Consider the following 57,671-nt stretch of genomic DNA (forward strand, 5'->3'; position numbering starts at 1 on the left):
CGAGGTGATCGCGCCCTTGCCCTGCCGGCGCAGCAGCACTTCCTTGGCGTCGGCGAAGCGCGCGGCGATCACCATGCCGTCCTCATAGCCGATGGCAACGACATCCTGGCTTGGATGGCAGGCGACTGAGGTCACCATCGTGTTGCCGCGCGTGCCAAGCTCCAGCGGCGCCTTGCCCATCGGCCCGTCCTTGCCGGAAAACGGCCAGACGATCGCCGCCGGGGCGCCGGAACTCGCCAGCCATTTGCCCTTGACGCTCCATGACAGGCTTTTGACCTTGCCGGGATAGCCGGTCATGCGCATGTGCTTGCCGTCGGCCAGCTTCCAGCCATGCAGCGCATTCTCCTGCATGGTTGTGACCAGGAAGGCGCCGTCCGGCGAAAAGGTGATGCCGGTGTGGGCGCCGGCCCATTCGAGCTCCACCGGCTTGCCCTCGGCGGCCGGGAAATGCAGCGTCGCGCCATTGTAGCGGGCGACGCCGAAGCGCATGCCCTTGGGCGAAAACGCCAGCCCCTCGACCGAACGCGGATGGGCAAATTCCCTTGTCTTGCCGTCGGTGAAGCGCACGAAGGCGGCCTTGCCCGTAGCATAGGCGATGGCGCCTTGCGGCCCGGCGGCGACGCTGGTGATCCACTTTTTCCCGGCGCTCGCCACCTCGGTGGTTTCGCCGCCTGCTTTCACGGCAAACACCTTGCCGTCCTCGCCGCCGGTGATCAGCCGGTCGTTGGCTGAATCAAGGAACGCCGCAAGCAGCCCGTCATTGGCCTGCACCGTCTTGTGGCCATTGTCGAGCCGATGGATAGCACCATCGGCCAGCGCGAAATGCGGCACGTCGCCGAGGAAAACGGCGGCAACGCAATGGCCTTCGAGGTCGAGAGGGGCGACTGTGGGCATCAGAACCATTCCAATGAAATTTGTCGCCAACCCCGGGAAGCCGCCAGCGCGGCCAGGTGTGGCGCCAACCTTCTCCCCTTGTGGGAGAAGGTGGATCGGCGCGTAGCGCCGAGACGGATGAGGGGTGGTGACGGATCGCCGTCATTGCCAAGCTGGAACACCCCTCATCCGACCTCGCTTCGCGAGGCCACCTTCTCCCAAAAGGGGAGAAGGAAGAAGGGCAGCGCTAGCGCCATAAAGTCAGGAAATCAAGTCGCCTGGCAGGCGTCAAAGCTCTTCTTCAGTCGCTCGGCGTCGAGTTCGCGGCCGATGAACACCAGCCGGCTCTCATGCTTCTCGCCGTCCTTCCAGGCGCGCTGGTGGTCGCCCTCGATGATCATGTGCACGCCCTGGATGACATAGCGCTCATCGTCGCCCTTGAGCGCGATGATGCCTTTCAGCCGCAGGATGTTCGGGCCTTCCATCTGGGTGATCTTCTCGATCCACGGGAAGAACTTTTTCGGGTCCATCTCGCCGCCGCGCAGCGAGACCGACTGCACCGTCACGTCATGGATGTCGGACGGATGCGCATGGTCGTGGTGATGATGGTCATGCCCGTCATGATCATGGTGATCGTGGTCGTCATGGTCGTGATCGTGGTCGTGATGATGGTGATCGTCATGCGCCTCAAGGAAATGCGGATCGTTTTCCAGCGCCCGCGACAGGTCGAAGGCGCCGCGGTCGAGCACTTCCGACAGCGCAACGCCGGCGCGGGTGGTGCGGTGGATCCTTGCCGCCGGATTGATGGCGCGGATCGTCGCCTCGACCTTGGCGAGTTCTTCCGGCGTGACCAGATCGGTCTTGTTGAGCACAACGACGTCGGCAAAGGCGATCTGGTCCTCGGCTTCCTTGGAATCCTTGAGCCTGAGCGGCAGATGCTTGGCATCGACCAGCGCTACCACCGCATCGAGCTTGGTCTTGGAGCGCACGTCGTCATCCATGAAGAAGGTCTGCGCCACCGGCACCGGATCGGCGAGACCAGTGGTCTCGACCACGATGGCGTCGAAGCGGCCGGGCCGGCGCATCAGGCCCTCGACGACGCGGATCAGGTCGCCGCGCACCGTGCAGCAGACGCAGCCATTGTTCATCTCGTAGATTTCCTCATCGGATTCCACGATCAGGTCGTTGTCGATGCCGATTTCGCCGAATTCGTTGACGATGACCGCGTAACGCTTGCCGTGGTTCTCCGACAGGATGCGGTTGAGCAGCGTCGTCTTGCCGGCGCCGAGATAGCCGGTGAGAACGGTTACGGGAATCTGCGTCTGTGCATCGGTCATGGCTTGCCTCGAAATGACTGGGGCCTTGAAATCCAGGCCACTAATAAGGGATTGTCGGTTCCATATAGGATGTGTGCGGGGCTTTTGCACGGGGCAAACCAGTGGGCCAAAGCGGCACGCGGAGATTGTCCAATGGTTATGGCAGCGGAAAGCTTCGGCTCGTCGGCGACGAGACGATAAAGAGGGGTGTGTTGTCCGGAGGTGCCGATCGTCAAACCGCGTCCGGGTCGCGGCTGCTGTGAATCCGGCGCTCCGGAAACTCGTTTGTCATCTAACTGAAATAAACATCTGGCATCACCACGGCGGACACCGCAATGCTTGCCGGCAAAGCTGTTTGGAGCGCCGGAATCTTTTCGATCGTCGATTGCCAACCGGCCGGCTGCGTCTATGCTGCACGCACCGGTTCGGCCGAAGAGGGATGACCATGGCCAAGGCGGACAAGACTGCAACAATGAGCCGGCTGCATTCAGCGGCAAGGCTGGCAAGAACCGCGCTGGCGGCCCGGCTTCTGGCGCACGGCTTCTATGCCGGCCAGGATCAGATCATGCTGGCGCTCGACCGCGAGGACGGCCAGACGCCTGGCAATCTTGCCGGCCGCCTCGGTGTGCGCCCGCCGACCATCACCAAGACCATCAACCGGCTGCAGGCGCAGGGTTTTCTGGAAAAGCGCGCCTCCGAGGCCGATGCCCGCCAGGCGCACATCTTCCTCACCGAGACCGGCCGCGAAACCATTCGCGCCATCGAGAAGTCGGTGAAGAAGACTGAAAAGCAGGCGTTGAAAGGCCTCGACAAGAAGGACCAGAAGGCGCTGTTCAAGCTGCTGGCCCGCATCGAGGCCAACCTCTCCAACGAGGAGCTGGTGCTGATCGACGACGACGCCGAGTCGGACGACTGATCAGGCCGCTGCCGGGATTGAGTCCCGGATCAGCGAGGACCAGCGCCCCGGCGTCATGCCGAACGCCTTCTTGAATTGCCTGTTGAAATGGCTCTGGTCGGTGAAGCCGGCCTCGACCGCGATCTGCGCCAGGGGCTCGCCGGCGGCGATCATCCGCCGCGCGCGCTGAAGCCGGCGCATCACCAGGAAACGATGTGGACTGGTCGAGAAGGCGGCGCGGAAATGCCTCGATAAGGCATAGCGGTCGAGCCCGGTGACGGCTTCCAGTTCGCCGGAGCGCACAGGGCGCGTTGCATTCTCAGTCAGATAGTCCCGCGCCAGCGCCGCCGCCCGCCACGCCGTCCTCGCCATCGGTTTCGCCGGCTGACCGGCATGCCGTGCCAGGCTTTGCATCAGTTGCGTGAGAAAATCATCGACGAACAGCTCGTCGAGTTCCTGTTGCAACGGCCCCAGCGCCGAAAGCAGCGTGGCGCAGAAGGCGTCGTCCTTCACAACGGCATCCCTGACGAAGGGCAGCGATGCGCCGCCAAGGCAGTCCAGCATCAGCGAGGGGTCGAGATAGAGCATCCTGTAGCGCAAGCCGTCCTCGCTGCCGGCGCCGCCATCATGCAATTCGTCGGGATGCAGCACGATGATCTGGCCGGGCAGGCTTAGCCGCGTCGCGCCGCGATAGCGAAAGGTCTGCACGCCCTGCAGCGTCACCCCGATCGCGTAGGTGTCATGACGATGCAGATCGAAGGCGCTGCCGTGAAAGCGCGCTTCGATCCGCTCCATGCCCGCAGGGTCGGGAGCCGAGATGATGCAGTTTTCCGCCGCATCGGTGCACAAACGTCCAAGACCCTCGAAGGCCTGGCGGCCTAGATCGTGCGACATCGTCTCCTTCAGCCCCGACATCGGGGCGCAACCTCGAATGGCCCATTTTTCATGTTCGATACGAAATTTGCAATCGTGCTGCGGGAAGACTTGCCCGTCTGGCAGAAGCTCAACGTCACCGCCTTCCTGACCAGCGGCATCGTCGCGCAGTTTCCCGACATCATCGGCGAGCCATATCGCGACCGATCCGGCAATCTCTACAATCCGCTGTCGATCCAGCCGGTCATCGTGCTGTCGGCCGACCAGGCGACGCTGGCCACCATCCACCGGCGCGCGCTGGAGCGCGGCGTGACGACCTCGCTCTATGTCGAGGAGATGTTTTCCACCGGCTTCGACGCCGCCAACCGCGCCGTTTTCGCGCAATTCGCGCCGGAAGACGCCAAGGTGGTCGGCATCGCCCTGCGTGCCGAGAAGAAGGTGGTCGACAAGATCACCAAGGGCGCCCGTATGCATACATAAGGATTTCAACCAGCTCGCTGCCGCCGATCGAGATGAGCGGCATACAGTGCCGCCGACAATGCGAGTGCCGCAGATATCAGCATCGTGACCAACAGCGCAGGGATTGACCTTGCCAGGAACAGGCCGGCGATGGCGGCTATGAGTGCCCCGCCGCCGATCCGCATTGCGGCGGCCAGTCCTGCGGCGGTGCCGACCAGGTCCTGTCGTACCGACAAGGCGCCGCTGTTGGCGGCAGGCATGGTCAATCCATTGCCGACGCCAATGAACAGGCAAGGTCCAAAGAAGGCCAGGATGTGCGTGATGCCAAAGCATGACAGGACCAGACCGACCAACAGGCCGGCGCAGGTCAGGAGGCGCGCAAGAACGAGTATGGCGCCCAGTGACGTCTTCGAGGCGTAACGCCCGGCCAGATAGCTGCCGAGAATGAAGCCGGTCGGAACCAGTCCCATGTAGAAGCCGAGCTTCGCGCTTGATCCACCGAGCGCGTCACCGACGACCAATGGGGCTCCGCCCAGGAACACATAAAGCACCCCCATCGAGGCGGCCATGCACAGTGTGTAGCCCCAAACCGCGCCGAACCCAGGAGCACCCGATAGGAGGCAAGGTAGTTCCTGTTCGATCTCGGCAATGGAATTCTTCTGATCTCGCGCATGGACAGGGCGAAGGCAGTTATCCCGAGGATCGCAAAGACAACGAAGCTTGAGCGCCATCCGAACAATTCGTCCAGCGACCCGCCAAACAAAGGACCGACCATGGGCGCCAGCGCCCACCCCATGGCGAGATAACCGAATTTGCTGGCGGCTTCGCGCTCGTCCGATGTCTCCTTAACGATGACCAGAGCGACCGAATAGCAGGGGCCGATGCACGCCTGCATCGCGCGAAACAGAAGAAAAGTGCCGATATTGGGAGCCAGAGCGCAGCCGATGGACGCCGCGACAAAGATCGAGAGAGATATCAAGACGACCGGCCTGCGCCCAAATCGGTCCGATAGTGTGCCTCCGATGGCCTCTATGACGGCGGTGATGATCGCAAAGCCGGCAACCGACAGATTGACCAATGCGAAATCGGCTCGGAACGTTGCGGCAATGTTCGGCAGCGACGGCAAAATCATGTTCACCGGCAACACGGCAAGAGCCGAAAGCAGGATAAGGGTAATTAGCCGGGGTGGAGCAACGGGTTTGGTGATGACCGTTGTCTCGAGCATGTCCGTGCCCGGACTCCGAATGGGGTTATCGTTCGCCATGATCTCGCTCGCCTTGTCGGTGGATTGAAGGGAGGGTCTGACGGGGCGGCTAAATTCCGGGCATAAAAAAGGCCCCGTCAGGAGCCTGCTTACCGCGCATGGGTGCTTTCGCCGGATGGTTACACCATCCTGCCCATGCGCTCCCTTACGACGATCAAAGCCGTTGCGATGTTCATGGCACCAGAGCTAGGCGCAAAAGGTGCATATCGTCAAGGCAGCACGCTCTCGACGTCGATCGGCAACAGAGCCATGCATGTGGCCTGCTGGAGCAACTCCAGGAACAAGTGTGAAACGGTGAATTGATCTAAGCCTGTCGGAGCGTCTTGTTGTGCCAGGCGCTTTTGGCTTGCCGGCAAGCGACAATTCCCGCAAAGGTGGGCTCCAGCCCAGCTTTCCCCGGCCTGCACGTGAATGCTTCCAAAAGATATGTCGAAAGCGCGACGCCGCCGGTGGCGATCCTGTGCATGCTCACCACCTACGTCTTCTTCACCTTCCTCGACACCTCAAGCAAATATCTCGTCCTGGCCGGCGTTTCCGCGCTGATCGTCGCCTGGGTGCGCTTTGCCGTGCATGTCTTGCTGGTCGGCACACTCCTGCGGAGCTGGCGCGATCCGATGCGGTTTCGCCCGGTCAACCTGCCGGCGCATGTGTTGCGCGGTGTGTTCCTGTTCGGCTCGACTATGTGCAACATCCTGGCCCTGCGCTCGCTGCAGCTGGCCGAGACGACGTCGATTTACTTCTTCGGCCCGATGGTGATCACCGCACTTGCCGGCCCGCTGCTCGGCGAATGGGCCGGTTGGCGGCGCTGGCTGGCTATCCTGGCCGCCTTCGCCGGGGTCCTGATCATCACAAGGCCAGGTGTCGGCGTCTTCGGCATCGGCCATCTCTTCGCGCTCGGCTCGATGCTGTCGAACTGCTTCTATGTCATCATGACGCGCCGCATGTCGTCGACCGAGACGCCGGAAAGCCTGATCCTGTTTTCGGCGCTGGCGCCGGCGGTGCTGCTTCTGCCCATGCTGCCGTTTTCCTTCTCGCTGCCGCATGATGGCTGGCACTGGTTCATCCTGCTCATGCTTGGCGTGTTCGGTGGTGTCGGGCACTGGCTGCTGGTCCAGGCCTACCGGCTGGCGACGACCACGGCGCTCGCCCCCTATCCCTATTCGCAGATGGTGTGGATGATCATTTCCGGCTGGATCGTCTTCAAGCAGTTCCCGGATCGCTGGACGCTGGTCGGCGCCGCCATCATCGTCGCCAGCGGGCTCTATATCGTCCACCGCGAGCACCGGCTTCGGCTGCAGAGCCGCGCGGCCTCCGATGTCGAGGCCGAGGCGCTGGCAAAAAAACTTTGATTTGCCCCCGATCGGTGGCATAACGCCGCCTTTAAACTGTTTAGGTCGGAATTCAGCTCGTTCGGGGAGCGCAAGGCGCTGGCACAAAAAATCAAGCTTTCGACGATCGCCGATGCGCTCGGCGTGTCCACGGCCACCGTGTCGCTGGCGCTGCGCGACAGCCCGCTGGTAGCCGGCTCGACGCGCGACCGCATCAAGGAACATGCACGCGCCATCGGCTATATCTACAACCGCCGCGCCGCCAGCCTGCGCACCTCGCGCTCGGGCATTGTCGGTGTCGTCGTCCACGACATTATGAATCCGTTCTTCGCCGAGATATTGCGCTCAATCGAAAGCGAGCTCGATCGCAGCCGGCAGACCTTCATCCTGTCCAACCACTACGACCAGCTCGAGAAGCAGCGCACCTTCATCGACACGCTGCTGCAGCTCGGCGCCGACGGCGTCATCATGTCGCCGGCCATCGGCACTCCGGCAGCGGACATTTTGATGGCCGAGGAGAACGGCCTGCCGGCGGTGCTGATTGCCCGCACCGTCGAGGGCGCCGACGTGCCGGTGTTTCGCGGCGACGATTCCTATGGCACCGGGCTTGCCACCAACCATCTGATCTCGCTTGGCCACAAGCGCATCGCCATGATCGGTGGCACCGACCAGACTTCGACCGGCCGCGACCGCTATCAGGGCTATGTCAACGCCATGGAGGCGGCCGGGCTTGAAGTCAGGCCGTCCTGGCGCATCGCCGGCCCGCGCACCAAGCAGGCCGGCTTCGAGGCCGCCGGGCAGTTCCTGGCGCTGAAGGACAGACCGACTGCCGCCTGCTGCTGGAACGATCTCGTCGCCATCGGCCTGATGAACGGCATTGCGCGCGCCGGCCTGGTGCCAGGCATCGACATCTCCGTTACAGGCTATGACGATCTCGAGGAGGCGGCGATCGCCACACCGGCGCTCACCACCGTCTGGAACGGCCAGCGCGAGGTTGGCCGCCGCGCCGCCAGCGCGCTGCTCGACAAGCTCAACGGGCAGACGGTGCGGCCCTCGCAGGAATTGATCAAGCCGGAACTGCATGTGCGCCAGTCGACCGGCAAGCCGGTGGAGCGTGCATGACCAAGGCCGAACAACTGCAAGCCGTTGCCATTCTGGTGCCGGCGGACTTCAGCGACCATGCCGTCAGGCGTATCGACCGTACCTTCAACCAGGTCAGGATCGAGCGCGCCGATCCGGCGCTGGTCACCGACGAGATGCGCCGCACGGTGCGTGGCATTGCCTCGTTCGCCGGCATCAGCGCGGCGATGATGGACGCGCTGCCCAATCTCGAACTTATCGCTTCCTTCGGCGTCGGCTATGACTCGGTCGATGTCGGCCATGCCGCGGCGAAGAACATCATGGTCACCAACACGCCCGACGTTCTGACCGAAGAGGTCGCCGACACCGCGATCGGGCTGCTGATCAACACGATCCGTGACCTGCCACGCGCGGAAAACTGGCTGCGCGACGGCAACTGGCTGCGCAAGGGCAACTATCCGCTGAGCCGGCTGACCTTGCGCGCGCGCCGAGTCGGCATTTTCGGCATGGGCCGTATCGGCCAGGCCATTGCCCGGCGGCTGGAGGCGTTCGGCCTGCCGGTCGCCTACCACAACCGGCGCCGTGTCGAAGGTCTTGCCTATCAGTATTATCCAACGCTGAAGGGCCTCGCCGAAGCGGTCGATACGCTGATTTCGGTGGCGCCTGGTGGTGCTTCGACGCAGAAGGCGGTCAATGCCGAGATCCTGTCGGCGCTCGGCGCCAACGGCGTCTTCGTCAATATCGGCCGCGGCAGCACGGTCGACGAGGCAGCCCTAGCCGCGGCGCTTGCCGACGGCACCATCGCCGCCGCCGGGCTCGATGTCTTCGCCGACGAACCCAACGTGCCCAAGGCACTGCTCGATGCGCCCAACACGTCGCTGCTGCCGCATGTCGGCTCGGCCTCGGAGCACACGCGCCGCGCCATGGCGGATCTGTGCGTCGACAATCTGGTGTCGTGGTTCACCGAGCGTCGGCCGCTGACACCGGTGCCGGAGACGGCGCATGTGAAGGCGCGCGACTGAGTGGCCGTTTGCCACACTTATTAACGCCAGCTTAACCCTTTGGAATCATTGTTCATCCTGAGCGCGTGCATGGATGAAGAACGATGAGAGTGCTTTCCGCCTTTGTTGCAATCGCCGCCCTGTTTGGCGGCGTTCAACTGTTTCATGACGGCAATGGGGAAAGCCTCGCCAACGAGGCCACGTCGTCCAACACCTACAGGCTGGTCGCCAATGGCGATGAGGCGGCCTGCGCGGTGAGCCGCGGGGCCGAAATTTCGGATGGCTTGTCCCTGCTTACCGTCGCTCCGACATGCCGTCGTCTGCTGCCTGGCATAGAACGGGCAAAGTTTTGGCGTGAACAGAATGACGGCACGGTGGCCTTCAGTGCCAACGGCGTCGATCCGATTGTCACCTTCGCCGTGGCAGATGGCGACGGTTACGAATCCTATGCGCCCGCCACGCCCTTGCTGTCGCTGGCGGGCGACCGGAAGACTGACGACTGATTACTCTGCGGCGGCCCGCGCACCGGCCTTTGCGGCAGCGTGCAGGCGCACGGCATCGCCGAAAGCGCGGAAGATCTTGGCCGAGTTGCTGTCCGAGTTGACCCAGTACTCCGGATGCCATTGCACGCCGACGGCGAAGGCCCGGGCGCCCTTGACCGAAACCGCTTCGACCGTGCCGTCAGTGGCGACAGCCTCGATCTCAAGCTTCGAGCCCAGCCGGTCGATCGCCTGGCGATGCAGGGAATTGACCTTGATGTCGCCGGCACCGAACACGCCGGCGAGGCAACTGCCCGGCTTGATCGAAATGGTCTGGTGGATGGCGAAGCGCTCATCCTGTTTATCGCTCACTGGTGCGCGGTGGTCGAGCGAACCCTCGCGCTCCTGGATCTCGGTGCCCAGCGTGCCGCCGAGCGCGACATTCAATTCCTGGATGCCGCGGCAAATGGCGAGCAGCGGCACGCCGCGCTCGATCGCCCGGCGGATCAGCGGCAACGTGGTGGCGTCGCGCGCCGGATCATAGGGACCGTTGGCTTCGCTGGCATCGCCACCGTAGAGCGAGGGGTGCACGTTGGATTTCGAACCGGTGACCATGACGCCGTCGACGGAAGACAGCAGTTCGTCGAAGTCGAGCCTGTCGCCGAACGACGGCACCAGCAGCGGGAACACGCCCGCACCGGTGATCGCTGCTTCCAGATATTGTTGTGGGGCGGCATGCCAGGTGTAGTTGTCGAACTGACGGACGTCGGTCGATATGGCGACGAGCGGCTGCTGCATTTTGGCTCTGGTTTCCATCTGGCAAGGGGTATCCTGCCTTCAAAATAGGCGATCCGCTGTGGTTTTTCCATGGCAAGTTTCAGCGTGTCGCATGGGCCACCAAGCCGCCTGTTAGACTATAGTTGCAGGGTCGCATGGCTTGGTTACCAAATCCGGCCGCCGTGCTGGACTAGACTTCTCGCCTGTGTATTGTTTCTGCCAACCGATGCGGGAGCCCGAGGATTTCCCGAATGTCGGTCTGTTGATCCAAAAGGGAGGAACTGCATGGATCGTCGTTCATTCATTCGCAAGGCCGGCGTGACCGGCGTCGGCGCCGCGGCGGCGGCGGCAACGCTTGCCGCCCCGGCAATCGCCCAGTCCAATCCCAAGGTGACATGGCGGCTTGCGTCGTCCTTCCCGAAATCGCTCGACACCATCTATGGCGGTGCCGAGGTGTTCTCCAAGATGCTGTCGGAAGCCACCGACGGCAATTTCCAGATCCAGGTCTTTGCCGCGGGCGAACTCGTGCCCGGCCTGCAGGCCGCCGACGCCACCACGGCCGGCACGGTCGAGGCCTGCCACACGGTGGCATATTATTACTGGGGCAAGGACCCGACATGGGCGCTCGGCGCGGCGGTTCCCTTTTCGCTCAACGCGCGCGGCATGAATGCCTGGCACTACCATGGCGGCGGCATCGACCTGTTCAACGAGTTCCTCGCTACGCAAGGTCTTTTCGGCCTGCCGGGCGGCAACACCGGCGTGCAGATGGGCGGTTGGTTCCGCAAGGAGATCAACACCGTCGCCGACCTCTCCGGCCTCAAGATGCGGATCGGCGGCTTCGCCGGCAAGGTGGTGCAGAAGCTCGGTGTCGTGCCGCAGCAGATCGCCGGCGGCGACATCTATCCGGCGCTGGAGAAAGGCACCATCGACGCCGCTGAATGGGTCGGCCCCTATGACGACGAGAAGCTCGGCTTCTACAAGGTCGCGCCCTATTACTACTATCCCGGCTGGTGGGAAGGTGGCCCGACCGTCCATTTGATGTTCAACAAAGCGAAATACGAGGAACTTTCGCCGGCTTACAAGTCGCTGCTGCGCACCGCGGCGCAAGCTGCCGACGCCGACATGCTGCAGAAATACGATTATGTGAACCCTCCAGCGGTGAAACGGCTGGTAGCCGGCGGCGCCAAACTGCGTCCGTTCAGCCAGGAGATCATGGCCGCCTGCTTTGAGAAGGCCAACGAGGTCTATGCCGAAATGGAGGCCTCGAACGCGCCGTTCAAGAAGATCTGGGAATCGATCAAAGGCTTCCGCAAGGAGCACTATCTCTGGGCGCAGGTGGCCGAGTACAATTACGACACCTTCATGATGGTCCAGCAGCGCAACGGCAAGCTGTAAAACTATCCCATCGCATTGGTTGAAAGACCCCGGGCGACACGCCCGGGGTTCTTTCTTTTCAGGCCTGCAAGGAACTGACCTCGATCAGTATTCCGCCAGGCGCAAGGCAGTAGAAGCTCGTCGAGTCGACACCGCCACGCGTCAGATCCTGCGCCTCACCCGGCGCGAAGCCCGCTTCGGCAAGTTCAGCCTGCTTGGCGTGTACAAGGTCCGGGTTGCCGATGAAGAAGCCGACGTGAAAGCTGTCCGGGTAAGCGGCGGGTTCTCCCTTGCCTGGCGTCATCAGGTTGAGGGAAAACCCATCGGCTCCGCGCAGGATCGCGAAGGCTTGCTTGCCGCGCATGGCGACGAGTTCGAAGCCGAAATGGCTGGTGAAGAAGCCGGCAAGAGCCGCGACTTCTGATGTGGTGAGGTTGAGGTGGTTCAGTTTCATGGTCTTTGTCCTGTCACGGTTGAAACGCGGACAGGCTTGGCTGCAGACCGAGAACCGGCGGGACCGTAATATCAGGAAAATCCGGACATGGCCCAACCGGCCCGCGGGCTTTCGCCTCGCTTGCCGGCCGCGGGTTCTCCCGCATATTCATGCGGCGAACAGGCCTCCGCTCGAAAAACAGGAACGGAGGAGACCAGACTACCGAACCGGTCATGTCTTTTTCGGCGCTGGCTGAATAGCCGATCGGCGGTGTGGCGGCAAGCGGCCGGGGCGCGGCTGGCCTTGGCTCAGGGCCGGCTCGGCACCACCAGCACCTTGACCTCCCCGGGCGCCGGCGGATTGGCGATCACATCGGCCGCCTCTTCGAGCGGCACCTGCCTGGAGATCAGCCGGTCGATCTCGATCGCACCCGACGCGATCAGCTCGGCGGCACGGCGATGCGTATAGGGATTGAGGAACGAGCCGACCACCTTCAATTCCCGAAACAGCAGGTCAAAGGGCTCGAATTCCGCCTTCATGCCTTGTGGCGTCACGCCGACGATGACGACCGTGCCTCCGGCCCTTGCCAGCCGCATCGACTGCTCGACGGTGTCGCGCACGCCGGCGCATTCGAACACCACGTCGGCGCCACCGGGAACCAGCCCAGCTGCTCCGGCGATGGCCTCTATGACATCGACGGCGGTGGGATCGACCGTCGCTGTCGCGCCGAGTTCCTCGGCAAGGGCGCGCCGCGAGGCCTGCCTGGTCGACAGGATGATGGTCGTGGCGCCGGCCAGCCGCGCCAGCTGCACGGTGAGCAGGCCGATCACGCCGCCGCCCAGCACGATCACCGAGCTGCCCGGCCTGATCTCGGCAAGGTCGACGCCATGCAGGCAGCAGCCGAGCGGCTCGCAGAAGGCGCCATGCGTCGGCGGCAAGTCGGCGGGCAGGATGAAGGCCTGTTTCTGCGGCAGCACGACATACTCGGCAAAGCCGCCATCGCGGTGGATGCCGATGGCATTGAGATTGCGGCAGAGATTGACCCGGCCGGCATGGCAATGCGGGCATCGCCCGCAGGCGATGTTGGGATCGCCGGTGACACGGTCGCCGACGGCAAAACCGGAGACGGCGTTGCCGACCGCCTCAATGATGCCCGAAAATTCATGTCCGGGCGTCACCGGTGGCCGGCAAGGAAATTCGCCATGGAAGAGGTGGCGGTCGGTGCCGCAGACGCCGCAGGCTTCGATGCGCACCAGAAGCTCGTCCGGGCCGGGGACAGGTTTGTCGACCTCACGCAGCGCTATGCTGCCAACCGCCTCCAGCCGTACCGCTTTCATGGCGTCGTCTCCATCAGTTGAAGCTCGGCGGCTGCGACAAGTCCGGCGCCGGTGTCGCCGGCTTGGCCGGCGGCGCATCGCCGAAGTTTGGCGGCTGCGACAGGTCTGGTGTGCCGGGCGCGGCCGGTGCGCTGCCACCATTGGCAGGGGCCGTGCCGGCAGCCGGCGGTGTACCGAGCGGCGACAGGCCGGGCACCTCCGGCACCTTGTAGTCGATCGTGCCCGGATCGATCGCCGTGCCCTTGTAGCGCATCACCATTTGCGGGAAGGTGATGGTCAGCCCGATCATCACCACCTGGATCAGGACGAAAGGCACCGCGCCCCAATAGATCTGGCCGGTCGTCACCGGCGCGATCTGTTTGCCGGTGAGGCGGTCGAGATAGGGCACGCGCGCGGCGACCGAGCGCAGGTAGAACAGCGCGAAGCCGAAGGGCGGATGCATGAAGCTGGTCTGCATGTTGACGCCGAGCAGCACGCCGAACCAGATCAGGTCGATGCCGAGCTTGTCGGCCGCCGGCGCCAGAAGCGGCACGATGATGAAGGCCAGCTCAAAGAAATCGAGGAAGAAGGCCAGGAAGAAGACGAGGATGTTGACGCCGATCAGGAAGCCGACTTCGCCACCTGGCAGCGAGATCAAAAGGTGTTCGACCCAGATGTGGCCGTTGACGCCGTAGAAGGTCAGCGAGAACACGCGCGCGCCGATCAGGATGAACAGCACGAAGGACGACAGCCGCGTCGTCGAGGTCAGTGCCTGCTTGATCACGTCCAGCGACAGCCGACCTTTTGCCGCTGCCATGATCAAGGCGCCGACGGAGCCCATGGCGCCGCCCTCGGTCGGCGTGGCGATGCCGAGGAAGATGGTGCCAAGCACCAGGAAGATCAGCGCCAGCGGCGGGATCAGCACGATGACCACCTGCTGCGCCAGCCTGGACATCATGTTGAAGTTCAGGCGTTTGTCGGCAATTGCCACGATGTAGATGAAGAGCACCCCTACGGAGGCGCCGAGAATGTCGGCATTGTCGCCATGGGTTGGGGCGAGATAGCGATACGCGGCATAGGAGATGGCCACCGCCACCACCAGCGCCACCAGCAGCGACAGAACGCCGTGGCCGAGCGTGCGGGCCTCGAGCGGCAGAGCCGGCACCGACTTCGGCCGGACGATCGACATGATCAGGATGTAGAGCGCGTAGAGGCCGGTCAGCACCAGGCCCGGGATCAGAGCGCCGGCATACATGTCGCCGACCGAGCGGCCGAGCTGGTCGGCAAGCACGATCAGCACCAGCGATGGCGGGATGATCTGGGCGAGCGTGCCGGACGCCGCGATGACACCGGCAGCCAGCCGGCGGTCGTAGCCGTAGCGCAACATGATCGGCAGCGAGATCAGACCCATGGCGATGACGGATGCCGCCACCACGCCGGTGGTCGCCGCCAGCAGCGCGCCGACGAAGATCACTGCGTAGGCGAGGCCGCCGCGGATCGGCCCGAACAATTGTCCGATCGTGTCGAGCAGATCCTCCGCCATCCCGGATCGTTCGAGCACGATGCCCATGAAGGTGAAGAACGGAATGGCCAGCAGCGTGTCGTTAGACATCACCCTGGAGCCGTAGAAATTATCCGGCAGTGCGTGCAGAAGCGGCCAGGCGAGATTGATCGATCCACCAGAATAGGGCGAGAGGAGCACGCCGATGAAGAAGAACATCAAGCCGTTGGCGGCCAGCGAGAAGGCCACGGGGTAGCCGATCAGCAGGAAGATGATCAGCGAGGCGAACATGATCGGCGCCATGTTCTGGGCGATGAATTCCATCATGAGCGCACCTCGTCGGCCAGTGCCTTGGCTTCGAGTTCGGCTTGCTCATGTGCCGATATGAACGGATTGGGGTCGTCCATGTCGCCGCGCATGATGGCGATTTTCTTGATGATTTCGGAAATGCCCTGCAGCGCGAGCAGGAAAAAGCCGACCAGCAGGATGGCCTTGGCCGGCCAGATGATGAGCCCGCCGGAGTTGTTGGACATCTCGCCGCTGCGGAACGACAGGGATACGTAGGGAACGAAATAGAACACCATCAGCGTCACGAACGGCATCAGGAAGAGGAGATGGCCGAGAAGGTCGATCCAGTGCTGCACGCGGCGTGAAAACAGACCGTAGACGATGTCGATGCGGATATGCTCGTTCTGCTTCAGCGTATAGGCGGCAGCCAGCATGAAGGCGGCGCCGAACAGGTACCATTGCAGCTCCAGCCAGGCATTCGACGAAATGTCGAAGACCTTGCGGATGACGGCGTTGGCCGCGCTCACCAGGATCGCCAGCAGGATCAGCCAGGATACCGATTTGCCGATGAATTCATTGAGGCGGTCGATGCCCCGTGACAGAGCGAGCGGCCCTTCCATGCAGTCCTCCCTTGTGCCGATGGCGTGCCGGCTCCCCCTGCCGTCACGCCGCGTGGCCCAACGGTATGCCGCGCGTGGCCGGACGGGTCAACACGGACCGAAGCAGCAAAACGGTATCGGATGAAGGGCGGGGCCGGACAAGGGCGGTCTGCCCCGGCGTCATGCAACCAAAGTCTGATGGTTCAGACGACCTTGCCGGTGTCGCGGCCGGCGCCGATCAGGATCAGCATGGCCACCAGGAACAGATACATCCACGCGTCGCGCCATTCGAGCGGGAAATAGCCGGCCCACAGTGATTCGGCCATGCCGAAGGCGGCCGCGCCAAGTGCTGCCCGTGGCGGCGAGAGATAGCCGCCGACCGCCGTCACGAACAGGATCTTCAGGCCGTAGACGAGGCCGGAACCGAAGCTGACATTGCCATAATAGAGGCTGGCCATGACACCGGCCAGCGCGGCGCAGAAGCCACCGAGCAGCACGGCATGCCGGAACACGTAACGCACATCGACGCCGCACAGGGCTGCGGCGCGTGGGTCATCGGAGACAGCGCGCCAGCAGCGGCCGAAGTTGGAGCGGGCAAATGCAGAGGTGGCGAGTGCAACCGCTGCCAGCACCACCGCGCAGTCGAGCACCTGGATCAGCGTCAGCGTCGCCTTGAAGCCGGAGCCTTCGGCGAAAACGATGGGCTCTGCCAGCATTGGCGGCAGCCACAGATCATGCGTGTCGGCCGCGATGCGGCTTGCTTCCGACAAGACGATCAGGATGCCCAGCGTGGTCACCACGATGGCATTGGGCGAGCGGTCGGCCAGCGGTTCGAAGACGCTGCGCGACAGGACATGGCTGATCAGCGCGGCATAAAGGAATGCCGCGACGACGCCGAACAGCACCGACGCCAACAGTGTCAGCCACAGCACCTGATAGCCGAAGGCGACGCTCAGGATCATTGCCTGCCCGCAGAAGGCAAACAGCGCGCCGTAGGCGAGGTTGGTGCGGTGCAGGATGCCGTTGATCAGCACATAGCCGAAGGCGAGCAGCGCATAGAGCGCGCCCGAATGCAGCCCGTTCAGCACCTGCTGGAAAAAATAGAGCATGCTCAACAACACCAGAAGCATCTCGCCCAACCGCAGCGGCCTGGGACGACGGAATGCTCGAGACAAAGGCGACAATACCGTGCGCATCGGAGGTTTGCATCGTCGAATCTAACTTGTCAAATGCGATTTATCGGTTAGATTTTGCGGCATGACGGTTGCCTGGACCCCACACCGCTTCACCGGCGGCCTGCTCGCGCTCGACACGGCGAACACCGTGGTGCTGCGCGGCGATCCGGAGCGCACATTCGACCGTTTCGATGATCCCGTCGAAATCGCCCGCTTCGCCGATGCGGCTAGCGGCTTTCGCGCCGCCGAGCTCGGCGACCGGCGGCTTACCGTATCTTCGCCCACGGCAATCGCGCCCGTCGTGCTGTCGATCCGCGAGACGACCGACCGGCTGTTTCGCGGCGCTGTGTCGAAGGGCGCTGTCGCCAGCGCCGACCTGCCCGAATTCCTGCGCGCCTGTGCCGAGGGGCTGGCCGGCAGCCGGACCGAGATCGGCGCGCCGGGAAGACCGTTCGGCGATCCCCTGGCGCCGATCGCCTTCGAGGCGGCGCTGGCGGTTTCGGCCCTATCGCTGCTGCGCGACGACACGGTCGCGAGGCTCAGGATCTGTCCAAACTGCACCTGGCTGTTCGTCGACAGAAGCCGCAATTCCAGCCGCCTTTGGTGCGACATGGCCGTGTGCGGCAACCGGCAGAAGGCAAGTCGTCACTATCGTCGCCGCCGCATGGCGGCCCATGAGGTCAAGGATGTTTAGAGGATTTTCCCGTTCGATCGTCGTCGGCGCCGCGCTGATCGCCGCCGTCGCGCTCGGCGCCTGCCGCGACACCGGTAAGGACAGCGAGGGCAAGCTGTTCGAGGTTTCCGGCAAGATATTCGTCTTCAACTACCGTCTCGCCAGGGCGACCTACGTCGTGACGCTGCGTCCCTTGCAGCCGATGGGCGAGGGCCAAGTGGCGGTTGCCAGCTTCCAGAACCCTGCCGGCGGCGCACCGTTGGTGGTCGAGCAGAAAGTCTGGCCGAAGCTCGACAAGGTGAGCCTGGAGAGCCCGGCGCTGACCTGCATCGTCAAGAACAAGCCCTACGCCATCGCCATCAGCATCAAGGGCGCTGATGGCGCGGTCCTGCAGAAGATCGACACCACGCTGATGTCGACGGAAGACCAGTCGATCCTGCCCGACCGGCCGCTGGTCGTCGACCAGCTCTACACGGCCAATCCCGATCTCGCCGGCCACCCCGACGGCAAGCTGCCGGGCGAACCGAAGCCGGACTGCTCGAAAGCCGGCTGACACCTTCCGACAGCGTCGATTCCCGCCGGAATTTTCGTGCGCCCAGCATTGTTGGCGCGCGGTTTCATGCGTGGTCCGGCACCCGCCGGACTGTTTGTTGCGCGTTGCCTGGCCCCTGCGATTTTGTTTGACCTGCCTTGCAAGGGGAGAAAGGATGCGTCATCCGATCCCGACGTTGGCCGCTTCCCCCGCGCGGCCATCGCAGAGGAAATGCCTGATGACGCTGCATGATGTCGCGCTCGACGACAAGTTCGATCTTGGAAAGGAGCGCATCTTCCTGTCCGGCGCGCAGGCGGTTATCCGCATGCTCCTGATGCAGCGCGAGCGCGACCGTCGCGCCGGCCTGAACACGGCCGGCTTCGTCTCCGGCTATCGCGGCTCGCCGCTTGGCGGCCTCGATATGCAGCTGTGGAAGGCGAAGAAGCAGCTCGCCGGGGCCGATATCGTCTTCCAGCCCGGCCTCAACGAGGAGCTTGCCGCAACCGCCTGCTGGGGATCGCAGCAGACGGAACTGCTGGGCGAGGGCAGCCATGATGGCGTCTTTTCCGTCTGGTACGGCAAGGGGCCGGGCGTCGATCGTTCGGGCGACGTGTTCCGCCACGCCAATCTTGCCGGCTCGTCCAAGCATGGCGGTGTGCTCGCCCTGATGGGCGACGACCACATGGCCGAATCCTCGACCAATGCGCACGCCACCGAATTCCTCTTCGTCGACACGATGGTGCCGATCCTCAACCCGGCCGGCGTCCAGGAGATCATCGACTACGGCCTCTACGGCTTTGCCATGTCGCGTTTCGCCGGCACCTGGGCGGCGATCAAATGCGTCAAGGACAACATCGAATCGACAGCCTCGGTCGATGCCTCGCTCGAACGGCTCAACATCGTCGTGCCGGAGTTCGACATGCCGCCGGGCGGCCTCAACATCCGCCACGAGATCGACATGCTCGGCCAGGAGGAGCGGCTGCACGAGTACAAGCGCGCCGCGGCCTCCGCCTTCATCCATGCCAATGGGTTGAACCACATCGTCTATTCGGGCGGCCGCAACCCCAAGCTCGGCATTATCACGCTGGGCAAGAGTTATCTCGATGTCCGCCAGGCGCTGGAGGATATCGGCATCGATGAGGCCGCCGCCAACCGCATCGGCGTGCGGCTGTTCAAGGTCGGCTGCCCCTGGCCGCTCGACCTCCACCACATCGCCGACTTTGCCCGTGGCCTCGACACCATCGTTGTCGTCGAGGAGAAACGCTCGCTGATCGAGGTGCAGTTGCGCGAAAGCCTTTATGGCACCGCCTCGCAGCCAGTCATCGTCGGCAAGAAGGATGAGCGCGGCGACTGGCTGTTCCCGGCCAAGGGCGCGCTTGACCCCAACGAGATCGCCATCGCCCTTGGCGAGCGGATCGTCAAAACCATCGGCCCGTCGGAAGAGATTTCGGCGCGGGTGGCGAAACTGCGCCAGTTCCAGGCGATGCTGGCGGACGCCACCGACATCGGTTCGCGCACGCCGTTCTTCTGCTCGGGCTGTCCGCACAATTCCTCGACCAAGGTGCCCGACGGCTCGATCGCCGCCGCCGGCATCGGCTGCCATTTCATGGCGCTGTGGATGGACCGCAACACGCTGGGCTTCACGGCGATGGGCGGCGAGGGCGCGCAATGGGTTGGCCAGGCGCCGTTCTCGAAGCGCGGCCACATCTTCCAGAATCTCGGCGACGGCACTTATAACCATTCCGGCACGCTGGCGATCCGTTTCGCCCTGTCGAGCGAAGCCAACATCACCTACAAGATCCTCTACAACGACGCAGTGGCGATGACCGGCGGCCAGCCGCATGAGGGCGGCCTGACAGTGGACATGATCGCCAGGCAGGTGCGGGCAGAGGGCGTCGACCGCATCGCAATCGTCACCGACGAGCCCGACAAATATGCCGGCAGGGCAGAATTTCCGGCCGGTGCCACCATCCATCATCGCGACGACCTCGATCTCGTCCAGCGCGAACTGCGCGACGTCAAGGGCGTATCGATCCTGCTCTACGACCAGACCTGCGCGGCCGAAAAACGCCGACGCCGCAAGCGCGGCACCTTTCCCGATCCCGACAAGCGCGTCTTCATCAACGAACTGGTCTGCGAAGGCTGCGGCGATTGCGGCGTACAATCGAACTGCGTCTCGATCCAGCCGGTCGAGACCGAATTCGGCCGCAAGCGCAAGATCGACCAGTCGAGCTGCAACAAGGATTTCTCCTGCGTCAACGGCTTCTGTCCGTCCTTCGTCACTGTGCACGGCGCCAAGATCCGCAAGGCCGAAGGCCTTGCCGGCAAGACCGATCCGCTCGACGGCGTGCCCACGCCCGCTGAATTCCCGCTTGGCGAGCAAGGCTGGGCGGCGATCATCGACGGTGTCGGCGGCACCGGTGTCGTCACCGTCGGTGCCGTGCTCGGCATGGCGGCTCACCTCGAGGACAAGGGCTGCGGCATGATCGACATGGCCGGCCTCGCCCAGAAGGGCGGCTCGGTGTTCACCCATGTCCGCATCGCCCGCACGCCGGACGACATCCATGCCATCCGCGTTTCGGCCGGCAAGGCCGACCTCGTGCTTGGCTGCGATCTCGTCGTGTCGGGCGCCAAGAAGGTGCTGACGGCGGTGCGCGAGGGCCATACGATCTTCCTCGCCAACACCGCCGAGATAATGCCCGGCGAGTTTGCCCGTTCGGCCGATTTCTCCTTGCCGATAGAGCGCCTGAAGAAAGCGATCCGGGCCGCTGCCGGCGACGACAAGGCGCATTTCTTCGACGCCACCCGCACCGCCACATCGCTGTTCGGCAATTCGCTTGGCGCCAACATGTTCATGCTCGGCTTTGCCTTCCAGCATGGCGGCCTGCCCCTTTCAGCAGAAGCCGTTGAAAAGGCTATCGAATTGAACGGCGAAGCGGTGGCGATGAACATCGCCGCCTTCCGCTGGGGCCGCCGCGCCGCGCACCAGCCGGATTTCGTGCGTGGCCTCGTCGCCCAGCCGGGCAAGGCGGGACAGACCGACCCGATCGCACAGACGCTGGACGAGATCATTGCCCGCCGTGTCGCCTTCCTGACCGCTTACCAGAACGCCGCTTACGGCAAGCGCTATGCCGACAGGTTGGCGCTGCTGCGCGCTGCCGAGGCCAAGGCCGTGCCCGGCTCGACAGCCGTGACCGAGGCGGCGGCCAGGAACCTCTTCAAGCTGATGGCGATCAAGGACGAATACGAGGTGGCGCGGCTCTACACCGACGGGTCCTTCGCCGCCGAGCTTGGAAAGCAGTTCCAGAGCTACGAAAAACTCGAATTCCATCTCGCTCCGCCAATCATGGGCCGTCGCGGCAATGACGGAGGCCCTCGGAAATCAAGCTTCGGCCCGTGGATGATGAAGGGTTTTCGCGTGCTGGCGGTGCTGAAGGGCCTGCGCGGCACCGTTTTCGACCTGTTCGGCTACACCGCCGAACGGCGCATGGAACGGCAGCTTTTGGCACAATATGAGGGCGATCTTGAGCTCGTCGCCAGGTCGCTGGCGCCGGGCAAGGCCGATGCGGCGATCGCTCTCGTCTCGCTCCCCGCGCTCATCCGCGGCTATGGCCATGTCCGGCAGGCCAGTGCGCAAAGGGCGCGGGCGAGCGCCAAAGGCTGCTCGGGCGCCTGTCAAGCACGCCGACGCGGGCGGAACTTCAGGCCGCCGAATGATGGATACGCCTTGTTTACCTGAAGCTTGATTTTCCAGATCCGCCCTGCATTTGCAGGCCCTGGCAACCCAGCCGAAATCACTGTTCTAAGCCTTTCTTAAGGCGGGTGTGACATGACAAGGCTTAGCGTTGGGCCGACAATATGGGCAGAACAAAAACCGAAAACATCCCCGCGGATGTTTATATCCAGTTTGTGCGGTCGTTGTTCGACAACGCCCACATGCTGGTGATCGGCGGCGTATGCTACTGGATCCTCGGATTCATGATCTACCTGCGTACGCACAACCCTTTGTTTCTGGGCTTTTCTTTTGGTCTGCTGTCCATCAGCCTTTTCCGCTACTCCGGCATTCGCGGTTTCCGAAAGGCGGGCGGCGTAATCGCCAATGTCGAAGAGGCGCGGCGGTGGGAGCGCACCTATATCCTCAAGGGCAGCCTCCAGGGCCTCGGCTTGGGCGCGCTGTGTTTCATATCGATCTATGTATATCCCGATCCGTTTGCCGAACTGGCCGCGACGTCGCTGGCCATCGCCACCCTGGTGACGGTTGTTGGCCGGAACTACGGCTCTCCGCTCATGGTGCGGATTTTTTCCGTGACCTTCATTGGTCCGGCGGCACTTGCACTCTTGCTGCGCATGGATCTCCCCTCGGTCGTTCTCGGGTTGATGATCATCCCGTTGACGTTCATCACGATCAACAGTGCCGACCACGTCCGCAACGTGCTTTTCTCGGCTGTCATCGGCCACAAGGAAGCGAGGAAGCTCGCGCACAGGTTCGACCGCGCCCTCAACACCATGTCGCACGGCCTTGTCATGCTCGGCCCCAATGGCCGGGTGGTGGTGGCCAATGCCGAGGCTGCCCATCTGATGTCGCTCAAGTCCGCGAATGCGCTGCTCGGGCGGTCGATCCATGGTCTCCTCATGCGCGGCGTTGCCGGCGGCATGCTGGCGCCGAAGGACTGCCGCTATATCGAGGCTCAGCTGACGCGTGCCCTGCGCGAGGGCCGCGACCGCAAGGTGCTCGTTTCCCTCGCCAACGGCCAGCATTACGAATTCTCGGCCCGCGAAGGCAGCCAGGAACTCGGTGTCATTACCTTCGAGGACGTGACGGCGCGTGTTGAAGCGGAAGACAAGATCCGCTTCATGGCGCGCTATGACAATCTCACCGGCCTGCCCAATCGCGCCTATTTCCACGAGCTGATCGGCGAGGCGATGGCGTCCGGCGACCGCGATCGTTTTTGCGGCCTTGCCGTGCTCGACCTTGACGATTTCAAGAGCGTCAACGACACGCTCGGCCATCCGATCGGCGACGGGTTGATCTACGCGGTCGCCGAGCGTCTTGCCGCCGTTGCCGGGCAAGGCATCACCGTCAGCCGTTTCGGCGGCGACGAATTCATGGTCTTCTTCGACCGCATCGAGGACGAGAGCCATCTGACCACGCAGATCGACGAGATCTTTGCGGCGCTGCAGGGCGAGGTGGACGTCGCCGGCCATGGGCTGCGCATCCAGGCCAGCGGCGGCGCCGTGCTGTCGCGGGTCAGGGACAGCGATGTCGACGCCATGATCGTCAAGGCGGATCTGGCGCTCTACAAGGCCAAGGAGCTGGGCAAGAACGGCTGGCGGCTGTTCGAGGCGGCGATGGACGCGGCATTCCGCAACCGGCAGCTGATGAAGGCGGATCTGCGCAGCGCTGTGGAAAGCAAGGAATTGCGCGTGGTCTATCAGCCGATCGTGGCGATGAGCACCATGCGCATCGCCAGCTGCGAGGCGCTATGCCGCTGGGATCATCCCGATCTCGGGCCGATTTCGCCCGGTATTTTCATTCCGCTGGCCGAGGAAATGGGCATCATTTCCGAGATCAGCACTTTCGTGCTGCAGGCAGCCTGCACCGAATGCGCCAAATGGCCTGACCAGACCAGCGTCTCGGTCAACCTCTCGGCCAAGGATTTCCGCAACCGCGACGTCATCGAGAAGGTTCGCGATGCGCTGGCGAATTCCGGCCTCGCCGCCGGCCGGCTGGAGATCGAGGTCACCGAAACGGCGCTGCTCGACGACAAATCTTTGACGCGCCAGTATATCGAGGAACTGAAGCAGCTCGGCGTGCGCATCGCGCTGGACGATTTCGGCACTGGCTATTCGAGCCTGAGCTACCTCCACAAGCTGCCGCTCGACAAGATCAAGATCGACCGCTCGTTCCTGATGGACGTCACCCAGAACAATCGTTCGCTGGAACTGCTCAAGGGCATTGTCAGCCTGTCGCGGCCACTCGGGCTTTCGGTGACCGTGGAAGGCGTCGAGACCTTCGAACAGCTCAAGATCCTGGCTTTGCAGGTCAAACCGGATCTCGTGCAAGGTTTCCTCTTCGGCGCCGCGCTGAGTGCGTCGGGTATCGAAACGATGTCGAATGTCACCTGGCCATTCGCCGCGGACCTGCGTCTCACCGGCAAACGAACAGCCAGTTCCGGCAAACGGACAGCCAGTCAGTTGTCGTGATTTCGAAGGTCCCTTGATGGTGGTTCCGCCGCTTTGTCGGGCGTTCCACGTGCGGGCGATGCACAACGTTGCGTTGATCACCGGGAACGGGTCGGCCGTGAGGCCAAGCCCAAAAGACGGTGTCATTGACGATCAGTCTTTCAAATATGTAAAAGCAAAAACAATGGGTTACGACGCGCTCAGCAATTGCCGAACGCAAGCGCCACGGTCTCAACGAACGCCCGGCTGTTAAGGTTAACAGAAAGTAAACCGGCGCTATCCAAATTTCAGCTTGTGTCTCATTTCAGCTCGAATAGCCTATTCATAGGCGGAATTTCGAGGACAGATGATGGATGCTGCAACGGCTGCAAGGAATGCGTCTGGCGTGGTCAGGGCAGCCGGCGATTCGGTGCTGAACCGATCGATGATGCAACTGCTGGAGCATGTCGACTATCGCCTCATTACCGGAGGCGAGGATTTGGAGGCGATTTACCGGCTTCGCTACAAATCCTATCTGCGCTCAGGCATGTGCGGCCCAATCGCCGGCGGGATGTTCGAGGATCGCTGGGACAATCTGCCCAATTCCTACCGGTTCGGTGTCTATTTCTATGGCGAGTTGGTCAGCACGATCCGCTTCCATTACATTTCTCGGGAGCACGCGAATTCGCCCTCCGTCGATGCCTATCCGGAAATACTGATCGAGCGACTTGCCCGCGGAGAAACCTTTATCGACGGAACCCGGTTTGCAACCGATCCCGATAGCGCGCCGGCGCCCGGAGTGCTGCCGTTCCTGACCCTCAGGCTTGCCATGGTGGCCTCGCTCTATTTTGGCCAGGACTCGGTGCTGACGCCGGTCAAGGTCGAGCATTCCAATTTTTATTCGCGTTATTTCAATGCCGTACAGCGGACCGAGGCTAAAGAATTTCCAGGCGTTCTTACCCGGATCGCCTTGTTCGAAATCCCTGCCGGCGAAAATATGCGCCTGACGCTCGAACGGTTCCCATTCTTCAGGTCGACGCCGACGGAGCAGCGGCTGATGTTCGCCAATCCGGCCATCAACCGGCTGACACCCTTGTCCATCGTGCCGACAGCGAAATATTATCGCGCCGCCGCCTGAGGCTACGCGATTTTTGACGAACCTCGGGAGCTTTCCGGCCAGATCCGCGTTTTGATGACGGCGGCGTACCGCCGTTCCGTCTCGTCATCATGCCAACTGATCTGCCCCGAAGGACCCCGACATGCACATCTCCCAGCTCGCGCTCACGCCGCTTATCTCGCTGATCGCCGGCGTGCTGATCCTCATCATGCCACGGCTGCTGAACTACATCGTCGCGCTCTATCTGATCGTCGTTGGACTGCTCGGGCTCTTCCCGCACCTCGCCGGCTGAGACCGCCGGGCAGGCCTGGCGCAAGCCGCCCCTCACAGGGACGGCCGGCAGTTTCAATTTTCCCTTGAGGCAGTTGTCCGCCCCAATGCGGCAATAGCGCCATTGCTCTCGGCCCGGCTTTTCGCTATGTGCCTGAAAGATGTCTTCGAAGGGGTATTCCTATGGCTGATCACTCGCCGACCGGTCCTGTCGAACTGGGCGCGAAGATGGACTATGCGGAACATGACCGCACCTATGCGGGCTTTCTAGCGCTGGCCAAATACGGATCGCTTTTCTGCGGCGCGTTGCTCATCGCGATGGCTTTCGGCTTCTTCGCGGCCGGTTTCTTCTCGGCGACCATCCTGTTCATCCTGATCATGGCCGTCGGCGCCTTCATTCTGCGATAGACCTTCCAAAACCCCGTTGCCATTGACGTCGCCGGAGATTCCGGCCGACACTTTGCGCAAACAGGTTCCAGCCGAAAGGATCATGCGGTGGGACAGACGGTTTTCATCCCTCGTGAGCTTGATGCGAACGAGCCGCGTGTCGCGGCCTCGCCCGATACGGTCAAGCGGCTGGCGGGGCTTGGTTTCGATGTGATTGTCGAAACCGGCGCCGGCACGAGGTCGCGTATCCCCGACGAAGAGTTTGCCAAGGCGGGTGCCGCGATCGGCAAGGCCGCAGATGTCGCCAAGGCCGATGTCGTGCTCAAGGTGCGCCGGCCGACGGATGCCGAGCTGAAGAGCTACAAAGCCGGTGCAGCGGTGATCGCCATCATGGATCCCTATGGCAATGACGCGGCGGTCGCGGCGCTCGCGAAGGCCGGTGTCACCGCCTTCTCGATGGAGTTCATGCCACGCATTACCCGCGCGCAATCGATGGACGTGCTGTCCAGCCAGGCTAACCTTGCCGGCTACCAGGCGGTGATCGACGGTGCCTCGGAATATGACCGGGCCTTGCCGATGATGATGACGGCGGCCGGCACGGTGCCGGCGGCGAAAGTCTTCATCATGGGCGTCGGCGTCGCCGGCCTGCAGGCGATCGCCACGGCGCGTCGTCTTGGTGCCGTTGTCACCGCCACCGACGTGCGCCCCGCCGCCAAGGAACAGGTCGCCTCGCTCGGCGCGAAATTCCTGGCCGTCGAGGACGACGAGTTCAAGGCCGCCGAAACCGCCGGCGGCTATGCCAAGGAAATGTCCAAGGAATACCAGGCCAAGCAGGCGGCGCTCACCGCCGAGCACATCGCCAAGCAGGACATCGTCATCACCACGGCGCTGATCCCCGGCCGCCCGGCGCCGAAGCTGGTCTCGGCGTCGATGGTCGCGTCGATGAAGCCGGGTTCGGTGCTCGTCGATCTCGCGGTAGAGCGTGGCGGCAATGTCGAGGGTGCTGAGCCGGGCAAGGTCGTCACCACGGCCAACAATGTAAAGATCGTCGGCCATCTCAACGTACCGGGCCGTGTCGCCGCATCCGCCTCGCTGCTCTACGCCAAGAACCTGTTCGCTTTCCTTGAGACGCTGGTCGACAAGACGACGAAGACGCTCGCCATCAGCCGCGACGACGATCTGGTCAAGGCGACGATGCTGACCGACGGTGGCAAGGTCGTGCATCCGGCCTTCGCCAAGGCCGACCAGCAGCCCCATGTCGAGCCGGCAGCGATCCCGGCCACGACCATGGTCGCCGACGCCTCGGCCGAGCCGGCTGCTGCAAAGAAAGCCGCGACCAAGAAAACCGCCGCATCCAAGTCGCCCTCGCCCAAGTCGAAAGGGACCGCGTGATGGATCAGACCCTGCAGAAAGCCCTCGACCAGCTCGACCAGGCAAGCGCTGCCGTTAAGCTTGCGGTGCAGAACCTGGCCAATGCTCCAGGCGGTGCCGAGGCGGCGGGTGATGCCGCGCACGCACTTTCCGGCGGCGCCATCGATCCCTTCGTCTTCCGCTTCGCCATCTTCGTGCTGGCGATCTTCGTCGGCTACTATGTCGTCTGGTCGGTGACCCCCGCTTTGCACACGCCGCTGATGGCCGTCACCAACGCCATCTCCTCGGTCATCGTCGTCGGTGCGTTGCTTGCCGTCGGCATCGCCGCTTCCGGTGTTGCCGCCGGCTTCGGCTTCGTCGCGCTGATGCTGGTGTCGGTCAACATCTTCGGCGGCTTCCTGGTCACCCAGCGCATGCTGGCCATGTACAAGAAGAAGGACAAGTAGAGCGCCATGAACGCCAACTTCGCGTCCTTCCTCTATCTGGTTTCCGGCGTCCTGTTCATCATGGCGCTGCGCGGCCTGTCGCATCCGACCACCAGCCGCCAGGGCAATCTGTACGGCATGATCGGCATGGGCATTGCCATCGCCACCACGCTGGCGCTGGCGACCCCGTCGGCCGGCCGCTTCGGCCTCATCGTGCTTGGCCTCGCCATCGGCGGCGGTGTCGGCGCCGTCACCGCGCGCCGCATCGCCATGACCTCGATGCCGCAACTGGTCGCCGCCTTCCACTCGCTGGTCGGCCTCGCCGCCGTCATGGTGGCGGCTGCCGCCATCTACGCGCCGGAAAGTTTTGGCATTGGCACGAATGGAGATATCCACGCCCAGGCCCTGATCGAGATGAGCTTGGGCGTCGCCATCGGCGCCATCACCTTCACCGGCTCTGTCATCGCCTTCCTCAAGCTCGATGGCCGCATGTCCGGCAAGCCGATCATGATCGGCGGCCGCCACTTCATCAACGCCGCGCTTGGCATCGCCCTGATCGTTTTGATCATCTTGCTCGTCACCACCGAGTCAAAACTGGTGTTCTGGCTGATCGTCGCAGCCTCGCTGGTGCTTGGCATCCTCCTGATCATCCCGATCGGCGGCGCCGACATGCCGGTCGTCGTCTCGATGCTGAATTCCTACTCGGGCTGGGCCGCCGCAGCACTTGGCTTCACGCTCGGCAATCTGGCGCTGATCATCACCGGTGCGCTGGTCGGCTCGTCCGGTGCGATCCTGTCCTACATCATGTGCAAAGGCATGAACCGAAGCTTCATCTCGGTCATCCTTGGCGGCTTCGGCGGCGAGACGGCGGCAGCGGCGGATGATGGCATCGAGCGCACGGTCAAACAGGGCTCGGCCGACGACGCCGCCTATCTGATGATGAACGCGCAGAAGGTCATTATCGTGCCGGGCTACGGCATGGCGGTCGCGCAGGCGCAGCACGCGTTGCGCGAAATGGCCGACAAGCTCAAGGCCAATGGCGTCGATGTGAAATACGCCATCCACCCGGTCGCCGGCCGCATGCCTGGTCACATGAACGTGCTGCTGGCCGAAGCCAATGTGCCCTATGACGAAGTGTTCGAACTCGAGGACATCAATTCCGAATTCGCGCAGGCCGATGTCGCCTATGTCATCGGCGCCAACGACGTCACCAACCCGTCCGCGCGGGATGACAAGAGCTCACCCATCTACGGCATGCCGATCCTCGACGTCGACAAGGCCCGCACCTGCCTGTTCGTCAAGCGCTCGCTCGGCTCCGGCTATGCCGGCATCGACAACACGCTGTTCTACAAGGACGGCACCATGATGCTGCTCGGCGACGCCAAGAAGATGACCGAAGAGATCGTCAAGGCCATGGATCACTGATCTGGCCGATTGGCGGAAACGGCAAAGAGCCCGGCTTTGAAGCCGGGCTCTTTCATTTCTGGCGCAAGCCTGGGTTCAGCGGGTGGTCAGGAAAACCGCTTCCTCTTCGTCGCGCTGCCTGCCGCCGAGAGCGGCCGCGGCACTGGCGATGAAGGCGCCGATGACCAGCGACAAGGCGCCGAGCAGGGCAAACGTCGCGCTGCCTTTCCGGGCTGTGTCGGCGGCCTGCTTGGCCTTGACCTTGGCGTCCTCGACCTTGGCGACCAAGGCATCGACACGCGCCTTGGCGTCGCCCGCGGACAGCCCGGTGCGGGCAGCAACCAGTTGCGACAGATAGGTCTTGTCGTCGGCGGAAATCTCGCCCGCCGCCGCACTGGCGATCAGGATGCGCGAGGCCTCTCCGACTGCGGCAGCATCACCGTCAGAATTCGCAGCCGCAAGCTTGGCCGGATCGGCCGGACGGAACAGCGAATCCACCAGATAGGAGGTCGCATTGTCGGCCGATGCGCTGCCGATCTTGGCCGAGACACCAGCCGATGCACCCGTGGCGGCGCCCGATGCTACGGTTGAGACAGCCTGTACACCTGAGCCCAGGGCTGCGGATAGCGCCGAGCCGAGGACGCCGACGACAAGCAGCGTTGCCGACGCCCAGGCAAGGAAGCCATGAGCGGTGTCGCGGAAATACACTTCGTCAGTGTGGATGCCGACCCATTTGGTGCGCAGGCGTCCGGCAAGGTAGCCGCCGACGCCGGAGGACAGCCATTGCACGACGACCAGCCAGATCGCGGTCGACACCGCGAAGGTGGTGATCGATGCGCCGGACCCCGACCATGGCGAAACCATGCTGAGCCCAAGCCCGGAGCCGAGCAGCATGAGGATGAAGGTCAGCGTCGAAGCCGCGAAAGCGCCGGCAATGATCGGTCCCCAGCTGACGGCTGTAGCGGAGGCTTCTTCTGAAGCGGATAGGTCGATAGCCGATATGGTGGGCTGCATCAACGCCCCCTACCGTACGAACAGCATGATGAGAATGATGATTGGGATCGGAATACCGAGCAACCAGAGCAAAATGCCACGTCCCATGAAGGCCTCCTGTGAGAAACTATGATCGATGTTGTCACAATGTCCCGAGAGGACTTCCGTTCCGGCAGGCTATAAAATGATTTTGTTTGCCGGCGAGGGAACAATTCGAAGCACCGCTTCGCACCAATGTCTCAAGCGATCATGTTGTTGTGATTTGACCCCCAGGTCGAGTCGGGCAAAAGCGGAAATCCGGACGAATTTTCTTCGAAGTGCCTTGCCGAGCAGGAAGACAAATGACTCCAAGGAAATTCCAGGAGAAGCAAAAAGCAAGAGCCCAGCGGATTTGGGCTCCTGTCCGCGGGCTGCGCCCAGCAATTTTAGTCGGCCTGGTCTCGCTCTATTGCCTGTTCCCCTGGGGCACGACCCTTGCCACTGCAGCCGGTGCGCCGATCGGCGCGACATCGGCCAGTTCGGCTGCCGAAGACACCGCGCATCCTTCCTCCGTAGGCTTTGAAGCCGTTCGCGTTCCCAATGGCGGCGAGCCGCCGCTGGCTGCCGGCATCTGGTACCCGACTTCAGCCGAGCCGCGCTATGTGCCGCTGGAATTCTTCAAGCAGCGCGTCGCGCCTTCCGGCCCGGTAGAAGGCCGTGCGCTGCCGCTCATCGTGATCTCGCATGGCGGCGGCGGATCCTATGCCGGTCATTATGATACGGCGATCGCCCTGGCGAGAGCCGGCTTCGTTGTCGCGGCGGTCAGCCATGCCGGTGACACCTTCGACGACCAGAGCAAGGTGCTGATGCTATGGCGCCGGCCCGCCCAACTGAGCCGGCTGATCGATTTCATGCTGACGGACTGGCAGGGACATGCAGACATCGATCCGCAGCTCATCGGTGCCTTCGGATTCTCGAATGGCGGCTTCACGGTGCTCGTCGAAGCGGGCGGAATACCCGATCTCGGCAGGATCGATCCATACTGCGCGGCAAATCCCCAGCATGATCTTTGCACCACGCTGGCGAAAGCCGGGGTCCATTCCGTTGCCGAAGCGGCCCAGCCACCCCGGATGCGTGGAAGCCTGATCTGCGGATCCGCGCCATCGCAGCCGCCGCGCCGGCGTTCGGCTTCACCTTCGACCGCGCCGGCCTTGCTTCGGTTCAGATCCCGGTGCTCCTATGGCGCGCGGCCAACGACCAGCATCAACCCGATCCCTGGTATGAAGAACGCGTCCGTGCGGCGCTGCCTCGACCGCCGGAGTATCATGTCGAACCGCTGGCAGGCCACTATGCGTTCCTGCCGCCTTGCAGCACTCGCCTGCGCGCCATTGCGCCCATGGCTTGCGTTGACGCCCCCGGCTTCGACCGGGCAGCGTTCCATCAGCGCCTGAACGCCGCCCTGGCAAGCTTTTTCGGCGCAGCGCTACAGCCTTAGAGCGCGTTGCATCGGAACGGATTTGGGCGCCGCGCTTTAAGCTTTTTGCGAGCATGTCGTTCGCCCAAACCGTTGCGCAGCTTTGGGCGACAAGCATCAAATATCCAGATTGGCGACCGACAGTGCGTTGTCCTGGATGAATTCGCGCCGTGGCTCCACCTCGTCGCCCATCAGCCGCGAGAACAGGCTGTCGGCATCGGTCGCATCGTTGACCTTGACTTGCAGCAGCGACCGCACATTTGGGTCGAGCGTGGTTTCCCAGAGCTGCTCGGCATTCATCTCACCGAGACCCTTGTAGCGCTGCATGGTCAGGCCCTTGCGGCCGGTCGCAAAGACGGCGTTGAGCAGCGCCAGCGGGCCCGAGACGGTTTCGGACACATCCTTGCGGCGCAGCACCGGCGGCGTCCCGTAGACCTCGCTCAGGCGCTGTGCGTAGCGGTCGAGCTGGCGGGCGTCGGCCGAATTGATCAGCCCCATGTCGAGATGGGCATATTCCTTGACGCTGCGCACCGTGCGTTCGAAGACATAGCCGCCGCTGCCGTCATTCGAGGTCGACATGCGGCCGGTCCAGCCGCGCTCGGTGTCCTCGGCGATGATGTCGAGGCGTTGCGCAATCCGCTCCGCCATGGCGTTGGCGCGGCCAAGATCGCCGAAGATTTCGGGGTTGAGTCCGCCGGCGATCGCGGCCTGTTCGACCACGCCTCTGTTGTAGCGTGTGTGCAGGCCATTGATCAGCTGGCGCACAGCCAGCGCATCGTCAACCGCACCGCGCAAATCCTGCCCGGTCCGCACTTCGCCCGAACCCATCGTAAGCGAAGCTTCCTCCAGCCCGGACTCGATCAGGAACTCCTCGAAGGCGCTTTCATTCTTGATGTATTGCGAGCTCTTGCCGCGCGTCACCTTATAGAGCGGCGGCTGGGCGATGTAGAGATGGCCGCGCTCGATCAGTTCCGGCATCTGCCGGAAGAAGAAGGTGAGCAGCAAGGTTCTGATGTGGGCGCCGTCGACGTCGGCGTCGGTCATCAGGATGATCTTGTGATAGCGCAGCTTGTCGGCATTGAACTCGTCCTTGCCGATCGAGGTGCCGAGCGCGGTGATCAGCGTGCCGATCATGTCGGAGCCGAGCATACGGTCGAAGCGGGCCCGCTCGACATTGAGGATCTTGCCGCGCAGCGGCAGGATAGCCTGGTTCTGGCGCGAACGGCCGCCCTTGGCCGAGCCGCCGGCCGAGTCACCCTCGACGATGAAGATTTCGGATTTCGCCGGGTCGCGTTCCTGGCAGTCGGCCAGCTTGCCTGGCAAGGACGTAACGCCGAGCGAGCTCTTGCGGGTGATGTCGCGCGCCTTGCGCGCCGCTTCGCGCGCCGCCGCGGCCTGGATCACCTTGTCGATGACCACCTTGCCTTCGGTCGGATGCTCTTCAAGCCAGGTACCGAGGGCCTCGTTGACCAGGCCCTCCACCACCGGGCGGACCTCAGACGAAACCAGCTTATCCTTGGTCTGCGAGGAGAATTTCGGGTCGGGAACCTTGACCGACAGCACGGCCGTCAAGCCTTCGCGGCAATCGTCGCCGATCAGCGAGACCTTTTCCTTCTTGGTCAGCCCCGAGGACTCGCCATAACCGGTGATCTGACGCGTCAGCGCGCCACGGAAGCCGGCCAGATGGGTGCCGCCATCACGCTGCGGGATGTTGTTGGTGAAGGCCAGCACGTTCTCGTGATAGCTGTCGTTCCACCACATCGCCACTTCGACGGTGATGCCGTCGCGCTCGGCCTTGATGGCAATCGGCTTCTCGATCAGCGGTTTCTTGACCCGATCGAGATATTTGACGAACTCTTCCAGGCCGCCATCATAGTGCAGTTCATGCCGCACAATGTCGGCGTGGCGGGCATCGGTCAGAATGATGCGGACACCGGAATTGAGGAAGGCGAGCTCGCGCAGCCGGTGCTCCAGCGTGCCGAAATCGAACTCGACCATGGTGAAGGTCTCGGCCGACGGGAAGAAGGTGATCGAGCTGCCGCTGCGGCCCTCATAGGTGCCCGGCTGCTTGTCCTGCTCGTAGCTGCCGGTCGCCTTCAACGGCGCATCGGCATTGCCGTGCGTGAAGCTCATCTCGAAGATCTGGCCGTTGCGTCGGATCTTCAGCTTCAGCCAGGCCGAAAGAGCGTTGACCACCGAGACGCCGACACCATGCAGGCCGCCCGACACCTTGTAGGAATTCTGGTCGAATTTGCCGCCGGCATGCAGCTGCGTCATGATCACTTCAGCCGCGGAAATGCCTTCGCCGGTGTGGATATCGGTCGGAATGCCGCGGCCATTGTCGATCACCGTCACAGAACCATCGGGGTTGAGCGTCACCGTGACGAGGTCGGCGTGGCCGGCCAAGGCCTCGTCGATGGCGTTGTCGACCACCTCATAGACCATGTGATGCAGGCCGGAACCGTCGTCAGTGTCGCCGATATACATTCCGGGGCGTTTGCGGACGGCGTCCAACCCCTTCAAAACCTTGATGGAATCGGCGCCGTATTCGGCTTCTGCGCCGTTTGTGTTCTCGGTCTGGTCGCTCATGAAAACCTGTTGTCTAGATGCCGCTTTTACAGCGCGAAAAATCGGCCCCGAATCGCGCGTCTGATATCGACTAGATATAGGCGCTAAAGGCGGTTTTTCCAAGGTTTGCGGGCATTTCCGGGCCGAATCCCGGGCTGGCAGCCGGCTATTTTTTTGAGCCCCGAATTTGGTGAGAAGGTCGCGCAAATATTTGATCGTGGATTTGTCCCGGGGCGCCAGCCGGCCGGTGCGGTCGAGTTCCAGCGTCAGGTTCAGCGCCTTGGTCAGCACCGCCTTCGGATCCTTCGCCACATAGGCATAGTTGATGTAGGCCTGTACCAGATCAAACTGCCAGATCGCATTGTTCGGATCGGACTGGGCGAGTTTCTGGCGGATGCCGAGGCTGGCTTCGAAGGCCTTCTTGGATCCCTCGAAGTGGCGCTGCTTGGTCTCCAGCATGCCGATTTCCGACAGCGTGATCGACAGGTCGCGCTGCCAGTCGGAATTGGCCGGGTCGAGGTTGGCCAACCGATCGGCAATGGCAAAACTGTCCCGATAGTTTTGCAGTGCGCCGCTGACATCGCCCTGGGCATCAAGCACACCGGCAACCTTTTCCAGGCAGACCGACAGGTCGCGCTGCCATTCGGTGTTGCCAGGATCATCAGCGGCAAGTTCACGCGCCACGGCCAGCGCTTGCCGATAGGAAGCCAGCGCTGGCGGCCAGTTCTCCTGGTCGTTGAGCGCGTTGCCGATCTTGGCGTAACTGATCGACAGGTCGCGCTTCAAGTCGGTATCGTTGGGGTCACGGCGCACCAGCTCTTCGGCGATCGCCTGGCTCTTGGTGTAGGCCACGAGTGCAGCGGCGGCGTCGCCGCGCTGACGCAGCAGGTCACCGATCCTATCGTGGCTGACTGAGACAGCGCGCTGGCGCTCAAGGTCATCGGGTTTGTTCTCCGCCAGCACGAGCCGAATTCTCAGGCTCTCTTCAAAGGCCGTCTGGGCGCCGTCCAGCTGTCCGGCGGTCCGGGCAAGGTCGCCGATTTCATCATAGGTTATGGTCAGGTCGCGCAGCAGATAGGCGCTGTTCGGCTCGGCATCTGCCAAACGCTGCTTGATCGACAGGCTTTGTTGATAGGCCTGGGCCGCCGCCCCCACATCGCCTTGCGTCGCCAGCACATTGCCGATCTTGTCATTGGCCATGGCAAGATCACCGAGCCAGTCTTTCTTGTCCGGCACGCTTGCGGTCAGGTCCTGCAGCATGTCCCTGGCCGCCTCATAATGTTCCAGCGAGGTTGGCAGGTCGCCTTGTGCCATCTCAGTGTTGGCGAGCTTGATATGGGCGATGGCGAGATCGCGCTTGACGCTGGGGTCGGTTTCCTGACGCGACCGCTGCTCGAGGTTGGCCAACAGGGCGGTAAAGGCACGGCCGGCCGCCTCGACATTGCCCACCGTCGTATAGAGGATACCGAGTTCCTCCAGCGTGCGGCTCTGGCGGTCGGCCTGTTCCAGGTTGAGTGAGGTCTGCCCGGCCTCGCCATACAGCGCCAGCACCGATTCATAGTCACCAATGGCCGTGGCGTAGTCGAGGTCGGCGCGCGCCGCGCCGCCGGAGAGGAAGGCGCGTCGCGGCCTCGGACAGGGTTCGGCTGACGAAATTGACCTTAAGCGCCTGACGCGAAACATTGTCGATGTCGGCGGCGTTGGCGAGAAGGGCGCGGGCGCCATCGAACGCGCCCAGCGACAGCTGCTCCTCGGCTTGCCGGCGCAGTTCCGTCACCTGGGGATCGTCGGAGGCGAGCGTCTTCATTTCGCTGCGCACCTTGACGAAAGCGTCGGCCGCCTCGCGCAGCCGGGCGTTCAGGCTGTCGGCAGAGAGATGGCTGGTGTCGGTCCCGATCAGCGCGCCATAGAGCGGCGCCAGCGGCATGTCGGCATCGCTGGCGATCTGCTCGACCTCGCCGCGCATTTCCGGCGTCACATCGGCCATGGCCAGCAGCAGCCGTTCGCGCTCCGGCAGCTGTTCCTTCGCCGCGGTCGCAAAGAACAGCTTCGGCAGGCCGCTTTCGACATAGGGCAGCTGCTTGCCGCGGGAGAGGTCATAGACCTCTTGCTGCACCAAGGTCAGCACCGAGCGGATTTCGAGCCCGTCGGTGCCGAGATATTTGGTCAGCGCCGTCGTGAACGGCGAGTTCTGGCCGGTGCCGTCGGCGGCCGTTTCGCCGGGTGCGGCCGAGAAAGCGAACAGGATGTTTTCCGCCCGCCCGACGCGGCCGAGGCCCGGCTTGACCTTGTCGGCGATATCCTTCGCCAGCGAGGTCGCGCCGCGCCCGTCGCCACTGCCTCCCGAGAACGGATCGCTGCGGCAGGCGTCAAGCACGATCAGCCCGACCTTGGCGGTGGCGGCGACCGCATCGCGTACCTCTTCCAGCGGCAGGCTGGTCTTGTCCATCTGGTCAAGAGAGGACGCATCGGCATCGACCGGCAACAGCCGGTTGTCGCCCGAGATTTCGACGCCGTGGCCGGAGAAATAGACCAGCGCCACATCGGCGCCCTTGGCATCGGCGCGGAAATCGTCGAGCGCACGGCGCATGCGCCGGAGGTCACGGTTGGTTTCGAGGACAACTTCGAAGCCGAGCTTCTTCAGCGCCGCTTGCATCACCTCGCCGTCATGGATGGGATTGGCCAAGGGCCGGACCAGCCGGTAGTCGTCTTCGGCCATGACCAATGCCACGCGCCGTTCCGCCACCGCGGTGGCGGTGGTCGCAATCATCAGCAGCAAGGCAAACAGCAAACGCAAGTCGAACCGCCCCCGGCTCAGTCGTTTGCCGACCATTCCATCTCTTTATGGCGCGAGCAAGCCGGGGCGGGGACCGGCTCTTTCATTTGGCCGGGGTATCCAGCAGCTTCAGCCGCTTGCGCAATTCATCCGGAATCCAGGCGTCCGCGGGCGATAGGATGCCGGCCTGCTGCATGTCGGAGGCGATCTTGAGGGCCGCCGTCAAATTCGAACGGACATCGAGACCCATCTCGGCCATTTTGAAATGGCCGATGACCATATCGCGCAGCCACATCGAATTGTCCGGATCGATGGCGGAGAAGCGCTCGGAGATATCGAGCGACTGCTGGTAGAATTGCGTGGCGAGATCCTTGTTGCCCGATCTTGCCAGGAGATCGCCGATCTTGCCGCAATTGATCGCCAGATCGCGTTGCCAGAGGCTGTTGCTGGCGTCGTTTCCAGTCAGGGCAAGAGATGCGTCAAGTGCTGATTTGTAGGCGGTCAGCGCCGCTCCCGGCTCGCCATTCGCCAGATGTGCGTCGCCCAGCTTGCTGTAGTTGATTTCGAGATCACGCAGCCATCGCGTGTTGCTCTGGTCGGTCTTGACCAGCGATTCCCAGATGTGATTGGCCTCGTTGAACGCGGCCAGAGCCTCGGCATTTGCCTGCAGCATCAGCTGCGCGTCGCCGATGCTGTCATGAAGGATCGCGATATCGCGCTGGCCTTCGAGATTTTCCGGATCGGCGCTGGCAAGGGCCGAACTCAGGCTCAGGCCGGCCTGATAGGAAACGATGGCGTTCTTGTATTCGCCCAAGATCTGCAAGCTGTCGCCGATCTTGGTGTAGGAGACGCACAGATCGCGCTGCCAGGAGAGATTGGCTGGATCCAGCTCCGTCAGCTTGCGCCATATCGCAAAGCCCGAACTGAAGGCGTCGAGCGCGTGGCTGTAATCGCCCGCCATGATCAGCACGTCGCCGATCGAGTCGTGGGCCACGCCCAGCCGGCGCTGCCAGTTGATGTTGTCGGGGTCAAGTCCGACCACCCGTTTGGAAACCTCCAGCGCCTTCTGGTAATAGGGCATGGCGTCCTTGAGATTGCCCTGGGAGCGCATGACGTAGCCGATCCGGTCATAGGCAAAGGAAAGATCGCTCTGCCATTCGAGTTCGGTCGGGGCCGCGGCGGCCACCTTCTCGGCGATATCAGCCGATGCCTGGTAATCGGCAAGGCCATCGGCGAGCTTGCCCTGGGCGACGGCGGTATCGCCCATCTTGTCCAGGCTGAGCGAAACGTCCCGCTGCCAGAAAACGTTGTTCGGATCGGTGCCGGAGCGCCTTGTCGATCCTTCATTCCATTCCTTGTAGGTCCTGGCGGCGTCATCCAGCCTGCCCAGCGTCGTGTAGACATCGCCGAGCCGGGCAAGTGTGAGAAGCTGCTGCAACCGGTCGTCCGCCGGAATGTCCTCGCCATTGACCTCGCGATAGAGTGCTGTCGCCTTCTCATAGCCATCCGCGGCCAATTGATATCTGAGCAAAGCACTTGCCGCGCCGCCTTCCAGCGAATGGGTTGCCGCTTCCGAAAGCGTGCGTTCCACATAATTGGCCTTGAGCCGCTGGCGCGAATCCTTGTCGATTCCGGCGGCCTCGGCGAGCTTGGCGCGAGCGGCATCGAAGGCACCGAGCGAGAGCTGCCGTTCCGCTTCCTGCCGCAACTGCGTCACCGCCGGATCGCCAGAGGCGAGCGTGGTCATTTCCCGCTGCACCTTGACGAAGGCATCCGCGGCTTCCCTGAGCTTGGCCGAGCGCTGCTCGGGACCGAGCGCGGCAACGTTCTTCGACAGCAGCGCGCCATAGAGCGGCGCGAGCGGCATGTCGGCATCGCTGGCGATCTGCTCCACCTCGCCGCGCATTTCCGGCGTCACATCGGCCATGGCCAGCAGCAGCCGTTCGCGCTCCGGCAGTTGCTCCTTCGCCGCGGTCGCAAAGAACAGCTTCGGCAGTCCGCTCTCGACATAGGGTAGCTGTTTGCCCCGCGACAGGTCGTAGACCTCCTGCTGCACCAGCGTCAGCACCGAGCGGATTTCGAGCCCGTCCGTGCCGAGATATTTGGTCAGCGCCGTGGTGAACGGCGAATTCTCTCCGGTACCGTCGGCCGCCGTCTCGCCGGGTGCGGCCGAAAAGGCGAACAGGATGTTTTCCGCTCGGCCGACGCGGCCAAGGCCTGGCTTGACCTTATCGGCTACATCCTTCGTGAGAGAGGCCGCACCGCGACCGTCGTTGGTGCTCCCCGAGAACGGATCGCTGCGGCAGGCGTCAAGCACGATCAGCCCGACCTTGGCGGTAGCGGCGACCGCATCGCGCACCTCTTCCAGCGGCAGGCTGGTCTTGTCCAGCGCGTCGAGCGAGGAGGCGTCGGCATCGATCGGCAGCAGCCGGTTGTCGCCCGAGATCTCGACGCCATGGCCGGAGAAATAGACCAAAGCGACATCGGCGCCCTTGGCATCGTCGCGGAAATCGTCGAGCGCGCGCCGCATGCGCCGGAGGTCGCGGTTGGTTTCGAGCACCACCTCGAAGCCGAGCTTCTTCAGCGCCGCGTCCATCGCCTCACCGTCATGGATGGGGTTGGCCAGTGGCCGCACCAGCCGGTAGTCGTCCTCCGCCATGACCAGTGCCACGCGCCGCTCCGCCACCGCGGTGGCGGTGACCGACAAGAACAGCAGCAAGGCAAGCAGCAAACGCACGTCGAACCGCCCCCGGCTCAGTCGCGTCCTGACAATTCCACCTCTTTATGGCGCGAGCAAGCCGGGCATTTGGGCGAAGATGAACTCTTTCAGGCTGCGCGCAGCGGTTTCAACGCCTCGCTCCAGCGCAACAGCTCGTCCAGCATGGCCTTGGCGCCGCCGGTCACCTGTTCACTGGCGCTGAAGGCGCCATTCTCGTCGAGCAGCTTCTGGTACATCGGCAGCGCGACGCCCTCCGGGATCGGCATGATCCCGACCGCGCCAGCAGCGGCTTCAGCGCCTGCGCCGCGCGCAGGCCGCCGGAGACGCCGCCATAGCTGAAAATGGCGGCCGGCTTGTACTTCCATTCTCGCAGCAGGTAGTCGATCGCGTTGACGATCGCCGGGGCGGCGAAATAATTGTACTCCGGCGCTACGAATACGAAGGCATCGGCGGCGTCGATCGCCTTCGACCACGCCTTAGTGTGATCGTTCTGATAATTGCCGAGTCTTGGATGATGCGGCTCGTCGAGCACCGGCAGGTGGAACGCGGCGATGTCGGTCAGCACCGGCTCGAATTTCCCGTGCTCGCGCGCGAATGTCTCCAGCCATTCGGCAAAAACCGGTCCGGCGCGGCCGGGCCGCGTGCTGCCGATGATGATGTTCAACTGGTGCTTCAAGGCGGGCTCCTTCGTCAGGCGGTATCTGTTGGTGACTGTCACTACGGCAGAGTGTTCCGGCGGGCAAGGCGGGGCGCCTGGTGGCGCGGTCACGATCGGATGAACAGACCATCTGCTTGGTGCCGTGAATTGCCTGCCGTTCGGTCACATGGACGCCCGGATCGCCAGCCACTACATTGAGGGCAGCAGCGGAGCACTTCATGGACACTCAGCCCGCCCCCTTTGTCCCGCCCGCACCGAAGCCGCGCACGTCGCCGCCTTCGACGCTGGAGATGATCCGCATCGTCTACCGCAATCCGCTCGAACTGTGGGGCGAGCCGACCTACAACGAGCCCTGGATATCGGTGAATGGCGTTGGCGGGCATCTGGTCATCGCCAACGATCCCGGCCTCATCCGCCATGTGCTGGTCGACAACGCCAAGAACTACAAGATGGCGACGGTGCGCCAGAAAATCCTGCGACCGATCCTGCGCGATGGCCTGCTGACCGCCGAGGGCGAGGTGTGGAAGCGCTCGCGCAAGGCGATGGCGCCGGTGTTCACGCCGCGCCACATCTTCGGCTTTGCCCAGCCGATGCTGAAGCGCACGCTGGAGTTTGTCATCCGCTACGAGGACGGCGGCACGTCCGACATCGCCCATGACATGACGCTGCTGACCTACGACATTCTGGCCGAGACGCTGTTCTCCGGCGAGATCGCGGGCGAGCCGGGCAGTTTCGCCAATGAGATCGACCGCCTGTTCGAGACCATGGGCCGTGTCGATCCGCTCGATCTGCTGCGCGCGCCCGACTGGCTGCCGCGGCTCACCCGCATCCGTGGCCGCAAGACCATGGCCTATTTCCGCAAGATCGTCACCGACACCGTCAAGATGCGCGAGGAGCGTTTCAAGCGTGATCCCGATGGCGTGCCGCAGGATTTCCTGACGCTGCTGCTGAAGGCCGAAGGCCCCGACGGGCTGACGCGCTCGGAAGTCGAGGACAACATCATCACCTTCATCGGTGCCGGCCATGAGACGACGGCGCGGGCGCTGGGCTGGACGCTCTATTGCCTGGCCGAATCGCCATGGGAGCGCAACCGCGTCGAGCAGGAGATCGACGAGGTGCTGGCGCGCGAGCCCGATCCGACGAAATGGCTGGACGCCATGCCGTTGACCCGCGCTGCTTTCGATGAGGCGCTCCGGCTCTATCCGCCGGCGCCCTCCATCAACCGCGAGCCGATCGTGCCGGAGACGTGGAAGGATCTTTATATCCCCAAGCACGCCGCCGTGCTGGTCATGCCCTGGGTCGTCCATCGCCACAGGAAGCTGTGGGACAGGCCCGATGCCTTCCTGCCCGAACGCTTCCATCCGGGAAATCGCGAAAAGATCGACCGTTTTCAGTATCTGCCGTTCGGCGCCGGCCCGCGCGTCTGTATCGGCGCCAGTTTCGCCATGCAGGAGGCGATCATCGCGCTCGCCATCCTGTTGTCGCGCTTCCGCTTCGATACGACCGCCGAGACCAAGCCCTGGCCAGTGCAGAAATTGACGACGCAGCCGCAAGGCGGGCTGCCGATGCAGGTCACATCGCGACAACGTTGAAGGGCAAGGCTCTTCTGGAAATTATGCCGCGGGCTTGCGCTGCTGGAACTGGCCGGCGGCGCGGAAGCGCCAGAGGTAGCTCGGCAGGATCGTCGCGATCGATTGCGGCTGGATGCCAAGCCCGGCAAGTGTCCGGTTGGCCTTGGCGGCGGCTTCCGAAACGATGTTGTGCTCGCGCAGCTGCATCACCTGGTCCTTGGTCAGCAGCGGATTGGGCAACAGGCCGAGGATCGAGGCCTGGATGTTGGCCACCCACCACGGCACCGGAACCAAGAGGCGCTTGCGCTCGATCACGGTGAGCAGCTCTTCCATGCACTCCTTGAAGGTGAGCACATTGGGGCCGCCGAGCTCGTAGATCTGGCCGCCACCGATCTTGCCGTCGACCGAGCGCGCCACCGCTTCGGCGACGTCGCCGACATAGACCGGCTGGAACTTGGTCTGGCCGCCACCGATCAGCGGCAGCGCTGGCGAATAGCGCGCCATGTTGGCGAAGCGGTTGAAGAAGCTGTCTTCCGGTCCGAAATTGATCGACGGCCGAAAGATCACGGCATCGGCGATCGTCTCCAGAACGGCCTTCTCGCCAAGCGCCTTGGTGCGCGCGTAATCCGATTCGGAGCCCAGATCGGCGCCAAGTGCTGAAATATGGGTGAGCCCGGCGCCAACCGAGCGCGCTGCCTCGGCCACGGCGCGGGCGCCGAAGTCGTGCACGGTGTTGAATTTCTGCCGGCCGGTCTCATGCAGGATGGCGACGAGATTGACGACATGGTCAGCGCCCTGCACGGCGCGGTCGACCGACCAGCGCACGCGCACATTGGCTTGCACCGGCTGGATCTGGCCGACATTGCCGAGCGGCTGCAGATGGCCGGCAAGGTCGGGCCGCCGGCAGGCGACTCGGATGCGGTAGCCGCGCTTGGCCAGCGCGCGTACGACATGGCGGCCGACAAAGCCAGAACCGCCAAAGACGACGACGAGCTTTGGGGTCTGCAGGATTTCGGTCATGGCTGGCTCCGGCGCACGTTCCAGATGGCTTGGCTGAAGCCGTTTCATAGTCGGTTTTGCGCCAAAGGCAAAGGGTGACGCGTCGTCGCGTCACCCCTCTTCAAAGCTTGTTAGAACGCCTTGCCGATGCGGGCGTCGACCGAGTGACGGTTGCCGCCGCGAATGACGAAGAAGAGCAGGATCGCGGCCCACAAAAGCGACTTTTCGGCGCCCGAAAAACCCTGGCCCATGGTGACCCAATGGAACCAGACGGTCACCAGCAGCACGAACAGGCCGGCAAAAGCGGCCGGGCGCGTCAAAAACCCGATGGCGATGAAAATGCCGCCGAAAAACTCGGTGCAGGCCAAAAGCAACGACCAGAAGGCGCCGGGATAGAAGCCGAGGCCTTCGACCATGTCGGCGGCGCCGAAGGGATCCGTGATCTTCTGCGAGCCATGGATGGTGAGGAACGCGCCGGCGACGACGCGCAGCACAGTTTCGCCGGCGTCATGCAGCGACGAATACAGGCGGCCGAGCGCCGGAATGATCAGTCTGCCGCGGGAAGCGTCGGTGGTTACGGACATCGTAGCTCCTGTCTGGTTGAATATCTCCTCGCAAACGCCCGATGGCTCCCGTCAAGTCAAGTTAACAAAAGTTAACTTTCACAATCATGTTTATGTGTGCAGGACGAAACGCAGAAAACCCCGCCGAAGCGGGGTTTTCCGGGTGCGGTTCATGTCGAAACCAGGGTCCAACGAGGCAGCCTGACCTGAGACGGTATCAGCGTGGCGTGAGACGCCCGCCCCAGCCCTGGACGCATCCGACAGAAGACACCGACCGGGCAAACCCGACCCGGACAGCTATTCGTCGTCGTGGCGCGCGGGAAGGTTCACCGAGGCGCGGAAAAAATCTAATCAGGCCGAATAGCGCTCGGCGAATTCGGAAATGCGCTGCACCACCGCCTTGGGCGCGGTGATGCCGCGCGCCTGCGCCTTCTCGGCAGCTTCCGCCCGCGCACGGCCCGGCACATGCACGCCATAGCGGCGGCGCAAGCGGTCGAGCTGGTCCTTCATCCGCTGCTCGAAATCCGGGTCGAGCAGCTTGGGCTCGATGGCCAGCACGAACAGGCCGGTCCCGGGGCTGTCCGGCCCGCCGCTGAACCAGGGCGCATCGAGCGACCAGTTGGCCCCGGAAATGCCCGCCGCCAGCACTTCGACCATCAGCGCGATGTTGGCGCCGCGCTGGCCGCCAAAGGCAAGCATGGCGCCCTTCATGGCGGCGGCCGGGTCGGTGGTCGGATTGCCGCTGGCGTCCAGCGCCCAGCCTTCGGGGATCTTCTTGCCGTCCTCGGCCGCCTTGCGGATGTTGACGAAGGCGGTGGCGCTCGATGACTGGTCGATGACCAGCGGCGCGCCGTCGGCGGCAGGCGCGGCAAACGACATCGGGTTGGTGCAATAGACCGGCTTGATCGAGCCCGAGCCGGCAAGCACCGCCGGGCCGTTGGTCGCGGCGAACGACACCAGCCCTTGTGCGGCCAGCCTGCCGGTGAAATAGCCGAGCGCGCCGCATGTATAGGCGTTTTTCTGCGAGAAGATGGCGACGCCGAACAGTTTTGCCGCCTTGGCAAGATCGTCGATCGTCCGGTCGAAGCCGGTATGTGCCAGTCCGCCGCGTGCGTCGGAGAGATAGACCGCCAGCGCCGGCCTGGTGATCACCGGATCGGCATTGCCGTCGATGCGCCCGGCTTCCAGCGCTTCGAGATAATCGATGAAATGTGACAGGCCGACGGTCGAAAGCCCTTCCGCCTCCGCGGCGATGATCGAGGCGGTGAGCGATTGCGCCGCCTCCTCATTGGCGCCGGCGCCGAGTGCCGCCATCCGGCACAGTCCTCTTGCCTGGTCGAGACTGAGTTGCATCGCAATAGGTTCCTAAGTGAGTAGCGAATAGGGAGTAGCGAGTAGGGGAATAGCGAGGCGCCCCTATTCGCTACTCACTACTCGCTATTCACCACGTCTTCCTAGCCGACCTTGACCGGAATCCGCGCCTCGATCCGGCTGAGGGCCAGGACCAGAATGCCGGTGATCGCCATATAGATCAACGCCAGCAGCAGCAAGGGCTCGTAGGTGAGGTAGGTGTCCTGCCGCACCTTGCCGGCGACGGCGAAGATGTCGATCACGCTGATCGTCGCCACCAGCGGCGTCGACTTCAACTGCAACACGGTCTCGCCGGTCAGCGTCGGCAGCGCCCGGTAGAAGGCCTGCGGCAGCCAGATGCGCCGGAAGATCTTCCAGCGGCTCATGCCGAAGGCGCGGGCGGCCTCCAGCTGTCCCTTGGGCACGCCGGCAAAGGCGCCGCGCATCACTTCGCCCTCGTAACCGGCGAAGGACAGGGTCAGTGCCAGAACGCCATACGGCCAGGCCTGTCTGAGATAGGGCCACATCCAGGAGTCGCGGATCCATGGATATTGCGGAAACAGCGAGCCCAGCCCGTAATAGAGCAGCCACAGTTGCAACAGCAGCGGCGTACCGCGGATGATGGTGCAGAAGACTTTCGCCGGTGCCGCAACCCAGGTTGAACCGGCGGCCTGCGCCAGCCCGACCGGCACGGCGATCAGGAAGCCGAGCGCGCAGGTGACGGCCAGGATCCACAGGGCGCGCCAGATGCCCATCAGGCCCATTTCCCAATATTGCGGCAGCCAGTCCCAGCGCATGAAAAAGGCGGCCGACAGCACCAGCCCGAGCGCGATCAGGATGAGGACGATGCGATGCGGCTGCAGCCAGAGCGAGGCGCGCGCCGCCGTGTTGATGATGGCTGCTTCGCCCGCCATCAGCGTGCCTCCTTGATCGAAGGCATGCCGCGCCGCGCCCATTTCTCGGCGCGGCCAAGCAGGAAGTTCGAAAACAACGTAACCGCGAGATAGAGCACGCCGGCGGCGAGATAGAATATCAGATAGGCCTTGGTGACGCCTGCCGCCTGCCGTGTCGCCAGCGTCAGTTCGAAGAAGCCGACGACGGCCAGCAGCGCGGTGTCCTTGGTCGCGATCAGCCACAGATTGGCGAGACCTGGAATGGCAAAGGGCAGCATCGCCGGCAGCGTGATGCGCCGCAGGAGAAGGCCGGGAGACATGCCGAAGGCGCGGGCGGCTTCGATCTGGCCCTGCGGGATGGCGAGGATCGCGCCGCGCATGACCTCCGTCGAATAGGCGCCCTGGCAGAAGCCGAGCACGGCTATGCCGGCCACCAGCCCGCTAATATCGACACGCTGGTAACCGATCGCGGTCAGCACCTGGTTTATCAGGTCGGTGCCGGCATAATAGAGCAGCAGGATCAGCACCAGTTCCGGCACGGCGCGCACCACGGTGGTGTAGACCGCGAGCAGGTCGCGCACGACCGGTCCGCCGTAAAGCTTGCCATAGGCACCGCAGACCCCGATGGCAAGGCCGACGATCGTGGCGCCGACGGCAATCTCCAGCGAATGCAGCAGCCCGAGCATGAGTGTGCCGCCCCAGCCGACGGGCGCGGGCGAGAGGAGTTCGATGATGCCGGCCGCCGAGGCCGGAAGAAATGCGTCGATCAGCTTTGCCCCCGGATTGCTGGCTCTATCCGCCGACGCCAGTGGCCGGCGGCAAGCATGCGTGGGAAGCCGGAGAGCACGACTTGGCGTCGTGCCTCCGGCTCATGCGAGGGTCGTCAGTTCGACTGCGCGTCGGCACCGTAGATGTCGAAATCGAAGTACTTCTTCGAGATCGCGTCATATTTGCCGTTGGCGCGGATCGCCTTGATGCCGGCGTTGATCTTTCCCTTCAGGTCGGTGTCTTCCTTGCGCACGCCGGCGCCGACGCCCGGTCCGAGCACCTCGAGATCCGGAGCCACCATGCCCTTCAGGTCGCAGCAGGCTTTGCCCTGGTCGGACTTGAGGAATTCGCCGAGCGCGATGGAATCGGCCTGCACCGCGTCGAGGCGGCCGGCGGCGAGATCCTGGTTGGCCTCGTCCTGCGTCTGGTATTCCTTGATCTCGGACGCCGTGGCGCCGAAGTGCTTCTTGGCGTAGACGGCGTGCACGGTCGACACCTGGACGCCGAGCACCTTGCCCTTGAGGTCGTCAGGCGAGGCGCCGAACTTCTGATCCTTCGGTCCGATGATCGCCGTCGGCGTGTTGTAGTACTTGTCTGAGAAGTCGATCGTCTTCTTGCGTTCGTCGGTGATCGACATCGACGAGACGATGAGGTCGATCTTCTTGGTGGTCAGCGCCGGGATGATGCCATCCCAGGCAACGGGCGTGATGACGCAGTCGAGTTTCTCCTCGGCGCACACGGCGTCGATGAACTCGATCTCCCAGCCGACCCATTTGCCCGAAGCGTCCGGCGAGGTGAAGGGCGGATACGGCTCGGCGGCGACGCCGATCTTGACCGGATCGGCCTTGGCCACGCCCATGGCGGCGACGCCGAGCAGCAGCGCCGCGGCGAATGTCTTCAGCACAGTCTTCATTTCAAACTCCCAGTTTGTTGTTCGTTCCCGGTTTTCTTCCGTCCCGGCCTGTCCCTAGCCGATGTTGCGGATGAACTGCTTGAGCCTTTCGGATTTCGGTGCGCCGAAGATCTGCTCCGGCGGGCCTTCTTCCTCGACCAGCCCGTTGTAGAGATAGACGACGTGGGTCGCGACCTCGCGGGCAAACTTCATCTCATGGGTGACCAGCACCATGGTGCGGCCTTCGCGCGCCAGATCGCCGATCACCTTCAGCACCTCGCCGACCAGTTCGGGGTCGAGCGCCGAGGTCGGCTCGTCGAACAGCATGACGCGCGGATTGATGGCAAGCGCGCGGGCGATCGCGGCGCGCTGCTGCTGGCCGCCCGACAGATAGGCGGGATAGACGTCGCGTTTTTCGGCAAGCCCGACGCGCACAAGCAGCTTTTCGGCCTGGACGATCGCCTCGTCGCGCTTGACGCCGAGCACATGCACGGGAACCTCGATGACGTTTTCGATCAGCGTCATGTGACTCCACAGGTTGAAATTCTGGAACACCATGCCGAGCTTGGAGCGGATGCGCTCGATCTGCCTGCGGTCGGCCGGAACGGTGTGGCCATGGCTGTCCGCCCTGAGCTTGATCTCCTCGCCATTGACGCGGATGATGCCGCTGGTCGGATTTTCCAGGCAGTTGATGCAGCGCAGCAGCGTCGATTTGCCCGAGCCCGAGCCGCCGATGATGGCGATCACCTCGCCATCGCGCGCCGACAGCGACACGCCCTTCAGCACATGCAACTGGCCGAATTTCTTGTGCAGGTTTTCGACATGGATGGCTTCGGCGGCGCCGTCCTGCGCCTTGCCGGATTGGACTGCGGCAGCCTCCACCGCGCTCACCGGGTGACCTCTATAGGGTCGGCGGCAGTTCGTCGAACGTCTATCCGGCTAATCAACATATACGCTGTACTGCCCCGCTCCAGACTTCAGCATGGACCCAACGGCGCGAGCCCGTCAATCCCGCTCATTACGGCACTTGCGAGCTTGTTGTGCAAGTGTATAAATAGCCTCTCATGAAATTTTCTTGATTTTTTTCAGCAAAAGAAGGGCTTCGATGAGCGCTTTCGGATCACAGTCCATGGCGGCGCCGCTGCGACGCGTGCTGATGCGGTCGGCGGCCAATGCCATGCGCAACGCCGACAGAGCTGCCTGGCACTATGGCCCAGGATTCAATCCGGCGAAAGCAGCATCGCAGCATGCGCTCCTTGCTGAACTGGTGGCGGCTTCCGGTGCCGAAATCGAATGGATCGAGGACAAGGCCGATGGCCTTTCGGATTCGGTGTTCACGCACGACCCGTCGCTGATGACCGACCGCGGCGCGCTGATTCTGTCCATGGGCAAGCCTTTGCGCGCCAGCGAGCCCTCGCTGCATGAGGAAACCTACACAAGGCTGGGCATTCCGATCCTCGGTCGCGTCGAGGCGCCTGGCCAGGTCGAAGGCGGTGATTGTGTCTGGCTGGACGCCCGCACGCTGGTGATCGGGCGCGGTGTCCGCTCCAACCAGGAAGGCATCCAGCAGGTCTCCAGCCTGCTGACGCCGCTGGGCGTTTCCGTCTACGGCTTTGACCTGCCGCTATGGCAGGGCGAAGAGGCATGCCTGCATCTGATGTCGGTGATCAGCCCGCTGGCCGACGACCTCGCTTTGGTCTATTCGCCGCTTTTGCCGGCCCCGTTCTATCAGATGCTGAAAGCGCGCAACATCCGGCTGGTCGAAGGCGACGCCGACGAGTTCGCGGCTTCCAACGGCCTCAGCCTGAATGTGCTGCCGACCAGCCCACACAAGGTCATTGCCGTTGCGGGCTTTCCAAAAACCAAGGCCGCGATGGAAGCCGCCGGCTGCACGGTCGAAATCTTCGAGGCGGATGCGCTCTGCATCGCCTGCGAGGGTGGGCCGACATGCCTGACGCGGCCGATCCTGCGCCAATGAATGCGCCAACCCGCCGCAGGTTCCGCCGCGAGGGCGAAGAGCGGCGGCGGCAGGATCTGATCGAGGCCACTCTGGACAGCGTGGCGGAACATGGCCTGCAGGGCGCCACCTTGCGCACCATCGCATTGCGTGCCGGCGTCACCGCCGGGCTGATCCGGCACTATTTCCCCGGCAAGGAAGAACTGCTGCAGGAAGCCTATGCGGCGCTCATGGACCGCATGACCGAGCAGGCGAAAGCGGCGTTGGTCATGGAAGATGCCTCACCGCGCCAGCGCCTTGCGGCTTTCGTCACCGCCAACCTCAACGTGCCGATCATCGACGCGCGGGTGTTTTCACTCTGGGCAACCTTCATCGGCCGTGCCGGTGCGGATCCGAGCCTGGCTCGCGCCCACCGCGAAGGCTACCTTGGCTTTCGCAATGAGGTGGAAGCGGTTGTGACCGAGGTGCTTGCCGCCGAACGGCGCACGCCGGACGCAAGCCAATTGCGCCACCATGCCATCGCGATCAATGCGATCATCGACGGACTCTGGATTGAAGGCTGCCTGGCCGGCGAGATGTTCTCGCCCGGCGAATTGGCGGCGATTGGCATCAAGACTGTCGAGGCCGAACTAGGCCTCGCGCCGCTAAAGCAATTCCAGGAAAAGTGACATGCGGTTTTCCGTCCGGAATTGCGTTGAAAACAAAGGGACCGAGCCGATCACTGTTCCGAACAGTGATCGGCTCTAAGGGAGGAGAACCAATGACAACACTCGGCGAAGCCCTCATCACGCTGCTCGAAGCGCATGGCGTCGACACCGTCTTCGGCATTCCAGGCGTCCACACGGTCGAGCTCTACCGAGGCCTGGCGCGCTCGAAAATCCGCCATGTCACGCCGCGCCACGAACAGGGCGCCGGCTTCATGGCCGACGGTTATGCCCGTGCCAGCGGCAGACCGGGCGTCGCCTTCGTCATCACCGGACCGGGGCTGACCAATACCATCACCGCCATGGGTCAGGCGCGCGCCGATTCGGTGCCGATGCTGGTCATATCCGGCGTCAACGCCATGCCGACGCTGGGCAAGGGGCTGGGCTTCCTGCACGAGCTGCCGGACCAGCGGGGCATGATGGAGAAGGTGGCGCTGCTGTCGCTACGCGTCACCCAGGCCAACGAATTGCCGGGCGCGCTGGCGCAGGCCTTCGCGCTGTTTTCATCCTCGCGGCCCGGCCCGGTGCACATCGAGATCCCGACCGATGTCATGGTCATACCGGCTGACGATATCGCGGCGCTGCTGAGCAATTCGGCCCCGCCGGCGCCGAACGGTGCGGCAATAGCAAGTGCAGCCAAACTCATCGCCACTGCCCGCCATCCGCTGATCCTGGCCGGCGGCGGCGCCAAGCGGGCCGAGGCGGCGCTGCGGCGGCTGGCCGAGGCCCTCGGCGCGCCGGTCGTCGAGACCACCAATGCGCGCGGTCTGCTACACCGCCACCCGCTCTGCGTACCGGCAAGCCCAAGCCTGAAGGCGGTTCGTGCCCTGATGGCCGAGGCCGATCTGGTGATTGCCGCCGGTACCGAATTCGGCCCGACCGACTATGACGGCTATGGCGACGGTGGCTTTGTGCTGCCTTCCAACCTGATTCGCATCGACATCGGCGCCGATCAGCTCGCGCGCCGCCCGGTGACGGTTGGCATCCAGGCCGACTGCGCCGAGGCAATCGAAGCCTTGCTGGCGGCGATCGGCCCCGCCCATGCCGCCGCGCCGGACGGTGAGGCACGTGCCGCCGCGGCACGGAAGGCGGCATTCGCCGAGCTCAGCCCGGCCTATGTGGCGCAGGTGCATGCCGTGGAAACGATCCGCGATGCTTTGCCGGGCGCCATCATCGTCGGCGACTCGACACAGCCGATCTACGCCGCGAACCTCTACTATGACCACGATCGACCGGCCGGCTGGTTCAACGCCGCCACCGGCTTCGGCGCGCTTGGTTACGGCCCGCCGGCGGCAATCGGCGCCGCCCTTGCCATGCCCGACGTGCCGGTCGTCTGCCTGACCGGCGACGGCGGCTTCCAGTTCACATTGCCGGAACTGGGTGTCGCACTTGATTCCGACGCGCCGGTCATCTTCGTGGTCTGGAACAACAGGGGCTATCGCGAGATCGAAACCTCGATGCTCGATGTCGGCGTCGAACCTGTCGGGGTCTCGCCGGCGCCGCCGGATTTCTGCAAGCTGGCCGAAGCCTATGGCATATCAGCCGAACGGCTGGCCGAGATCGGCGCCTTGCCACAGGCGCTGAAGCGCGCCCGGGCAACGGGATTGCCCTGCGTCATCGAAATCACGGTCGATTGAAGCCTGCAGGCCAGCGTTGATTGTCCAACCTGCATCGGACGCTTTGCCGGCTCGGCTGTGCCGCGACAGCCACATGGCTGACGGCATATGCGTTCTGACGCATGCAAAGACGCGACAGCTGCCATGTCGAGATATCAGTTGAGTGATCGCCGGAAAGGCGCGACGCTTCGCGTCGGCGGGGCACAACAAGCGACAAAATCATAAAAACACGACAGGAGCGGTCCAGGATGACGGAAACACTTCAAGGCAGGCATATCGTTGTGACCGGTGGAACCGGCGCGCTCGGCGGTGCAGTGGTTGGCCGGCTGCTGGAACAGGGCGCGATCTGCCATGTGCCGAACGCGCACGCCGCGGCACCCCCAGCATTTTCCCTTCGCCGCGCACGAGAATGTCAAGCTGGCGCACAATGTCGACCTGTCGGACTCCGCCAAGGTTGAAAGTTTCTATGCCCAGGTTCCTGCCTTGTGGGGATCGATCCATCTGGCCGGCGGTTTCGCCATGGCGCCGGTGGAAAAGATCGAATCGGCGTCCTTTGCCGAGATGATGGACACCAACGCCCGCACCACCTTCCTGTGCAGCCGCGCCGCAATCCGTTCGATGCTGACATCGGGCACATCAGGCCGCATCGTCAACGTCACCGCACGCGCGGGTCTTGATCCCAGGCGCGGTGCCGGCATGGTCGCCTACACGGCCAGCAAGGCGGCGGTCGCGGCCATGACGGTGGCGATGGCCGAAGAGCTCAAGGCCAAGGGCATCCTGGTCAATGCCGTGGCGCCGTCGACGCTCGACACGCCGGCAAACCGCGCCGACATGCCGGATGCCGATTTCACCAAATGGGTCAGCCTCGAAGCGGCGGCCGAGGCCATCGCCTATCTCGCCTCGCCCGCCAACCAGGCGATGAGCGGAACGCTGGTGCCGCTCTACGGCCGGGCATAGCTCAGCATCCGTCGACCTGGCTTTCGCCAGAAGTCGACCTGGCTTCCAAAGAAAAACCCCGCCGGATCGCTCCGGCGGGGTTTTGTTTTCGAGATGACGCGAAGGGTTTCGCGTTGCGAAGGACTTAGTTGCCCTGCTTCTTCAGCGCGGCACCCAGGATATCGCCCAGCGAAGCGCCGGAGTCGGTCGAGCCGTACTGGGCGACCGCTTCCTTCTCTTCGGCGATTTCCAGCGCCTTGATCGAGACCTGCAGCTTGCGGGTCTTCTTGTCGAAGGCGATGACGCGGGCATCGACCTTCTGGCCGACGGTGAAGCGCTCGGGGCGCTGCTCGTCGCGGTCACGGCTCAGGTCGGAGCGCTTGATGAAGGTCTCGATGCCGCTGTCGACCAGCCGCACTTCCAGACCGCCATCCTTGACGCCGATGACTTCGCAGGTGACGACGGCGTTCTTGCGCAGTTCGCCCGAAGTCGCCGCTTCGCCGACCGTGTCGCGGGCCAGCTGCTTGATGCCGAGCGAGATGCGCTCCTTCTCGATGTCGACGTCGAGCACCTGCGCCTTGACCATGTCGCCGCGATTGTACTCTTCGATGACCTGCTCGCCCGGACGGGTCCAGTCGAGGTCGGAGAGGTGCACCATGCCGTCCACGTCGCCTTCGAGGCCGATGAACAGGCCGAACTCGGTCTTGTTCTTGACCTCGCCCTCGACCTGGCTGCCGACCGGGTGGCTGCGCGCGAACGCTTCCCACGGATTTTCCAGCGTCTGCTTGAGGCCGAGCGAGATGCGACGCTTGGCCGGATCGACCTCGAGCACGACAACGTCGACTTCCTGGGTCGTCGACAGGATCTTGCCGGGATGCACGTTCTTCTTGGTCCACGACATTTCCGAAACGTGGATGAGGCCTTCGATGCCCGGCTCCAGCTCGACGAACGCGCCGTAGTCGGTGATGTTGGTGACGGTACCCTTGATCTTCTTGCCGATCGGGAACTTGGTGCCGATCTCGGACCACGGATCGCTCTCGAGCTGCTTCATGCCGAGCGAGATGCGGTGGGTTTCCTGGTTGATGCGGATGATCTGCACCTTGACCGTCTGACCGATGTTGAGGATTTCGGTCGGATGGTTGACGCGGCGCCAGGCCATGTCGGTGACATGCAGCAGGCCGTCGATGCCGCCGAGGTCGACGAACGCACCGTAATCGGTGATGTTCTTGACGACGCCTTCGACAACCTGGCCTTCTTCGAGGTTCTGCACGATTTCCGAACGCTGTTCGGCGCGGCTCTCCTCGAGCACGGTGCGGCGCGACACCACGATGTTGCCGCGGCGGCGATCCATCTTGAGGATCTCGAAGGGCTGCGGGTTGTGCATCAGCGGGGAGACATCGCGGATCGGGCGGATATCGACCTGGCTGCGCGGCAGGAAGGCCACGGCGCCGTCGAGGTCGACGGTGAAGCCGCCCTTGACCTGGTTGAAGATGACGCCTTCGACGCGCTCACCCTTGGTGAACTTCTCCTCGAGACGGACCCAGCTCTCTTCGCGGCGGGCCTTTTCACGCGAAAGCATCGCTTCGCCAAGCGCGTTCTCGATGCGCTCGACATAGACTTCGACGGTGTCACCGACCTTGAGGGTGGTGTCCTTGCCCTTGACGCCGAATTCCTTCAGCGGCACGCGGCCTTCGACCTTGAGGCCGACGTCGATGATAGCCATGTCTTTTTCAATGGCGGTGATGATGCCCTTGACGACCTGGCCTTCGCCGGAATGGCCGGCGGTAAAAGATTCTTCGAGCAGGCTCGCGAAATCATCGCGAGTGGGATTTGCAGCTGACATATTTTCTCCTGGAGTGCCCCGCATCTCTAAGCGGGACGGGCGCCGTGGGTTAGCGTTGCGTTGGCCTGCCGGCGTTCCGGGCTTTAAAAGCCCTGGGCCGCTTTAAAGCGGCAATTCCGGCGCATGAAGAATGCTGGCAGGCTGGTTCGTGCCCGATATGGGTATTTTCTTCGTTTCCGGCAACGGAAATGCGGGAGAAAACCCGGATCAGGCCTTGTTTCTCTTGGCCATGACCTCGTCGATGATCGCCATGGCTGCGAGAAACGCGGCTTCTATAGCCATTTCGCTGGTATCAAGCAAGTGCGCGTCGGCGGCCGGCTTCAAGGGTGAGTCGGCGCGGCCCATGTCGCGCTCGTCCCGGCGCACGATGTCGGCGAGGATTTCGGTGAAATTGGCGGTGCCGCCGATGCTTTCGATCTCGGCCAGCCGGCGCTTGGCGCGCACCTCCGCACTTGCCGTCACATAGAGTTTGATGTCGGCATCGGGGCAGACGACAGTGCCGATGTCGCGCCCGTCCAGCACCGCGCCCGGCGGCGTCCTGGCAAATGCGCGCTGCTTTTCCACGAGAATGCGCCGCACGGTCGGGAACACCGCGACCTTCGAGGCTGCCTCGCCGACGGCATGTGCCGACAGCACCGCGCGGTCGAGCTTGGCCAGGTCGACCTGGCGGGCGGCGGTTTCGGCCGCCGAGAGATTCTCGAGAGGCAGCGCGTGCTGGATCAGCGCATAGGCCACCGCGCGATAAGTGAGGCCGGTGTCGAGCAGGTTCAGCCGGTAGTGGTCGGCGAGACGCCGGGCGAGCGTGCCTTTGCCTGCGCCGGCGGGTCCGTCGATGGCGATGGTGAAGGTCGAGGTCATTGGCAGGCCACCATAGACAATCCAGACAAGCGCCGCGATCCTTCGCGCCCCCCTCTGTCCTGCCGGACATCTCCCCCACGAGGGGGAGATCGGCCGTCATCGCGGCCTTGGCCAATTGTCTACGTTGCAGAATTGAGCGAAGCGCCAAAACTGCCAATCTCCCCCCTGGGGGGAGATGTCCGGCAGGACAGAGGGGGGCGCTGTCCCGCCAACGTGCCAAGGCTATTGGTTGCCACGACGGTCACTCGATCTCCGCGCCCAGCCCCTTCATCAATCCCATGAACTCCGGAAAACTCGTCGCGATCATCGCCTGGTCGTCGATGGTCACCGGCTTTTCCGTCGCCAGCCCCATGACGAGAAAACTCATGGCGATGCGGTGGTCGAGATGCGTCTTGACCGTCGTATCCAGGCCGTTGGGATGCCGACCAAGCCCCTTGCCGCCGGGCTTGCCGCGCACGGCAAGCGACGCCTCGCCTTCGGTGCAGTCGACGCCGTTGAGCTTCAGCCCGTTGGCGACGGCCGACAGCCGGTCGGATTCCTTGACGCGCAGCTCCTCCAGCCCCTGCATCAGCGTCTCGCCTTCGGCGAAGCTCGCGGCAACAGCCAGCACTGGATACTCGTCGATCATCGACGGTGCCCGTTCCGACGGCACGGCGACGCCCTTGAGTTCGGAATAGCGCACGCGCAGATCGGCGACATCCTCGCCGCCGGCATTGCGCGGGTTCAAAATGTCGATCTGGCCGCCCATCTCCTGCAGCGTCAGAAGCAATCCGGTGCGGGTCGGGTTCATCAGCACGTTTTCGATAACGATATCGGAACCCGGCACGATCAGCGCCGCCACCAGCGGGAAGCCGGCCGAGGACGGGTCGCCGGGTACTGCGATCGTCTGGCCAGTCAGCTTGCCCTGGCCTTCGATGAAGATGTGGCGCACGCCGCGCTCGTCGGTCTCGACCGACAGATTGGCGCCAAAACCTTTGAGCATCTTTTTCGGTATGGTCGCGCGTCATCACCGGTTCGATGACCGTGGTGATGCCGGGCGTGTTGAGGCCGGCCAGCAGCACCGCCGACTTCACCTGCGCCGAGGCCATCGGCACGCGGTAGGTGATCGGGGCGGCATGCTTGGGTCCATGCAGCGTGATCGGCATGCGGTCGCCAGGCGTCGCCTTCAGCACCTGTACGCCCATCTGGCGCAGCGGCTCGAGCACACGGCCCATCGGCCGGCCCGACAGCGAAGCGTCGCCGATGAAGGTCGTCTCCATGTCATAAGTACCGACAAGGCCCATGGTCAGCCGCGAGCCAGTGCCGGCATTGCCGAAGTCGAGCGGCCCTTCCGGCTGCAAGAGCGCACCGTTGCCGGTGCCGCGGATCACCCATTCGGCGCCGCGCTTTTCGATATGCGCGCCCATCGCCTTCATGGCTGCGCCCGTGCGCATCACGTCCTCGCCTTCGAGCAGGCCGGTGATACGGGTTTCGCCGGAGGCGAGGCCGCCGAACATGAAGGAACGATGCGAGATCGACTTGTCGCCCGGCACGCGGGCGGTGCCGGAAAGGGCTTGAGATTTACGGGCGGTGGCCGGCTTGGCAGCGGCGGCGTGAGACATGGAATTTCCCTGGACGGAATGCCGGCGGGCCGGCGCTTTTCATTTGTTGCGGCGGTCTCGTATCACGCCGGGGCGAAATGGTCATCCCCATGGTCGTCACTTGGCGCGAGGCCTTTCAGGACTTGGTTTTGTGACGCCGGCTTTTGGCTTTGACAGCGCCGCAAACAGTGGTTAAGGGGACCACTCTTTTATTCACGAGGCTTGCCGTGGCAAAAACCGAACTTGGCACAAAGCGTATCGACCCCGAGACGGGTCGAAAATTCTACGACCTGAACAAGGACCCGATCGTCTCGCCCTACACCGGCAAGACCTATCCGCGTTCCTATTTCGAGGAAGGCAAGATCGCCGCCCTCGAGGAGGAAGAGGAAGTGGCCGAGAAGGAAGTGGACGCCGAGGACGAAGAGGGCGTTGAAGTCGTCTCGCTCGAAGAGGCCGACGAGGACGTCAAGGGTGACGACCTGCCGGATCTCGGCGATGACGAGGACGTTGATCTCGGCGACGAAGAGGATGACACCTTCCTTGCCGACGAAGAAGAAGAAGACGACGACGTTGCCGACATGATCGGCGTCGGCGACGACGAC

At 63.5% G+C, this 57,671-nt stretch carries 45 protein-coding genes and 6 pseudogenes (2 of these 51 cut by a window edge); 24 read left to right on the forward strand and 27 right to left on the reverse strand.

Translation table 11 applies throughout. From position 1 onward, the window contains the following. Positions 1–894, reverse strand: the 5' portion of a protein-coding gene (locus tag HB778_RS17380) for a WD40 repeat domain-containing protein (RefSeq protein ID WP_183464918.1). The gene continues 81 nt to the left of window position 1, outside the view; 894 of the gene's 975 nt are visible here — the first part of the coding sequence; the start codon lies at positions 892–894; the stop codon falls past the left edge of the window. Between the two features lie 248 nt (positions 895–1,142). After that, positions 1,143–2,210 carry a CobW family GTP-binding protein gene (locus HB778_RS17385; RefSeq protein ID WP_183464919.1) on the reverse strand — a complete coding sequence of 356 codons (1,068 nt, stop codon included), beginning with the start codon at positions 2,208–2,210 and terminating at the stop codon, positions 1,143–1,145. Between the two features lie 424 nt (positions 2,211–2,634). On the opposite strand from HB778_RS17385, the gene HB778_RS17390 reads away from it, so the two are divergent. Further along, on the forward strand, positions 2,635–3,105 hold the full coding sequence (locus tag HB778_RS17390) for a MarR family winged helix-turn-helix transcriptional regulator (RefSeq protein ID WP_140735998.1): 471 nt from the start codon (positions 2,635–2,637) through the stop codon (positions 3,103–3,105). On the opposite strand, the gene HB778_RS17395 is transcribed toward HB778_RS17390, so the two are convergent. After that, a complete protein-coding gene (locus tag HB778_RS17395) occupies positions 3,106–3,978 on the reverse strand; it encodes an AraC family transcriptional regulator (RefSeq protein WP_183464920.1) in 873 nt (290 codons plus the stop codon). It abuts the gene before it with no gap. 51 nt (positions 3,979–4,029) lie between these two features. Here HB778_RS17395 and HB778_RS17400 point away from each other — a divergent pair, with 51 nt between their 5' ends. Then, entirely contained in the window at positions 4,030–4,437 is a 408-nt protein-coding gene (locus HB778_RS17400; protein WP_183464921.1) for a DUF2000 family protein, read from the forward strand. 5 nt (positions 4,438–4,442) lie between these two features. On the opposite strand, the gene HB778_RS43070 is transcribed toward HB778_RS17400, so the two are convergent. Together HB778_RS43070 and HB778_RS43075 are read right to left on the reverse strand one after the other, a co-directional pair. Then, entirely contained in the window at positions 4,443–4,985 is a 543-nt protein-coding gene (locus HB778_RS43070; protein ID WP_348524756.1) for a hypothetical protein, read from the reverse strand. A gap of 83 nt (positions 4,986–5,068) precedes the next feature. Further along, positions 5,069–5,680 (reverse strand): annotated as a pseudogene (locus HB778_RS43075) (MFS transporter); the annotation flags it as partial. Positions 5,681–6,144: 464 nt separating this feature from the next. On the opposite strand from HB778_RS43075, the gene HB778_RS17410 reads away from it, so the two are divergent. The 4 genes from HB778_RS17410 (at position 6,145) to HB778_RS17425 (ending at position 9,592) form a co-directional block, all read left to right on the forward strand. Next, on the forward strand, positions 6,145–7,029 hold the full coding sequence (locus tag HB778_RS17410; protein ID WP_183465125.1) for a DMT family transporter: 885 nt from the start codon (positions 6,145–6,147) through the stop codon (positions 7,027–7,029). 78 nt (positions 7,030–7,107) lie between these two features. Further along, positions 7,108–8,130 (forward strand): LacI family DNA-binding transcriptional regulator, encoded by a 1,023-nt coding sequence (locus HB778_RS17415; RefSeq protein ID WP_080511907.1) that lies wholly within the window; start codon positions 7,108–7,110, stop codon positions 8,128–8,130. After that, positions 8,127–9,110 carry a 2-hydroxyacid dehydrogenase gene (locus tag HB778_RS17420; protein WP_183464922.1) on the forward strand — a complete coding sequence of 328 codons (984 nt, stop codon included), beginning with the start codon at positions 8,127–8,129 and terminating at the stop codon, positions 9,108–9,110. The genes HB778_RS17415 and HB778_RS17420 overlap by 4 nt, the downstream gene beginning before the upstream one ends. Positions 9,111–9,193: 83 nt before the next feature. Next, positions 9,194–9,592 (forward strand): hypothetical protein, encoded by a 399-nt coding sequence (locus HB778_RS17425; protein ID WP_183464923.1) that lies wholly within the window; start codon positions 9,194–9,196, stop codon positions 9,590–9,592. On the opposite strand, the gene HB778_RS17430 is transcribed toward HB778_RS17425, so the two are convergent. Continuing rightward, the gene (locus HB778_RS17430; RefSeq protein WP_183465126.1) at positions 9,593–10,366 is read right to left on the reverse strand and encodes a gamma-glutamyl-gamma-aminobutyrate hydrolase family protein; all 774 of its coding nucleotides are present in this window, start codon (positions 10,364–10,366) and stop codon (positions 9,593–9,595) included. 264 nt (positions 10,367–10,630) lie between these two features. Here HB778_RS17430 and HB778_RS17435 point away from each other — a divergent pair, with 264 nt between their 5' ends. Continuing rightward, positions 10,631–11,740 carry a TRAP transporter substrate-binding protein gene (locus tag HB778_RS17435; protein ID WP_096452903.1) on the forward strand — a complete coding sequence of 370 codons (1,110 nt, stop codon included), beginning with the start codon at positions 10,631–10,633 and terminating at the stop codon, positions 11,738–11,740. A 58-nt stretch (positions 11,741–11,798) separates the two neighbouring features. On the opposite strand, the gene HB778_RS17440 is transcribed toward HB778_RS17435, so the two are convergent. The 5 genes from HB778_RS17440 to HB778_RS17460 form a co-directional block, all read right to left on the reverse strand. Continuing rightward, positions 11,799–12,173 (reverse strand): VOC family protein, encoded by a 375-nt coding sequence (locus tag HB778_RS17440; protein ID WP_183464924.1) that lies wholly within the window; start codon positions 12,171–12,173, stop codon positions 11,799–11,801. A gap of 287 nt (positions 12,174–12,460) precedes the next feature. Continuing rightward, positions 12,461–13,489, reverse strand: coding sequence for a zinc-dependent alcohol dehydrogenase family protein (locus HB778_RS17445; protein ID WP_183464925.1), 1,029 nt, complete (start codon positions 13,487–13,489; stop codon positions 12,461–12,463). Positions 13,490–13,502: 13 nt separating this feature from the next. Then, a complete protein-coding gene (locus tag HB778_RS17450) occupies positions 13,503–15,293 on the reverse strand; it encodes a TRAP transporter large permease (protein WP_183465127.1) in 1,791 nt (596 codons plus the stop codon). Then, positions 15,293–15,877, reverse strand: a complete 585-nt coding sequence (locus HB778_RS17455) for a TRAP transporter small permease subunit (protein ID WP_095200820.1) — start codon at positions 15,875–15,877, stop codon at positions 15,293–15,295. Before HB778_RS17455 ends, HB778_RS17450 begins: the two co-directional genes overlap by 1 nt. Positions 15,878–16,059: 182 nt before the next feature. Next, a complete protein-coding gene (locus HB778_RS17460; protein ID WP_183464926.1) occupies positions 16,060–16,965 on the reverse strand; it encodes a branched-chain amino acid ABC transporter permease in 906 nt (301 codons plus the stop codon). A gap of 148 nt (positions 16,966–17,113) precedes the next feature. On the opposite strand from HB778_RS17460, the gene HB778_RS17465 reads away from it, so the two are divergent. From HB778_RS17465 to HB778_RS17510, 10 genes and pseudogenes are all read left to right on the forward strand, one after another. Then, entirely contained in the window at positions 17,114–17,725 is a 612-nt protein-coding gene (locus tag HB778_RS17465; RefSeq protein WP_183464927.1) for a CGNR zinc finger domain-containing protein, read from the forward strand. Continuing rightward, on the forward strand, positions 17,718–18,257 hold the full coding sequence (locus HB778_RS17470) for a hypothetical protein (protein WP_183464928.1): 540 nt from the start codon (positions 17,718–17,720) through the stop codon (positions 18,255–18,257). Before HB778_RS17465 ends, HB778_RS17470 begins: the two co-directional genes overlap by 8 nt. A gap of 217 nt (positions 18,258–18,474) precedes the next feature. Further along, positions 18,475–21,953 (forward strand): annotated as a pseudogene (locus HB778_RS17475) (indolepyruvate ferredoxin oxidoreductase family protein). Between the two features lie 141 nt (positions 21,954–22,094). Continuing rightward, positions 22,095–24,440, forward strand: coding sequence for a putative bifunctional diguanylate cyclase/phosphodiesterase (locus HB778_RS17480; protein WP_183464929.1), 2,346 nt, complete (start codon positions 22,095–22,097; stop codon positions 24,438–24,440). 364 nt (positions 24,441–24,804) lie between these two features. Further along, entirely contained in the window at positions 24,805–25,536 is a 732-nt protein-coding gene (locus HB778_RS17485; protein ID WP_244661943.1) for an N-acyl amino acid synthase FeeM domain-containing protein, read from the forward strand. A 121-nt stretch (positions 25,537–25,657) separates the two neighbouring features. Then, on the forward strand, positions 25,658–25,807 hold the full coding sequence (locus HB778_RS17490; RefSeq protein WP_019862764.1) for a DUF3096 domain-containing protein: 150 nt from the start codon (positions 25,658–25,660) through the stop codon (positions 25,805–25,807). A 161-nt stretch (positions 25,808–25,968) separates the two neighbouring features. Beyond that, positions 25,969–26,193 (forward strand): aa3-type cytochrome c oxidase subunit IV, encoded by a 225-nt coding sequence (locus tag HB778_RS17495; protein WP_095200826.1) that lies wholly within the window; start codon positions 25,969–25,971, stop codon positions 26,191–26,193. Between the two features lie 87 nt (positions 26,194–26,280). Beyond that, positions 26,281–27,564: a Re/Si-specific NAD(P)(+) transhydrogenase subunit alpha gene (locus HB778_RS17500; RefSeq protein WP_183464931.1), complete on the forward strand. Its 1,284-nt coding sequence runs from the start codon at positions 26,281–26,283 to the stop codon at positions 27,562–27,564. After that, a complete protein-coding gene (locus HB778_RS17505) occupies positions 27,564–27,989 on the forward strand; it encodes a proton-translocating transhydrogenase family protein (RefSeq protein ID WP_432421255.1) in 426 nt (141 codons plus the stop codon). Before HB778_RS17500 ends, HB778_RS17505 begins: the two co-directional genes overlap by 1 nt. Positions 27,990–27,995: 6 nt before the next feature. Further along, positions 27,996–29,393 (forward strand): NAD(P)(+) transhydrogenase (Re/Si-specific) subunit beta, encoded by a 1,398-nt coding sequence (locus HB778_RS17510; protein WP_095200829.1) that lies wholly within the window; start codon positions 27,996–27,998, stop codon positions 29,391–29,393. A gap of 75 nt (positions 29,394–29,468) precedes the next feature. On the opposite strand, the gene HB778_RS17515 is transcribed toward HB778_RS17510, so the two are convergent. Continuing rightward, positions 29,469–30,386: a hypothetical protein gene (locus tag HB778_RS17515; RefSeq protein ID WP_183464933.1), complete on the reverse strand. Its 918-nt coding sequence runs from the start codon at positions 30,384–30,386 to the stop codon at positions 29,469–29,471. A 320-nt stretch (positions 30,387–30,706) separates the two neighbouring features. Here HB778_RS17515 and HB778_RS17520 point away from each other — a divergent pair, with 320 nt between their 5' ends. Beyond that, a complete protein-coding gene (locus HB778_RS17520; RefSeq protein ID WP_244661944.1) occupies positions 30,707–31,795 on the forward strand; it encodes an alpha/beta hydrolase family protein in 1,089 nt (362 codons plus the stop codon). 140 nt (positions 31,796–31,935) lie between these two features. Here the strand turns inward: HB778_RS17520 and gyrB are convergent, their stop codons facing one another. The 5 genes and pseudogenes from gyrB to HB778_RS17540 form a co-directional block, all read right to left on the reverse strand. Beyond that, on the reverse strand, positions 31,936–34,407 hold the full coding sequence (gene gyrB, locus HB778_RS17525) for a DNA topoisomerase (ATP-hydrolyzing) subunit B (RefSeq protein ID WP_183465128.1): 2,472 nt from the start codon (positions 34,405–34,407) through the stop codon (positions 31,936–31,938). 690 nt (positions 34,408–35,097) lie between these two features. Then, positions 35,098–35,700 (reverse strand): annotated as a pseudogene (locus HB778_RS43080) (caspase family protein); the annotation flags it as partial. A gap of 247 nt (positions 35,701–35,947) precedes the next feature. Next, positions 35,948–37,183, reverse strand: coding sequence for a caspase family protein (locus HB778_RS41490; RefSeq protein WP_244661945.1), 1,236 nt, complete (start codon positions 37,181–37,183; stop codon positions 35,948–35,950). Between the two features lie 82 nt (positions 37,184–37,265). Beyond that, positions 37,266–39,899, reverse strand: a complete 2,634-nt coding sequence (locus HB778_RS17535; protein WP_244661946.1) for a caspase family protein — start codon at positions 39,897–39,899, stop codon at positions 37,266–37,268. An 89-nt stretch (positions 39,900–39,988) separates the two neighbouring features. Then, positions 39,989–40,557 (reverse strand): annotated as a pseudogene (locus tag HB778_RS17540) (NADPH-dependent FMN reductase). 200 nt (positions 40,558–40,757) lie between these two features. Here HB778_RS17540 and HB778_RS17545 point away from each other — a divergent pair. Beyond that, positions 40,758–42,131 carry a cytochrome P450 gene (locus HB778_RS17545; RefSeq protein WP_183464934.1) on the forward strand — a complete coding sequence of 458 codons (1,374 nt, stop codon included), beginning with the start codon at positions 40,758–40,760 and terminating at the stop codon, positions 42,129–42,131. Positions 42,132–42,152: 21 nt separating this feature from the next. Here the strand turns inward: HB778_RS17545 and HB778_RS17550 are convergent, their stop codons facing one another. The 7 genes from HB778_RS17550 to HB778_RS17580 form a co-directional block, all read right to left on the reverse strand. Continuing rightward, a complete protein-coding gene (locus HB778_RS17550; protein ID WP_183464935.1) occupies positions 42,153–43,130 on the reverse strand; it encodes a complex I NDUFA9 subunit family protein in 978 nt (325 codons plus the stop codon). A 110-nt stretch (positions 43,131–43,240) separates the two neighbouring features. Then, positions 43,241–43,693, reverse strand: coding sequence for a DoxX family protein (locus tag HB778_RS17555; RefSeq protein WP_183464936.1), 453 nt, complete (start codon positions 43,691–43,693; stop codon positions 43,241–43,243). A 330-nt stretch (positions 43,694–44,023) separates the two neighbouring features. Next, positions 44,024–45,025, reverse strand: coding sequence for an Ldh family oxidoreductase (locus HB778_RS17560; protein WP_183464937.1), 1,002 nt, complete (start codon positions 45,023–45,025; stop codon positions 44,024–44,026). A gap of 101 nt (positions 45,026–45,126) precedes the next feature. Continuing rightward, positions 45,127–45,936 carry an ABC transporter permease gene (locus HB778_RS17565; protein WP_183464938.1) on the reverse strand — a complete coding sequence of 270 codons (810 nt, stop codon included), beginning with the start codon at positions 45,934–45,936 and terminating at the stop codon, positions 45,127–45,129. Then, positions 45,936–46,601, reverse strand: coding sequence for an ABC transporter permease (locus HB778_RS17570; protein ID WP_183464939.1), 666 nt, complete (start codon positions 46,599–46,601; stop codon positions 45,936–45,938). Before HB778_RS17570 ends, HB778_RS17565 begins: the two co-directional genes overlap by 1 nt. A 197-nt stretch (positions 46,602–46,798) precedes the next feature. Continuing rightward, complete coding sequence (locus HB778_RS17575; protein WP_183464940.1) at positions 46,799–47,596, reverse strand: transporter substrate-binding domain-containing protein; 798 nt, start codon at positions 47,594–47,596, stop codon at positions 46,799–46,801. Between the two features lie 54 nt (positions 47,597–47,650). Beyond that, on the reverse strand, positions 47,651–48,466 hold the full coding sequence (locus tag HB778_RS17580; protein ID WP_280515967.1) for an ABC transporter ATP-binding protein: 816 nt from the start codon (positions 48,464–48,466) through the stop codon (positions 47,651–47,653). Positions 48,467–48,680: 214 nt separating this feature from the next. On the opposite strand from HB778_RS17580, the gene HB778_RS17585 reads away from it, so the two are divergent. The 4 genes and pseudogenes from HB778_RS17585 to HB778_RS17600 all read left to right on the forward strand — a co-directional run bounded on the left by HB778_RS17585 (position 48,681) and on the right by HB778_RS17600 (position 52,809). Then, positions 48,681–49,553, forward strand: a complete 873-nt coding sequence (locus HB778_RS17585; RefSeq protein ID WP_183464941.1) for a dimethylarginine dimethylaminohydrolase family protein — start codon at positions 48,681–48,683, stop codon at positions 49,551–49,553. Further along, a complete protein-coding gene (locus HB778_RS17590; protein ID WP_244661947.1) occupies positions 49,550–50,200 on the forward strand; it encodes a TetR family transcriptional regulator C-terminal domain-containing protein in 651 nt (216 codons plus the stop codon). Before HB778_RS17585 ends, HB778_RS17590 begins: the two co-directional genes overlap by 4 nt. Positions 50,201–50,292: 92 nt before the next feature. Next, positions 50,293–51,873 carry a 5-guanidino-2-oxopentanoate decarboxylase gene (locus tag HB778_RS17595; protein WP_183464943.1) on the forward strand — a complete coding sequence of 527 codons (1,581 nt, stop codon included), beginning with the start codon at positions 50,293–50,295 and terminating at the stop codon, positions 51,871–51,873. 227 nt (positions 51,874–52,100) lie between these two features. Then, a pseudogene (locus HB778_RS17600) lies at positions 52,101–52,809 on the forward strand (SDR family NAD(P)-dependent oxidoreductase). 124 nt (positions 52,810–52,933) lie between these two features. Here the strand turns inward: HB778_RS17600 and rpsA are convergent. The 3 genes and pseudogenes from rpsA to aroA form a co-directional block, all read right to left on the reverse strand. After that, positions 52,934–54,631: a 30S ribosomal protein S1 gene (gene rpsA / locus HB778_RS17605; RefSeq protein WP_096452929.1), complete on the reverse strand. Its 1,698-nt coding sequence runs from the start codon at positions 54,629–54,631 to the stop codon at positions 52,934–52,936. Between the two features lie 207 nt (positions 54,632–54,838). Then, complete coding sequence (gene cmk / locus HB778_RS17610; protein WP_183464944.1) at positions 54,839–55,489, reverse strand: (d)CMP kinase; 651 nt, start codon at positions 55,487–55,489, stop codon at positions 54,839–54,841. A 241-nt stretch (positions 55,490–55,730) separates the two neighbouring features. Further along, positions 55,731–57,090, reverse strand: a pseudogene (gene aroA / locus HB778_RS17615) (3-phosphoshikimate 1-carboxyvinyltransferase). 206 nt (positions 57,091–57,296) lie between these two features. Between aroA and HB778_RS17620 the strand changes: the two are divergent. Further along, positions 57,297–57,671 carry the 5' portion of a TIGR02300 family protein gene (locus HB778_RS17620; RefSeq protein ID WP_095200844.1) on the forward strand. 12 nt of this gene lie beyond the right edge of the window, so only the first 375 of its 387 coding nucleotides appear in the window; it begins with the start codon at positions 57,297–57,299; its stop codon lies off the right edge, out of view.

The organism is Mesorhizobium huakuii (assembly GCF_014189455.1).
GTDB classification, from domain to species: domain Bacteria; phylum Pseudomonadota; class Alphaproteobacteria; order Rhizobiales; family Rhizobiaceae; genus Mesorhizobium; species Mesorhizobium huakuii_A.

What these genes read in the sequence shown, in the direction of transcription:
- HB778_RS17385 (WP_183464919.1), bottom strand. Translation starts at nt 2,210, where the DNA reads ATGACCGATGCACAGACGCAGATTCCCGTAACCGTTCTCACCGGCTAT.
- HB778_RS17390 (WP_140735998.1), top strand. Translation starts at nt 2,635, where the DNA reads ATGGCCAAGGCGGACAAGACTGCAACAATGAGCCGGCTGCATTCAGCG.
- HB778_RS17395 (WP_183464920.1), bottom strand. Translation starts at nt 3,978, where the DNA reads ATGTCGCACGATCTAGGCCGCCAGGCCTTCGAGGGTCTTGGACGTTTG.
- HB778_RS17400 (WP_183464921.1), top strand. Translation starts at nt 4,030, where the DNA reads ATGTTCGATACGAAATTTGCAATCGTGCTGCGGGAAGACTTGCCCGTC.
- HB778_RS43070 (WP_348524756.1), bottom strand. Translation starts at nt 4,985, where the DNA reads ATGGCCGCCTCGATGGGGGTGCTTTATGTGTTCCTGGGCGGAGCCCCA.
- HB778_RS17410 (WP_183465125.1), top strand. Translation starts at nt 6,145, where the DNA reads ATGCTCACCACCTACGTCTTCTTCACCTTCCTCGACACCTCAAGCAAA.
- HB778_RS17420 (WP_183464922.1), top strand. Translation starts at nt 8,127, where the DNA reads ATGACCAAGGCCGAACAACTGCAAGCCGTTGCCATTCTGGTGCCGGCG.
- HB778_RS17425 (WP_183464923.1), top strand. Translation starts at nt 9,194, where the DNA reads ATGAGAGTGCTTTCCGCCTTTGTTGCAATCGCCGCCCTGTTTGGCGGC.
- HB778_RS17430 (WP_183465126.1), bottom strand. Translation starts at nt 10,366, where the DNA reads ATGCAGCAGCCGCTCGTCGCCATATCGACCGACGTCCGTCAGTTCGAC.
- HB778_RS17435 (WP_096452903.1), top strand. Translation starts at nt 10,631, where the DNA reads ATGGATCGTCGTTCATTCATTCGCAAGGCCGGCGTGACCGGCGTCGGC.
- HB778_RS17440 (WP_183464924.1), bottom strand. Translation starts at nt 12,173, where the DNA reads ATGAAACTGAACCACCTCAACCTCACCACATCAGAAGTCGCGGCTCTT.
- HB778_RS17445 (WP_183464925.1), bottom strand. Translation starts at nt 13,489, where the DNA reads ATGAAAGCGGTACGGCTGGAGGCGGTTGGCAGCATAGCGCTGCGTGAG.
- HB778_RS17450 (WP_183465127.1), bottom strand. Translation starts at nt 15,293, where the DNA reads ATGGAATTCATCGCCCAGAACATGGCGCCGATCATGTTCGCCTCGCTG.
- HB778_RS17455 (WP_095200820.1), bottom strand. Translation starts at nt 15,877, where the DNA reads ATGGAAGGGCCGCTCGCTCTGTCACGGGGCATCGACCGCCTCAATGAA.
- HB778_RS17460 (WP_183464926.1), bottom strand. Translation starts at nt 16,965, where the DNA reads ATGCTCTATTTTTTCCAGCAGGTGCTGAACGGGCTGCATTCGGGCGCG.
- HB778_RS17465 (WP_183464927.1), top strand. Translation starts at nt 17,114, where the DNA reads ATGACGGTTGCCTGGACCCCACACCGCTTCACCGGCGGCCTGCTCGCG.
- HB778_RS17470 (WP_183464928.1), top strand. Translation starts at nt 17,718, where the DNA reads ATGTTTAGAGGATTTTCCCGTTCGATCGTCGTCGGCGCCGCGCTGATC.
- HB778_RS17480 (WP_183464929.1), top strand. Translation starts at nt 22,095, where the DNA reads ATGGGCAGAACAAAAACCGAAAACATCCCCGCGGATGTTTATATCCAG.
- HB778_RS17490 (WP_019862764.1), top strand. Translation starts at nt 25,658, where the DNA reads ATGCACATCTCCCAGCTCGCGCTCACGCCGCTTATCTCGCTGATCGCC.
- HB778_RS17495 (WP_095200826.1), top strand. Translation starts at nt 25,969, where the DNA reads ATGGCTGATCACTCGCCGACCGGTCCTGTCGAACTGGGCGCGAAGATG.
- HB778_RS17505 (WP_432421255.1), top strand. Translation starts at nt 27,564, where the DNA reads ATGGATCAGACCCTGCAGAAAGCCCTCGACCAGCTCGACCAGGCAAGC.
- HB778_RS17510 (WP_095200829.1), top strand. Translation starts at nt 27,996, where the DNA reads ATGAACGCCAACTTCGCGTCCTTCCTCTATCTGGTTTCCGGCGTCCTG.
- HB778_RS17515 (WP_183464933.1), bottom strand. Translation starts at nt 30,386, where the DNA reads ATGCAGCCCACCATATCGGCTATCGACCTATCCGCTTCAGAAGAAGCC.
- HB778_RS17520 (WP_244661944.1), top strand. Translation starts at nt 30,707, where the DNA reads ATGACTCCAAGGAAATTCCAGGAGAAGCAAAAAGCAAGAGCCCAGCGG.
- gyrB (WP_183465128.1), bottom strand. Translation starts at nt 34,407, where the DNA reads ATGAGCGACCAGACCGAGAACACAAACGGCGCAGAAGCCGAATACGGC.
- HB778_RS17545 (WP_183464934.1), top strand. Translation starts at nt 40,758, where the DNA reads ATGGACACTCAGCCCGCCCCCTTTGTCCCGCCCGCACCGAAGCCGCGC.
- HB778_RS17550 (WP_183464935.1), bottom strand. Translation starts at nt 43,130, where the DNA reads ATGACCGAAATCCTGCAGACCCCAAAGCTCGTCGTCGTCTTTGGCGGT.
- HB778_RS17555 (WP_183464936.1), bottom strand. Translation starts at nt 43,693, where the DNA reads ATGTCCGTAACCACCGACGCTTCCCGCGGCAGACTGATCATTCCGGCG.
- HB778_RS17560 (WP_183464937.1), bottom strand. Translation starts at nt 45,025, where the DNA reads ATGCAACTCAGTCTCGACCAGGCAAGAGGACTGTGCCGGATGGCGGCA.
- HB778_RS17565 (WP_183464938.1), bottom strand. Translation starts at nt 45,936, where the DNA reads ATGGCGGGCGAAGCAGCCATCATCAACACGGCGGCGCGCGCCTCGCTC.
- HB778_RS17570 (WP_183464939.1), bottom strand. Translation starts at nt 46,601, where the DNA reads ATGCTCGGGCTGCTGCATTCGCTGGAGATTGCCGTCGGCGCCACGATC.
- HB778_RS17575 (WP_183464940.1), bottom strand. Translation starts at nt 47,596, where the DNA reads ATGAAGACTGTGCTGAAGACATTCGCCGCGGCGCTGCTGCTCGGCGTC.
- HB778_RS17585 (WP_183464941.1), top strand. Translation starts at nt 48,681, where the DNA reads ATGAGCGCTTTCGGATCACAGTCCATGGCGGCGCCGCTGCGACGCGTG.
- HB778_RS17590 (WP_244661947.1), top strand. Translation starts at nt 49,550, where the DNA reads ATGAATGCGCCAACCCGCCGCAGGTTCCGCCGCGAGGGCGAAGAGCGG.
- HB778_RS17595 (WP_183464943.1), top strand. Translation starts at nt 50,293, where the DNA reads ATGACAACACTCGGCGAAGCCCTCATCACGCTGCTCGAAGCGCATGGC.
- rpsA (WP_096452929.1), bottom strand. Translation starts at nt 54,631, where the DNA reads ATGTCAGCTGCAAATCCCACTCGCGATGATTTCGCGAGCCTGCTCGAA.
- cmk (WP_183464944.1), bottom strand. Translation starts at nt 55,489, where the DNA reads ATGACCTCGACCTTCACCATCGCCATCGACGGACCCGCCGGCGCAGGC.